The organism is Streptomyces sp. NPDC017056, assembly GCF_044332485.1.
Taxonomy (GTDB): Bacteria; Actinomycetota; Actinomycetes; order Streptomycetales; family Streptomycetaceae; genus Streptomyces.
The window spans coordinates 115,343-161,331 of record NZ_JBIRPD010000023.1 but is presented as its reverse complement, the minus strand read 5'-3'; the positions used below and the strand labels follow the sequence as shown (position 1 = coordinate 161,331).

Here is a 45,989-nt window from a genome sequence, read left to right as displayed (position 1 = left end):
CGGCAGTCGTTGCGGCTGCCGGGCAGCGGCAGGCCGACCGTCACCACCAGGCGGCTGTTGGCGTCGATGACGACCTGCAGGTTGGTCGAGTACCGGTAGTTCTTGCTCGAGGACGCGAGGGTGCGGTCGCGGGTGGGTACCAGGGTTTTGTCGACGATGGAGACGGTGTCCTTGCGTGGCCGGCGGGCCGGGGAGATGGCCAGCAGCGGGGCGAGGTGGTCGAGGATCCTGTCGGCCGCGGATTTCGAGACCCCGAACAACGGCGCCACCTGCCGCAACGTGAGGTTCGTGCGCCAGTACGTCGCCACCAGCAGCACCCGGTCCTCGAGCGGCAGCCGCCACGGGCGGCCACGCTGAACGTCACCACCGCGACGCCGCACAGTGCCACCAGCCCGGCGAACTGCACCTCGGTCAGACCAGCAAACGGCTCGATCCACTTCGGATCACCTGCCGAGATCACCCCACCCATGCCCAACCAACGCGCCAACCGCACCACTGGTTACGGGACAACCTTTAGACGAGTATCAGTGTTCCCGGTGCGAGGAACTCCTGCGTCGGCGTTCGACTGGCTGCCAGAATGGCAGGGTGGACTACGACCTTACGCGTCTTGGGTGGCGGGAGTTTGCGCGGCTTGGCCCTGGTGTGTCCGCGTTCGGAGACGGTAAGGATGGGGGTGAGAGGTGACGTTCACGGACGGCTACGGCGTAATCCAAGCCAAGCGCAAACAGCTTTCCTCCGGCATCGGTTCGGGCGCCGCTGAATGGCTTGAACGTCAGGTCGAGGCTGAACTAAAAGAGTGATTGCGTCCCGACTCGAAACGGGGACGCATTCCGGAGTACTTGCTGTTCGTGTCTAACGTCCCCCTCTCGCCTGTGCCCGAGACCGGTGGCATTGCCCGAGTGGACCATCTCATCTCCTCCTACGCCTTGCTCCCAGCCGATGGCAAAGGGGGGCTTGTCGAACCGGTGCTGGTCTTGGCCTGGTGTCTGCGGTCGAGGGGATTGGCCCGCGCAAGGTGATGCCATGCACGCGTTGGGCCCGTTCGATCCGGGCCGGCGACGCGTAGGCGGTGTCCACCGCATGCTTGCCCGGGACCAACTGCAGGCGGCTAAATTTCTGCCGATGGTCTTGTCGGATGCTGCCCTTGGCCCGGGGTGATGGTGGTGGCCACGGGCTCCACCAGATGCGTAAGGTCCATGTCGCAGGTCTCGGTGAGGTGGGCACGGTAGCCGCTGCAGTCGGCATCTCGGTTGCGGCAATAGTCCGGCATTGCGGTCATAGGGGGCGAACCGCCAGTGCGGCAGGCGGTAACGTGATGCCTCCTGCCAGTGCAGTGGTTCGTCCACCCCCCAGTAGTATTGGTGCTCCCAGACTTGCTGCAGGATCTCCGCGTGCGGAAGCGTCTGCAAGCGGGGTGGGGGCAGTGGCCGCCCAGGGGTAGCGATGAGGAATTGTTGCCCGTCCCGCCGAACCCCTCGGCGCGTTCGCGTACCGCCGCCTTACCGCCTGACACCTTCCCGAACTCGACCTTCAGGCCATAGCGCTTGGCCCGCTGCGGCTCGATCAACGGCCCACCGAACTGGGCTGGCGCGCCCGTCGTTGCCGACGCTCGCCGCCCATGCCCTTAATCTCTATGACCAAGGCGTCGATCCAGGGAACCCGGCGTCCTCTTTCTTCATCTTCTCGCCTGGAACACTCATCGCGCTGTGTACGGAGCTGTTATGAACCGTCGTCCTGCTTATATAGCGGCCCTTGCCCTAACCTTTTCGCTAGCTCTGTCCGGATGCTCCAGTGACGACGCCCCAGTGTCCTTCGGCGGCGGTCCGCAGCCTCGGCAGGACGAGGTCGCGAGAGATGTTCAGCTGCCGACAAAACAGCGCGAGTGGACGACGCAGCGAGAGCTACCCGACGGCACCAAGGTGGTGTGGACGACCCTGAAAGGGAAAAAATCGGGGTTCACGGGTCGAGTATGGGCCTGGGTTCCCAAACAGTACGACGATCCGAAGTACAAGAAAAGTGCGTTTCCGGTCCTCACCGCCCTGCCTGGGTCGGTCGGCTACCCCACCAATTATTGGTTCAGCAAGGAGTTCAAATTCCCGGAGCGGATGGGCGAAGGCGTCGAGTCGGGCAAGAGTCTGCCTTTCATCGTCGTCATGCCGGTTCTCAATGCGGACAAGAAGCATTATTACGACGGCAGTGACATTCCCAACCAACCTAAAATGGGAAGCTGGATGTCGGACGACGTCCCGGACCTGGTGAAAGAGAACTTCCGCACATACAAGGACCCCAAGGGGTGGGGCTTCTTCGGATCCTCATCCGGCGGCTATGTCGGCATGAAGATGGTGCTACAGCACCCCGACCGCTTCAGCGTCGCCGTCGCCGGCGGAACCGACACCGAGCCCGACTCGGAACTGTGGCGTGGGCACGAGAGGGAGAAGAAAGAGAACAGTCCCGCCTTCCTGGCCAGTCAATTGAGCAGGAAGGGTGGTCCCGAAGTTCACCTGTCGTTCCTCATGGGTAACGCGGAGCCCAGGAAGAACGTCGAGAAATTCCGCCAAAAGATCACTGCGGGACCGGTCAAAACGAAAATGCAGATCGTCAAGGGCAGCCACAGCGGCTACGCATACGCCGACGGATTCTTCGCGGGCGAACTCGAGTGGATGAGCAAGCTGATGCGCGGCCCCGTGGCCGGCGGTAGCTGACCCGAACCGCCAACTCGCCGTTCGGGCGCTCCGCGTCTCACCGCAGCCGCGTGATGATTTCGTCGGCGCGTATAGGGCCCGGACCGGAAAACCGGTTCGGGCCCTCCCATGAGCGTCACACGAAGAACTGGCAGTGTCATCCAGCCGTGGCGGCTTAGCCGGGCTTGCGGATCGCCACAGCGATTTCGATGCCGTCGTCGTGCAGCAGCTGGCGCAGGCCACCGAAGACGATGTGGGCGCCGTCGAGGGTATGCGTGTACAGGCGCGAGATCGCCGTGCTGTATTTGGGCATCGAGCATTGCCTGGGACGAATATTCACAGTTCGTCCGCGCCTCGAAGGTCTGCCCCTCGATGTCGCCGGGCAGCCCGGCCCCCCGACGGTGTGCAATCACCTCCTCCGTTCGGCGGTTTCGCGGGCCAGTACCCGCCACGCGGTTCCCGACGCGACGGCCCTGCACGACTCCACGGTCCGGACCATCTCCCGAACGGTGGCGTCGGGCGCAGCACCAAGTGCGCCTCAGCCGTTCCGGACGCACCGGGCCGAGGAGCCGGGCGCCAGCTTGAACATATGGCAGACCGCTCATAGGCGGTGAGCCACGTCCGTTCGCTGCTCGCTTGGCTGAACTCGTATGTGTTTGCGCCGGTGGCGTGTGCGTCGGAGCACTAGGGCGTGTTTTGAAGTTGGAGTAGCCGTTAGCCAGTGGTTGGTGACGGTGATGAAGTGCGTGGGCGATGGGCTCGAACGTCCACAGGGCGTCCATCGGGATCGCGAGCTGTCATCGTCCACTGCGTGGGCAGTGTTTCGATCTGTCCGACCGGCCACCCGGCGTCCAGGATTTGTGCGCGGACCTCACACAGTTGCGCGTGTGTTCCCACGCGCAGCCCCCATCCGGCCTTGCCGAGGGGATCGAGATCGGTGGTGGGGGCGGTAGCGGTTTCGACGATCATCAGGTGGTCATCGCCGCCGACGTCGATGACTGCGATCCGAGGATCACAAGGGGTCGCGGCGCGCTCGAAGGCGAGCACTGCTCCGAGCAACTCCGTGTAGTACGCCACGAGCCGGTCGAGGTCGGTGGTGGACAGAGTCAGATGGTTGATTCCGAAGAGTTCGGGCATGGTGGGCCAACTGTAGTGCAGTTGCTGGAGGGCACCTGGGTCGCGGTTTAGATGTCACAGCGCCTGGCGTATCAAGGTGAGTTGGATCGTGGCTTCGAAGCGGACGGCAGGTTTCTCGTACCGTGTCGCGCCCCCCGCGCCTGCTTGAGGAGCCCGGTCCGGCACGCGACTTGGTGGCTGGCCTTGTATGTCTCACGGTCGAAGCCGGGTGGGCGGCCGCCGGCCGAACCCCGGCGTCGGCGGCGGCCGACCTGGTCGCGCTTCTCCGCAACGGTGTGGGGGACCTGCCGGCGGCACAGGCATTCGCGGATCTTCCTGGAGGAGTAACCGCGTCGGCCAGGACGTGAGCGGGTCGAGTGCGCGGATCTCCGCCGCCGTTCCGCGGAACGCGGATGCGGGCCATGACCTCGGCGAACACCGGGGCATCAGCCCGCTATCCAGCGGTGACCACGGTGGCCAGGACATGGGAGGAGGCGTTGACGGCCAGATGAATCTTGGTGGTCGGCCCACCTTGCGAGCGGCCGAGTGCGTGATCGTCCGGCTCGGCCACCAGCCCGTCCGGACTCGTCCGGCCTGGACTGGCAGCCCCCTTTCACGAGCCCCGGCGGCGTGCTGGTGCGCTCGGCTGATCGTGGAATCGACCGGCACCTTCGACTCGATGGGTCCGGCAGCATCGGATTTGACCTGTAACTTCTTCAAGACCCTGGCCCAGGTGCCGTTGCTCTGCCGGCGACGAAAGAGCATGTAGGCGGTCTTCCACGGGCCGTACCGCTCAGGTATGTCCCGCCAGGGCGAGCCGGTGCGAGCGCGCCACCAGATCCCGTCGAAGACCTGCCGCCCGACCCGTGGCGGTCACCCCGTCTTCGGAATCGGCGGCAACAGCCGTTCCAGCCGTCCCACTGTTCGTCCGTCAGGTCTCCACGAGCCATCCAAAGATCGTTTCACGGTCTTGATCAACCTCTCCGAACAACACACCTAGTGCTGGCGGGACACCCCGGGGTGCTTCCCCGGGGTGGGGTGGCTCGGCGAACGGCTTCGTCCGAAGCGCCGGGGCACCGGCTTGTGGCAGCAGGTCCAGGGCGAGTCCCGGCAGCCCGCGCGCCGGGGCGGCGGCGCTGTACCGCTCCCGCTTCAACATCGAGACGGCACGGGCGGTGCAGGAGGCGGCCTACGACCTGGCCGCTCGGTGACAGGGCCGGGGCTGTTTCTGATCGAGGCACCGATGGGGGAGGGCAAGACGGAGGCCGCGCTGGCGGCGGCGGAGGTACTGGCGTCCCGGCTGGGCGTCAACGGGGTGTTCTTCGGGCTGTCCATCCGGACCACCGCCAACCAGATGTTCGGCCGCATCCTGAGATGACTCAGAAGCCAGGGCGCCGGCAGGACGGTGGCGCTGGCCCACGGCAAGGCGGCCTGTCAGCAGGACTACCGGGCCTTGCTGCAGAAGGCGGTGGCGTGGACGAGTGCGGGGGCGGGCGCGGTGGTCTCGCAGTGGGTCACGGGGCGCTACCGGTCGCTGCTGGCGCCGGTGATGGGCCACCGTGGACCAGCTGCTGCTGGCCGGCTTGGCCTCCCGGTACTTGGCGGTGCGGATGCTGGGCTTGGCGGGAAAGATCGTGGTGCTGGACGAAGTGCACGCCTACGACGCCTATACGTCGGGTCTGCTGCACGGTGTGCTGGCGTGGCTGGGGGCCCTGGGTGTGCCGGTGGTGGTGCTGTTGGCGACCTTGCCGGCTGGACGGCACTGTTGTCCTCTGCCAAGTAATTTTGACCGATTGAGCAGGTGATCTTGATCGGCGTGACTGAACGTATGCCACTACGCTGCGGTCAACGGGGCGAAAACCGGCTGGCCTCTGCGCAGAAGCTCCGTTTGCGGCCGCACTTTCAACTGAGCGTTTCGTCCGGCGGTGGGTTTTTGTTTCCGTCGGGTCAGGTGTCGCGCCAGTTCGGGGAGCGCCGGTGACGCGGCGGCCATGAGGTCGGCTTCGCAGTGGGGCGAGGCGCTGGCCGACCGCGCGGCCACTGGCTGCGGACAGTGGCAGCCATCGCATTGTCCGAGCCGACCGCTGACCGCCGACTGCCGACCGCCGACCGCCGTCCGTCGCCCGCACCGAGGAGTGCGCCCATGCCCAGCCTGGACATATCCCTGTCGCGTCCGAATCACCCTGCCACCGCCCGTGCTGTGCGGCCACCAGCGGCGCGTCGGGGATCTCCCGCAGACGGCAGGGCAGCGCCACGGGGGTTCTTGGCCGGTCGAATCGCTGACGCACCGGGCAGGCGCCGGGTCGTTCACCGGTCCCAACTTCGCCGTACGGACCGGCATCTGTCCGGCCTCGTCAACGTCCCTGGCGGGCCCGGTCACCCGGTGCCGTCGGACTCCTTTTGACTCACACAAGCGTGTCCTGGGTCTGTGCAGTCCCTGGCCCGGGCATCTCGCACTCGCTGCGTCACAGCATCCCGTGGGCCAGCACGCCAGGGGCGTGCTGGCAGGAGATCGGAATGAGAGTCCGCGGATGCTGGTCCGCGAGTCGGCAGGTGGCGCGCGCGATTGCAGTCCAACCGTTAGGACTACCCGAATATCAGGCGAATCACATTTGCGTTTTCACTCCTGTGAGTTATGTGTACACCTGAAAATTTTCACTTACTTTGGAGATGAAGGATATACGGAAAGGGAGGAGAGGGAGAATGCGTAAGTGTTTGGGTGCCGGACTCGCAGTTCTGGTACTGGCCAGCATCGCACAGGCGCCTTCCGCGGGGGCCTTTGCCTATGCGGGCGCGCCTCCGGTGAAGAGTGCGACCGCGGCGTCGCAGAAGGCCGGCTACTACGCGTACCCCTATCTGAAGTGCTCGGGCGGCTACGTCGCCTTCGGGTACGAGGGCACCAGGGAGCACAAGGACGACTGGTACGGCATGTACCAGGACCACAAGTGGCCCAGCGGCTCGAACGTCTACGACGGCATGGTCAGGTGGAAGGACGGCTGGGGACACACTCACTGGGCGTGGCAGTGGGCATCCTGGTCAAAGGAACGGGTAAGCGGGGTGAAATCAGGGACCTTCCACGTCATTTATTGGACGCGGAACAACGAAAATTTCGATTGGCACTACGCGGGGACCATGAGCCCGAAGTCGATCGACTGCAGGTGAGGCCAGCAGGTTCGCGCCGCCCAGGTCCGCTTACCGCGGCTGCGGCCGCTCGCGGTGGCAGGTTACGTACGCTGGCGCTTCCGGGGACGGCGTACGTGCCTGGGCGCCATCACCGTCGCCTGCGTCAGGCCGTGCACCCCGGCGACCGGCGCCACCGGGCCGTCGCCGGCCCGCTTGTGGTCGCCTGCACTCGGTAGCGTTGCGCATGGCTTCCGGCGCAGTGCGTTCCGCGCTGGTCGCGGTCAGGCCGTAGTACTTCTTCACCCGTACCCCGTGCCTTGGGGTAGGTGCAACGGTAGGAGGCATGGGGCTTCCACGCTTCGGGCGCCTGGCTATAGAGGTTTGAACGGGCTCTGGTGCTCGTTCTGTGGATCGTAACGCTGCGTGTGTGACCTGGTCGGAGTGGTAAGTCGGTTGACGGCGGCGGTAGCGCACGCGGGCGCGGTCGGCAGCGGCGAATCAGCGCTTCACGTGCGAGTGGTGAGCCGCGCGAGTGCCGCGTCGTAGCGTGCCTGGAGTCCGGCGTCGGCTGATACGCGCAGCAGTGCGCCGAGCGCCCGTACCGCGCCGTCGTCGTAGCCGGAGGACTCCGCTTCCCGGGCCGCCACCTCGAGTTGCCTGATGCCCTCGGCTTCGTTGCCGAGCGCCAGCAGCGCCTCTCCTTTCACCATGAGCAGCAGTGTCCGGGGGATGTCGGTCGTGCCCAGTTGGTCGTGGAGGGCCAGGGCCTGGGTCGCGGTGTCGAGGGCCTGGCGCCATTGGCCGGCGTCGGCCCGGTGGCGGGCGAGGTGTTGCAGGGCCAGTTTTTCGATGGTCCGGTCGCCGGCCTGGCGCGCCAGCTCCACCGCCCGCTCGCATCCCTGTGCGGCCTCGTCCAGGCTGCCGAGTGCCGCTTGGGCCATGGCCACAACGATCAGAGCGTTCGCCTCGGCCACCGCGTCACCTGTCCGGGAGGCGAGTGCGCGGGCGGCCTCCAGGTGGGTGAGTGCCTCGGGAATGTGCTCTTCCTCGATCAGAATCCAGCCGAGGACGTTGAGTATCCGTGACTGGCCGTGGTGGTCGGCGTCGGTGCGGGCGGCTTCGAGCGCGGTCTCAAGGAGCGGAGCCCAGCCATCGCGCACGCGCCACATGATCAGCGGCCACAGCGTCAGGACGATGCGCCAGGTCCTGCCGTGCAGTCCGGCGGCGTGCGCCGCGGCCACTGCCAGGGTGAGGTCGTCCCGCTCGGCCGCGTACCAGGCCACGGCGGCGGACCGGTCGGCGAACTCCCGTACGGCGGCGGGTGGCAGGAAGTCCTTGGGCAGCGCGAAGCACTCCTCGTTGCCGGGCTCGGCGGCGGCCACCGCCGCGAGTCCCGTGGCGAGGTAGTGGTCGAGCACGCGCTTGAGCGCATCGGGCCCGGCGTCCAGGCTCCGTGCGTAGAGCCGCACGAGATCGTGCATCGTCCAGCGGCCGGGCGCCGTCTCCGTGACGAGGTGCGCGGCGGCCAACCGCTCCAGGCAGGTCTCGGCGGCTGCCGGGTCCGTGTCTGCCAGGGCCGCCGCGGCGTACCGGTCGAGGTGCGTGCCGGGGTGGCAGCCGAGATGGGCGAACAGGCGGGAGACGCGTTCCGGGAGCTGTTGCAGCGTCACCCGCAGCACCGCTCGCACGCTGGTGTCCTCCACGTCCAGCAGGCTCAACCGGCTCGTTTCGTCGGACAGTTCGGCGGCCATCGCGCTCAGCGGCCAGGTGGGCCGTTGCGCCAGGCGGGCGGCCGTCACCCGCAGCGCCAGGGGCAGTCCGCCGCACAGTTCGGCCAGGCGTCGCGCGGCCGCCGGCTCCGCGCGGACCCGTTCGGCGCCGAGTACTCCGGCCAGGAGCATCGTGCCGTCCGTTGGCCCGAGCACGTCCACGGCGACGGGCCGGGCGGTGTCGGTGACGATCAGCCCCGGCAGCCGGTGTCTGCTGGTGACGATGGTGACGCAGCGGTGCCCGCCGGGCAGGAGCGGTCTGACCTGCTCGGAGTTGCGCGCGTTGTCGAGCACCACGAGGAGTTGGCGGTCGGCGGCCAGCGACCGGAACAAGGCGGCTGCGCCGTTGACCGACTCCGGTATCCGGCCGTGCGTCACACCGAGCGCCGGCAGGAACTCGCGCAGCACCTCCATGGCAGAGGGCTCGCCCGTGTCGCCGAAGCCGCGCAGGTCGGCGTAGAGCCGCCCGTCGGGGAATGCGGCACGGCTCTGGTGGGCCCAGTGCAGTACGAGCGCCGTCTTGCCCACCCCGGCGGGCCCGATGGCCAGGCACACCGGCGCCTCACCCACGGCGGCCCGGGACACCGCGGCCAGCTCCGCCGCCCGCCCGTGGAAGCCGCGCGGCGTGCGCGGCAGCAGATCAGGCACACCCGCTGGCGCAACGGCCCTGGGTACAGCGGCAGGCGCCAGTACCTGCGCCGCGGGGGCCCGGCGGGGCCGTCCCAGGCTCGCCAGGCGCTCCAGTTCCCCCGCGTCCCGCGGGCTCAGGCGCAGGGCCGTGGCCAGGGCATCCACGGTCCGGCGCTGCGGCCCGCGTGAGCGTCCGCGCTCCATGTACGACAGCGCCCGCACACTGACCCCCGCCGCCTGCGCCAGCTCCTCCTGCGTGAGCCCGGCGCTCTTGCGCAGGCCGTGCAGGAGCACGCCGAAGCCGCCGTCGGCCGGTGTTCCCGTACCCATCCTCAAAGCCCCCACAACGCCAGGGCCCACCGGGCCCGCAACCCCACCCGCAAAAGTATGCAGCAACCAGCAACCTACTTTTGCAGGTGGAATTTCCTGTTGCGCCTGGGCGGCGTCGGGTTGGCTTGAGGCCGTACGAACGCGGGGCCGGCCCCACCCGGCCGCCGCGCTCCGTCACTTCGCGTACCCCGTGTCCGCCGCCGAAGCCGCGGCCGAACACCACCCAGAGCGGGCCGACCGGCCTCGCCAACGAGCTGCGCCCGCGCAGCGACACCCACCTCTCTCCCGACTTCGCGCACACCTACGAACCCCCAGGAAAGGCCTGCTCCGATGTCATTCACCCTGTCCGAGGCGCGAAGAAGGGCCCCTGTGCTGGCTATGGCGCTGGCCGTTCTTCTCGGCCTGCTCATCGGGTACTCCGCTCCGGCCGCTCATGCTGAACGGCCCAGTGCCGAGACGGTTGCGACGTGGAACTCGCAGGGCGCCAAATGGAGTGATGTGCGGAACCTCAGTCGGGACAACGGCATCGTCCTGGTCCAGGAGGCGGGCCCCCGCCCGGATCCACTCATCATGCGCCATGTGATCTCCATACTTACCCCGAACGGCTATGCAGTCGAGCGGTACGAATGGCCTGACAGGGGAGGTGCGTTCCGGCATGTGTACTGGCTTGCGGGCCGGCCCCAGGACGGAGGGAACGGCGGCCGGGTCAACCTGGCGATCGTCACGCACCGGCCCGCGGATGAGGTGTTCGTCGCTCCCCCCGGCCGGAACGGGACACGGCCTGCCCTGGGCGTGCGCTTCGACGACGACATTTACTACTCCGTGCACGCACAGGCATCCGGCCGCCACAACGAGGCTAACGAACTGACCGCGAACATCGACCAGCAGGCACGCCAGGCGGGCCGCCATTGGGCAGCAGTGGGGGACTTCAACCGTGACCCGAGCGACATGGGCGAGGCGGGGCGCGCGCATCCTGGGTACATTTACCAATCCGGGCGTGCCACTCAGCAGAGCGGCGGGGAGCTCGACTACATGATCTCCTCCCGACTTATGCCCGATTACTACGCGCAGCGGGGCGCATACATGAATTCAGACCACTACCCGGTGATATTCCGTACCCGCCAGGTCAGGCTGGGAGTGCCGATGGGTCTCGCCAGCGCCAGTGACCAGGACCGTGTCCTGGCACCCGAGCGAGGCAGCTCGGAGAACGGCACGCGGATCGTTCCGGTCACCGACAGCATGATGGGCATTGTTACCTGGCGCTTGCGGGGCGCCGCGAACAACCACCTCAACCTCGTCAACAACCAGACCGACAAATGCATCGACGTCTCCGGCGGCAATGGCGCCACCAGTGGGAGCTCCCTCAACGAATGGGACTGCGCCGGACAGCACAGCCAGGAATTCAGCCTCACCTCGATCGATCCCGGGTCCTTCCACCTCGTGCACGAGAGGACCAAACTATGCGTGACCATGAAGGGCGAAAAGGGCCTCAGGTTCCCCGTCTTGAGCAGGTGCACCGACACCGACACCCAGCTCTTCATACCCGTGTTCCGCAGTTGACCAGTGGCACGCGCGCGGCCAGCAGCGGCCCGCGCGCTCCAGCAGGCACTGCTGCCCGGTGGTGTCGGGTGCGCTCGTCGCTCCTTGCACCCCTCTCATGAGAAACATTCCAGGCGACCAGCCTGCCGCACGAGGAGAGTCATGAAGAAAGCGAAACTCGGCATAGCCGGAGCCCTGGCCGCCGCATGCATGAGCATGGTCGCGGCGCCCTCCGCACATGCGGCCGATCCCGTTCTCGACAGAGTGAACACGGTGGTGAACCAGCAGACCGGCCGCTGTCTCGATTCGGACCTTCAGGGGAACGTGTACACCAAGGCGTGTACCGCCGACAACCCGTACCAGCAGTGGGTGCCGCGCGGGACCGAAACCGAATTCCGTCTCGAGAATGTTCGTACCGGACTGTGCCTCGCCGCCATTAGCGACACGGAGGTCCGTGCACTGCGTTGCGCCCCGAATTACTATCCCCAGCAGTGGTACTTCACTTCCTATGCCGGTTCCAATGCGCTGATGAACCAGAAGGTTAGCGAAGCGGCGAGCGTCGCCTTGGATTCGGACGACAAAGGCAATGCGTACCTGAAGTTGCGTACGGTCAACAACCGCTACCAGAGCTGGCTGTTCTTCCGCGTCTGACCGGCCGCTCCCCATCCGTTCGTGTGGGCGGAGAGCTCGTACAAAAGCCTGCTGCAGGTGAGCTGTCCGGTACAGACGCACGGAAGAAGGGCCTCTTGCATCTGGCGGCCACCCAGTCCCGCGAGAAGCAAGGGGCCACGGCCCGAAGCTGCCCCGCCCATCGGTTCGGGAACGCGACCGGCCGGCCCTGTACGCCTGTGACGGCGGCACCTGGAAGTGCGCGCCGGTGACGGCGCGCCTGGACCACGCCGACGGCCGCCCCGAATACCAGGTCGCCCTCCAGACCAGCCGGGGCCGCGGCACCGTGCACCGCGCCTACTGGCTGCCCCAGCCCGGCCTGCGCTGCGCCCACGACAGCACCTCCAGCCCACCGACCGCACACCATCCCGAAGACCGCCGCCGGCTGACCGGCGGGCGACCACAGTCCACGCAGGCACTGCTGCCCGGCGGTGCCAGGGCTCGCTGGGTCAAGGCCGGCGGGCCGACGCAGAGCACGAAGCTGGTGACAGCCGCGCGCGACGGCGAGCCGTTCGACGAGCACACGGGCTTTCCGGCGTCCGAGCTGCGCGCCATCGAGCAGCGGACAACGTGGTACGACCTCGCCTACGAATATCTCGACCAGAGATGGGACCGCACGCCGGGAAAGACCCGCTGCAGTCTGGCCGACGCATTTGCCCCCATCACGCCTGCTCTGGTGCTGCCAGGCGTGGCCTACCCGGAGCCCAGGGTGCTGCGGCGCGCCTTGTACTCGTGGGCCTTCAACAAGAATGCGTGGTCCTGGGAGCCGGACGATGAGTGGCGCAAGCCATCGAATGGATGAAGCGGCACTCCCTACCTGTCAGCGCTCTGGCGGAGGCCGACGTGCTGCGCAGGGCGCTGGATGCCATGTGCGGCAAGTTGGACGGGAAGACTGCTGCGGCCAAGACGGCGCGGCGCAAGAGGGCTGCGTTCAACGAGGTCCTCAACACGGCGATGGAGAGCAGGTTCTTCGCGGAGAGCCCCCTCAACGGGCTGAGGTGGAGCGCGCCAGCGGTCAACGAGGAGGTGGGCCCGGGTGCGGAGCATGTACTACGTGGCCATGCGGCCGACGGAGGTCATCCACCTGCGGCTCGACCAGTGTCATCTGCCCGATAACGGGTGGGGATTGGTGAACCTGTCCGGTGGCGTCGTCACCTCGGGCAAGCAGTGGACGGACGACGGCGCTGTGCACGAGGTGCACTCGTTCAAGCGCCGCGCGGCCACCGCGACCCGGCAGGTGCCCATCCCACCGCAGTTCGTGCGCATGCTCAAAGCACACATCGAACGCTTCGGCGTGGCACCGGACGGGCTGCTGTTCCGCAACATGGCAGGCAACTACGGGGACGTTGCGGCTTACGGAATGACGTCGGCACGGGCCCGCGAGTTGGCTTGACCCGGGCGGGACGTGCCACCGGCCTGGCCAAGCGGCCGTACGACCTGCGGCACGCCGGGTTCTCGTTTTGGCTGCACTCGGGCGACCGAGGTTCGGGTCCGTGACTGGTCCGGAAGGGCTGGGCGGGAGGGGGTTAGCGGCGGGAGGGGCTGGGAGGCGCCACGCAATACAGGTCTCGCTCCGAGTTAGCTGAGAAGAAGGCGCCTGACGGGCAGAAGTCCAGCTCAGGCGCCTTCCCGCGGGCCGTTAGAAGAACCCCGGCTTCTTCGGCGAGTAGCTCACCAGCAAGTTCTTCGTCTGCTGGTGGTACAAGACTCATAGTAGTGCTGAACTGCTGCAATGCTGGCTGTGAGCGCCATTGGGGAAGCGTTGGTCCGTGTATGGTCCGGATCATGTGCTCGGCCACCGTTATGCCTTGCTGGCGCATGGTGGTTCAGAGGTTCGGCTTCGGGTACGCACGCGGGACCCGCCAGTCCGGCTCGGGGAGAAGAGATCCGGCGACGGGGACGGCTCCGCACGTGCGCGAAGGTACGTCGATGGCCTCCTTCACGGCGGGCGCTCACGAGGCATCAGGCGATCAGCACTTCGGCCGGTAGCGCCGTGGTCGAACGACGTGTGTCCCGAGGACCTCGCAATCCTGCCAGCGTATCGGCACCTGCAGCTACCTCCCGTGAGACTCCCAGTTCTGACTGCCCGCAAGTAGCCCTGCCGTATGTCACTTCCTCGGCGTGGGTAAATTTGCCGCTGGGGGCACGATGAGGGCCATAGACGGGGGGACTGGTACGTGGGCTGGCGCGACGAGATCGCTACGGCGCTCGGCGAGTGGATCAATGTGGAAGGCGGTGCGGGCAAGCAGCCTCGCTGGCAGCGCATCGGCCGGGCGGCCCGCACAGGGGACGCGGGGCAGTACGCTGTCGATCTCCGTGGCTCCGACATCGGGCCCGATCAGCTCGACAGTCTGCGGCTTGCCGGACCGGAGAACGACGGTGTTGAGACGAACGGCTTCGCGGTCGCGGAAATGGTTCAGAACGGTTCTCTGCTGTCTTTACGGGTGGCCGAGTTCGCCGACGTGGCCGACCCGCACCTGTGGATGCTGAAGCAGCCGCCCACGTTCCTTGTCGAAGCCTTGCGGGACGGCATCTCCGGTCTCGGTGAGCACCCTCTGGCGGCAGCCCTTGCAGCCGGCCGCCTTGGCGGAGCACCGGCCCACGAGGCAGACCCGCCCGGATTCCACCCCGCGCAAAGCGACGCCTACCGGGCCTGCCTCGGAGAGGGGGTATACCTGGTGTGGGGCCCTCCGGGCACGGGGAAGACGACCGTCCTGAAACGAGCCATCGGCGATCTCATCACCAGGGGCGACCGAGTGCTGCTGGTCTCGGCCACGAACATCGCCGTGGACAATGCCCTGCTCGGAGTGGTGCGGGCCAAGCGGCACAGCCCCGGCGACATCGTCCGGGTGGGCCCGCCGCATCTACGGGAGGTGGCCGAGGACGCCTCGGTGTCGCTGCCGTTGATGGTCAAGGCGCGTTTGGCGGACACGGCCGCCCGGCGCAGCACCCTCGAAACCGAACTCGTCGAAATCAAGCGTCGAGCCGAGCAGCTCGCCGCCCTGGACGGTGGTCTGGCCGGGTTCGACTCCGCTGCCTACTTCGCAGCGCTGAAGCTGCTCCGTACACCCGGTGAAGATCTCGCATCGGCGCGGGCGCGACGGGAAGCCGCCGGTCGACGTCTGGCCGACTCCGAGAGGGCTTACCGCGACGCCTTGTCCGCAGCCGAGACGGCCGCGGCCCGCGACAAGGCTGCGGAGGCGTCGCGTGCGCATTGGCGTGAGGTCGACCGGCTGTCCGGGGAAGCGGTCCAGGTACGGAAGGCAGTGGAACACCGTGAGGCAGCCGCGCTGCTGGCGGAAGGCGCCTGCGATTCCCTGCGCCAGGAACTGGCGGGAATAGAGGGCAAGGGCGCGGTGAAGAAGTGGCGTCTGCGCGAAAAGGCCGGCGAGCTGCAGCGGCAGCTGGCGGACGCCGAGCGGGCTGCCGCGTCCGCCAAGCGGTCGGCGACCGAGGCCCGCGCCACGGCCACCACCCACATCGAGGCCCTCGACGCTCGGATCGCAGCCCTGACCGACACCATTGCGCTCACCCGGGAGCAGGCCGCCGACTTGGCGGCCGACGCCAAGACACGCCTGGCAGCAGAGCGGGAGGCCGGTCGCGACTACGACAGGTGTAAAGAGGACAAGGCCAGGGCGGAGGAGGCCGCAGAGCGGGCTCAGCAGGCCAGTGACTTGACGGAGCAGGCAGAGCAGCAGGGCTGGCCGGCCCGTTTCGCCCGGGCGGGTCGGTTGCGCCCGGCTGTAGTCGCCGATACGACCCGGCGGCCTGCGCTGGAGAAGCAATACCAGGAAGCCCAGGAGGAGTACGAGCGTCTCGCCCGCGACGCCCAGAGCGAGATCATCAAAGACGCCAAGCTGGTCGCCACGACCCTGGCCCGGTTCCGTACGAACCGAGCAGTCTTCGAGGGGCCGTACGACGTCGTCCTCGTGGACGAGGCGGGCGCAGCCACCCTGCCCGAAGTCCTGCTCGCCACGGGAAAGGCCGGTCGGACGGCAGTCCTTCTCGGAGACTTCATGCAGTTGGGAGCGGTTGTCCCACCCGAGCTCAAGGTGCACGAGCGCGCGGACGTCAAGCGCTGGCTGTTGCCGGACGTCTTCCAGCACTGCGGAATAGCAGAACCGTCCGACGCCCAGGCCCACCCGGCCTGCGTCACCCTCACCCAACAGCACCGTTTCGGCCCTGCCGTCATGGGGTTGGCCAACGGCCTCGCATACGGTGGTGTGCTCACCGGAGGCAGTCAGACACAGGCGGCACGCCCGGCCGACGACCCGGAGATCGTGCTGATCGACACGGACGGGCTGCACGAGCTGGCCAGGGCACACCGGACCGGAAGCCGCAGCGGCTGGTGGCCGGCGGGCTCACTGATCGCACGGGCGCTGGTGGAACTGCACCGCGAACTGGGCGAGGAGACAGGCATCGTCACGCCCTACCGCGTCCAGTCCGATGCCACCCTGGAGGCACTGCGGGACGTGGAAGGCCCGGGAGGGGGCGCGCTGGCAGAGGTCGGCACCGCGCACAAGTTCCAGGGCCGGGAGTTCGACATCGTCGTTTTCGATACGGTGGAGGGCGGAGCGGGCAGCCGCGAGCTGTGGATGGCCTGCGCCCACCTACAGCCGGCGGCCAGCAGCTGGCCCCGGGACGGCGTCCGCCTCTTCAATGTGGCCGTCACCCGGGTCAAGACCCGTCTGTACATCATCGCCAGTGGCGAGCGCGTCAAGAACGCGAAACCAGGAAGCCCCCTTGCGCAACTCGCGGCACTCATCGAGGCCCGGCGCGGCGTGCGAGTCCTCCAAGCGAAGTCCTTGATCACCCCACCGACCGCGCCCCCTGCGCTCCGAGGGGAGTTCGGCACCGCGCTCGCCGAAGTGCTGAGCCGGCACGTCGAAGTGACGGAGATCGACGATGAGCGCGACTTCTACCGCACGTTCACCGAGGAGATCCGTCACGCACGACATTCCTTGTGGCTCTGGGCACCCTGGGTGGCCAAGCGGGTCAGCTCCCTGCTGCCCGAACTCCGTAAGGCGGCCGACCGCGGGGTACGCATCCGCGTCTTCATCCGAGACGACACCGATCAGCTCCAGAAGAAGCCGGCCAACCAGAAACTCATCGCCGACCTGCGAACCATCGTAGATGTGGTCGTACCGATGAACGTCATGCACCAGAAGATCGCGGTCATCGACGAGCGGACGGTCATGCTCGGCAGCCTCAACGTCCTCTCACAGAGCTGGACCCGTGAAGTCATGCTGACGATGCGGGGTGCACACTTCGCCCGGAAGCTGCTGGAACACGAGCACGCGGCGATTTTCGCGGCTCCGCCTCGCTGTGATCGTTGCAGGGGGAAGGAGATCGAGATCCGCCGCAGGCAGAATGGCACCTGGGTCTGGCGCTGCTACGCCCCGGCCTGCAAGACCACACCCAAGGGTGGGACGAACGCCTGGACCCATAACATCCGTCTAGGGCGGGGCCGCTAACCCCGCGACTTGTGCGCCGGAGTTGCTGAGAGCCACTGCTGTGCTCAGACGTCGGCATGGTTACGTCGCTGCCTGTGCCGGTCGGCCGGATCACCCCCTTCGAGCAAGGCGGTGAGGCTGGTCTGGAGAGCCTTGCCGGCCAGTTGGTGCGCCGTTGGCGTCACGGTCGTGGCGGTTGCTTTTGGCACGGGGCCGTAGTGAGGTTGCGATGGAGCGCAGGTCGGACCAAGTGACCGAACGCCATCTTTTGCAGGACGCATCGATGACAGCCGACATCTGAGGCCTAGCCGCAACAGATGCGGCCCGAACTCCTCGACCATCTTGCTGGTGGCCGCTCTGCCGAAGACATGCCACACCGCCTGATGAACTGCGCGAGCCGGAGCAGTCAACGGCCACAGTGGGCGATCACGTACGCTGACGTCCCGGACCGGACCGATGTCGCGTACGGCGCCCACGAGGTGAACGCACGAGCGGCCGGCGCCCCTGCCGAAGGCGCGGGGCGCCGACCGCGTGCGGTGCGCGCACCGGTCAGGCGATGGCCCTGATGGTGGTCCGCCAGCCCCCGGTACCGACCAGCACCGGAGTGTCGTGCACGGTGCCCTTGGCGGGGTAGTACAGCAGCGTGCCGGTGTCCTCGTCGGTGGTCGCCCACAGGTCCGTGAGCTTGTCGCCGTTCGCGTCACCGGGCGCGGCCAGCAGCGGCCGCTTGGCCCGCCACCAGCCACCGGAGCCGTAGACGCTGGTGGTGCCGTTCACCAGGCTGACGGGGTCGGTGCCGCCCGTGGCCGCGTCCGCTGCTCCGTGATGCAGCAGGACCTGGCCGGTCGTGTCGTCGCGGACGAGCAGGTCCGGCCGCCCGTCACCGGTCAGGTCACCGGGGGCCACGAGATCGCGGCGGCCCCAGCCGGACTCCGCCAGCGGATAGGCGTCCTCGACGTAGCCCTTGGGGTGGCCGGCCAGGAACCACAGACCGTCGCCGACGCGGGCGAGGAGGTCCGGGTAGTCGTCGCCGGTGATGTCTCCCAGGGAGGTGATCTGCGTGATCTTGGTCGGGTCCAGCTCGGGGACGAACTGCGTGAATTCCTGGGCGTTGTCGGTGTCGATCTCACCGAATCCCGTATTGGCGTACACCCAGAGTCTGCCGTCGGCATGGCGGGCCACCAGGTCCTCGTAACCGTCGTTGGTGTAGTCGCCGCGGCGGGTGATCAGGGTGTTGTCGAATCCGGATTCGGCGGCGGTCATCGGCGTACCGAGATTCCCGTCGTTGCCGTTACCGGGGTACATGCGCAGCTTGTTGTCGATGTCCACGGCCCACAGGTCCGGGGTGCCGTCGCCGTTGAGGTCACCGGGCTTGTCCTTGATGCCGGCGCCGGAGGCGTAGAAGAGGTAGGCCCCCGTGTCGGAGCGGTTGCCCGCGGCATCCTCGCTGTAGACGTACAGCACGTGCGGACCGGCGTGCGTAGGGGTGAGCCTGACCTGCGCGCTGCCGCCGGGGGCGGCGGGGCCGGCCTTGGTGGTCGGGTTCTTCTGGTTGAGCCCGTAGACGTACCGGACCACGTCCTTGGCGCCGTTGCTGTCGAGGGTGAAGGTGCCGGTGGTCCTGGCCGGGGCGCCGTGGGTGCCGTCGTCCCCGTTGGGGAACTCCTGGGAGCTGACCGCGGGAGGGGTGCTCGGGCGGGTCTTGTCGACGGCGAACCGGCACGGCGGTTCGGGTGTCATGGCGGTGGTCGACCGTCCGTCCTGCGCGGCGACCTGCCAGGAGTAGGAGGTGCCGTCCTTGAAGGTGCTCTTGGGCACGGTCACTTTGGCGATGCTGCCGCTGGTGACGTTCACCGTCCTGTCGAAGACGCTGCCGGCGGTACTGCCGGTGGGCCACATCAGGAAGCGCGCCTTGAGCGTGCCGCCGTCCGGATCGGCGATCTTCGCGTAAAGCTGGACGTCGGTGTTGCCGATCTTCGGGTACGGCGTGGCCTGGCACGGTACGTGCGGGTTGCTGCCGTGGCCGGTGGGCTTGTTGGGGGCACGGTTGTATTCGACGATCAGTTTCGGGTTGCTGTTGAACTTCTTCCAGGCGTACGGATCCCTGCGGTCCTCGTACTCCTTGGGCACCCGCAGGCCGAGCGTCATGGTGGCCCACTTCTTCTTGGCCGCGTCCTTGGCCATCGAGGTCACGTTGAAGTCCACGCCGCGGTCCCCGCAGCCGTGTTCGTCGTTGCCGTGGGCGAAGCTCAGTGTCTGTACGAGCCGGATCCAGTCGGGCTGCTGGTTCCACGTCGTGCGGGGGGAGATCGTCCCGGTGTCCCACAGTTCGACGGGGTAGGGGGTGCAGGACCACGAGTGAATGTTGACGATGGTGAACTGGGCCGAGACCACGTCGACTCCGGCCAGGCCCTTTGAATCCATCTGGAAGAAGGAGCGCGCCGTGCCGCCGCCGCTGCTCTCGTGGCCGATCCGGGCCTCGGAGGTGCCCTTGCCGCTCCAGCCCGCGCCGTTCCAGAAGGAGGTGCCGGGGGCGGGCTTGTAGGCGATGGTCCATGCCTGGCGCTTGCCGCCGAAGGTGGGGTCGATGTAGACGGGGTAGGTGGTGTCGTGCCCGTTGAGTACGCTCTGGTCCGGCGTCAGGGTCAGGACCCCATTCGAGTAGTCCAGGCCGACGTCGGCCTGTTTACCGCCGGGTTCGGCACTGCCCGTGTCCGCGGGTCCGGCCGGGGCGGCGGCACGTGCGCGGCGCGCGCCGGAGGCCCCGGGCGGGGAGGCGGCGGGCGTCGAGGAGTCCCACATACGGGGAGTGGCGGAGGAGAACACTTCCTGGCCGGCGGGGTTGACGGCGCGGACCGTACCGGACCCGGGATCCTCCTGGACGGTTAACCCGTGCTCCTTCAAGCCCAGGCTCAGCTGCTTGAGTTCGGGATTGCGTGCGGCCTCCGCGGTCTTGACGACCAGGAGCTGGGAGATGGTCTCCGTCTCGGCGCGCATCTTGAGGTCGACGCCCGGGAACACCTCCGGGTAGGTGGCCTCATTGCCGTCCAGGACCGGGGCCGGGAGCTTGTCGGGCCACTCCAGGGTCAGCGAACGGCCCTGTTCGGACAGGGTGGCCAGGGCCTTGTCACCGCCCGCCGAGAAAGCGACGTCCAGTGTCGTGGCCCTTGGCCTGATCCTGTCGCCGACGCGTCCCAGTGTCGCGTCGACGGGCACCAGCTTGCCGTCCTTTCGTGCCCGTACGGGGCCGGCGTGCTGGGTGAGGGTGAAGGTGCCGGACGGGTTGGCGACCACCTCCTGGGTCTCCGTCCGCAGCGCGGTGACCTCCACTGGTTCGCCGCTGCTGCGTGCCAGGGCCAGTGCGCCGGCCTCGGTGGCGGGCGACGCGGCCGGGCCGGCCGGGGTTCGGGCGGCTTCGGAGGCGGAAGAGACACCGGCCGCTCCGGCCTGCGGGGCCAGGGACAAAGTGCCGACGCCGACCACGAGCGCCAGGGCGCTCACTCGGGCGCGCAAAGCTCTGCGGGGTCTGAGACGACCGCTCGTCAATATCACATTTTTCCCTTCTGCGGGATGGTCTTTGACCTCATAATCCGGACGAACTCTTTACCGGTTCTTTGCGCCTGGACGGGGCGCGCGTGACACCAAAGCACCATTGATGTGGGGTTGTCGAACAATAATGCGAACCGATATAACGGCGTGAGCTTTACCTGACCTTTAGGAGCGGTCGTGCCTGTGTTACGTGAATGGTGGTCTCCGCGAAGACGATGGAGACCGACCATCTCAGTGGTATTCCTCTCGCTGCTGATAACCCTGTTGAGCCCGGTCAGCCCGGCCGAGGCGGGCCGTACGGGGGCCGATCTGCCGGCGCTCCAGCGGGATCGGCCGGTGGCGGGCCACGAGTGGTCCGGCCGCAAGCGCGCCGGGGGGAACGGCGCCGCCACCCCGTGGAAGACCCCGGCCGCGCAACTACCGCGCGGCCACGCCGAAGTTGACCTGGCCTCCGCCACCAAGGCATCCCTCGCCCCTCGCGGCGACGGCCGGCGCGCGGCCGGAAGAGCCGGAAAGGCCGGCAACCTGCCGGTGCGGGTGACCCCCGTCGGGCAGCGCCGCGCGGCCTCCGCCGAGCCCGGCCTCGACACCGTCAAGGTGGAACTGCCGGACACCGGGACCATGTCCGGCCTCGGCGTGGACGGGCCGGTCATCAAACTCACCGGCACCGCCGCGCCCGCGTCCGACGACCGCGAGGGCGACCAGGCCGGCGACACCGGTTCCGGCAAGGTCTCACGGTCCGGGAAGGCGGACGGCGAGTCCTCACCGGACGACGCCGGCCCCCGCGCGCAGACTGCCGGCACCGCGGCCGCGCAGCGCGCACCGCCCCGGCAGCAGGTGGACGTCGAGCTCGACTACTCCTCCTACGCCCAGCACTACGGTGGTGACTGGGGCTCCCGGCTGCGGCTGGTACGGCTCCCCGACTGCGCCGCCACCACTCCCGGGCGGGCCGGCTGCGCCACGCCCGAGGAGATCGGCGGCGAGAACGACTCCGCCGCACGGCGGCTGACCGCCCGCGTCACCCTCTCCGCCGGCCACCCGCTGACACTCGCGGCAGCGGCCGGAACGTCAGGCTCCGCCGGCAGCTTCAGCGCCACCTCCCTGTCCCCGTCCGGCACCTGGGCCGCGGGCGGGCAGTCCGGCGGCTTCTCCTGGACCCACCCCATCGACGTCCCCGAAGCGCCGGGCGGGCCCGAGCCCGAGATCGAGTTCGGCTACTCCTCCCAGGCCATCGACGGGCGTACCGCCTCCACCAACAACCAGTCCTCCTGGATCGGTGAGGGCTGGGACTACCACCCCGGATTCGTCGAGCGCCGCTACAAGTCCTGCTCCCAGGACATGAAGGAGGGCGCGAACAACAAGACCAAGACCGGCGACCTGTGCTGGTTCGCGGACAGCCTCACCCTGTCCCTGGACGGCTCCAGCAACGAACTCGTCCGGGACGACAAGACCGGCGAGTGGAAGCTCGCCGACGACGACGGCGCCCGGATCGAGCTGAAGAAGGGCGCCGCCAACGGCGACGACGACGGTGAGCACTGGGTGCTGACCACCACCGACGGCACCCAGTACTGGTTCGGGCTGAACCGTCTCCCCGGCTGGTCCGACGGCAAGCCGGAAACGCACTCCACACAGACCGTTCCGGTGTTCGGCAACCACGCCGGCGAACCGTGCCACACCGGCTCCTTCGACACGTCCGACTGCACCCAGGCGTACCGCTGGAACCTCGACTACGTGGTGGACCCGCACGGCGACGCCATGAGCCTGTGGTGGGCCAAGGACACCAACCACTACGGGCGGCTCGGCAAGGCGGACAAGCCGGTCCGCTACGACCGCGACGCCTACCTGACCCGCATCGACTACGGCCAGCGGCACAACGCCCTGTTCACCGGCAAGGCCGCCGCGCGGGTCCACTTCCAGGTGGCGGAGCGCTGCCTGCCGGGCTCCGCGTTCGACTGCGCGCCGGGGAAGCTGACCAAGGAGAACGCCAAGTACTGGCCCGACGTCCCCTTCGACCTCAAGTGTGACGCGGGCGCCAAGTGCACCAACAAGCTCTCCCCGAGCTTCTGGACGACCAAGCGCCTGACGAAGGTCACCACCGAGGTACTGGCCGACGGCGCCTACGCCAAGGCCGACACCTGGGACCTCGTACAGAGCTTCCCGGCGACCGACGGCACCAGCCCCGCGCTGTGGCTGGCCTCCATCACCCGCACCGGGCACACCGGCGGCCAGGACACCACCCTGCCCCCGGTGACCTTCCGCGGCGAGATGATGCACAATCGCGTCGACGGTTTCGAGGGGCTGGAGCCGTTCGCCCGGTACCGCGTCCACGCCGTGGACACCGAGCACGGCTCCACGGTCGGCGTGACCTACTCCGCCCAGGAGTGCTCGGCCATGCCGGGCAAGGTCAAGCTGCCCACCGCGCACGACAACGGCATGCGGTGCTACCCGTTCTTCTGGACGCCCGAGTGGGCCGACAAGCCCCTCCAGGACTGGTTCCACAAGTACGTCGTCACCGAGGTCCGCGAAGAGGACAAGGTCACCGACGCCGCGCCGAAGGTCACCTCCTACCAGTACGTCGGGGCCCCGGCCTGGGCCTGGGACGAAAGCGAGCTGACCGAGGACAAGCACCGCACCTGGAGCCAGTACCGCGGCTACGCCAAGGTCCGCACGCTCACCGGCCGCGGCGACGACGGCAAGCGCGCCATGACCGAACACCTCTACTTCCGGGGCATGGACGGAGACCGGCTTCCGGACGGCAAGAAGCGCGAGGTCCAGGTCACCGACTCCGACGGCGGCACCATCGCCGACCTGCCCCAGTACGGCGGCCAGCAACGGGAGTCGCTGACCTACCTGGACGAGGGCGGCCAACTGGAGTCCGCCACCAAGGCGACCCCCATCTCCAAGATCACTGCCACCCGCAGCCGCGCGGACGACAAGGACCCCACGCGCACGGCACCCCTGCTGCACGCGTACCTGGGCCAGCCGGGCAGCAGCGAGGATCGCACCCGGCAGGGCGACGGGAGCTGGCTGCGCACCAAGGAGACCATCACCTACGACGAGTACGGACAGCCGGTCACCACGCACGACTTCGGTGATCTCGCGGACCCGGACGACGACGCCTGCACCACGGTCACCTACGCCCGCAACACCGACAAGTGGATCCTGGAGCTGGAGTCCCAGGAGCGCACCGTCACCGGCGCCTGCGGCGCGTCCGGCGGCCAGGTGGTCTCCGACACCCGCACCTCCTTCGACGGCGGCAAGTTCGGTGCCGCTCCGGTCAAGGGCGACGTCACCGCCGTCGAGGAGATCACCGGCGACGGCAAGGGTTACCAGGTCGCCGAGCGCACCGAGTACGACGTGCACGGCCGCCCGGTCACCAGCTGGGACGCCAACGACGAGGCGACCCGCACGGCGTACACCCCGGCCACCGGCGCCATCCCCACCAAGACGGTGGTCACCAACCCGCTCGGGCACACCGAGACCACGTACGCCGACCCGGCACGGGGCACCACCACGGCCGTCGTCGACGCCAACGGCCGGCGCAACGACATGCTCTACGACGGCCTGGGCCGGCTGACCAAGGTCTGGGACGTCAACCGCGACAAGGGCAAGGGCCAGTCGCCCAGCGCCGAATACGACTACAAGGTCACCAAGTCCAAGCCGACCACGGTGACCACCCGTTCCCTGAAGGAGGACGGCTCCTACTCCACCTCGGCGCAGATCTACGACGGCATGCTGAGGGAGCGGCAGAACCAGGACCCGGGCGTCGGCGGCGGGCGGCTGATCACCGACACCTTCCACGACACCCACGGCCGGGTCGTCAAGACCAACGACGCCTATTTCGCCGAGGGCGACGTGGGGGAGACGCTGCTGATCGTCGGCGACAACAAGGTCCCGCACCAGACGGCGTCCACCCTCGACGGCCTGGGCCGCCCGGTCAAGGAGGTCACCCGGCGCTTCGGTGACGACCAGCAGGTCACCACGGCCGAATACCGTGGCAACGAGTCCACGGTCTTCCCGCCGAAGGGCGCCACTGTCACGACGACCTCCACCGACCCGGAAGGCCGTACGACCAAGCGTCGCGAGTACCTCGACGCCGAGCGCACCAAGTACAACGACACCTCCTACGAGTACAACCGCAAGGGCTTGCTGTCGAAGGTCACCGACCCCGACAAGAACACCTGGACCTTCGAGTACGACGCCCGCGGCCGGCAGGTCAAGAAGACCGACCCGGACGCCGGCACCAGCACCACGGCCTACGACCGGGACGACCGGCCCGTCACCGTCACCGACGCCCGCGGCAAGCGGGTGTCCACCACCTACGACGCCCTGGACCGGCCGACATCCCTGCGCGAGGGCGGCCAGGACGGCCCCAAGCTGGCCGAGTGGACCTACGACACCCTGGTCAAGGGCCTGCCGTCCGCGTCGATCCGGTACGCAGGCGACGCGCAGTACCGCAACGAGGTCACCGGCTACAACCACGCCTACCAGCCCACCGGCACCCAGCTCGTCATCCCGTCCACGGAGGGCAAGCTCGCGGGCACCTACGCGTACGAGTACGGCTACAAGCCCAACACGGGTCTGCCGTTCTGGACGCTTATCCCGCAGACCGGCCCCATGGTCAAGGAACGGCTCGCCACCAGCTACAACAAGGAGGACCTGCCGACCGGCATCGGCGGACTGACGGACTACTCCTCCCACGTGGAGTACTCCGCCTCCGGTGAACTGCTGCGCAGCCAGTCCGGCGTGCAAGGCAGGAAGGTCTACTCGACGTCCTTCTACGACGAGCACACCCGCCGCCTGGTGCGCACCGTCCACGACCGCGACAGCAAGGACGCCAACGGCGGACGCATCGACGACATCGCCTACGGCTACGACCCGGCCGGCAACGTCACCAAGCTCGCCCGCACCCCGGGCGCGGCCATGCCGGACGCCGGGCAGGCCGACACCCAGTGCTTCGCCTACGACGCGCTGCGCCGGATGACCTCCGCCTGGACGGCCACCGACGACTGCGCGGCGACCCCGTCCAAGACCAACGTCGGCGGCCCGCAGGCGTACTGGCACAGCTACGGCTACGACGCGGTCGGCAACCGTACCCAGCTGGTCGAGCACGACACCGGCGGCAACACGGCCAAGGACGTCACCCGCACCTACCACTACCCCGGCCCGGGCAAGGACCGGCCGCGCGCCCTGTCCAAGGTCGAGTCCAAGGGACCCGACGGAACCTCGGTCAACACCTACGCCTACGACGACGCCGGCAACATGACGTCCCGCCAGGTCGGCGGCACGGCCCAGACCCTCTCCTACGATGCCGAGGGGAACCTCGCCAAGATCACGGAGAACGGCAGGACCACCGAGAACCTCTACGACGCCAACGGGAACCGGCTCATCCACCGCAGCGCCGACGGCGCCACCACGCTCTACCTCGGCGAGACCGAGCTGACCGTGGACGCCAAGGGCAAGCTGTCCACCACCCGGTACTACGAGCACCCCGACGGCGCCACCACGGTGCGTACCACCGAGGAGGGCGACGGCACCGGCGGCAAGGGCAAGCTCACCTTGCTACTCAACGACCACCACGGCAGCGCCTACACCTCGGTCGGCCTCGACCAGGAGGGGCTTCCGGTCGAACGCCGGCTGCTCACCCCCTTCGGCGAGGCGAGAGGAGCCCGGCCCACCTCCTGGCCCGGCAAGCGTGGGTTCGTCGGCGGCCGGACCGACGAGCAAACGGGCCTCACCCAGCTCGGAGCGCGGGAGTACGACCCGACCACCGGACGCTTCACCACGGTGGACCCGGTCATCGACTTCGGCATCCCGCAGCAGATGAACCCGTACGCCTACGCCAACAACGCACCGGCCACCGAGTCCGACCCGGACGGCGACTTCTTCCCGATCCTGATCGGCATCGCCGCCCGCATCGCCCTCCAGGTGGCGGCCCGCGCCGCCGCCCGCCGCGCGGCGCAGGCCGCGGCGCGAGCGCTGGCCAAGCGGCTCGCCGCGGAGGCCGCCAAGCGCCGGGCGCTGGCCGAAGCCGCCAAGCGGGCCGCCGCCGCAGCGGCCCGGAAGAAGGCCCAGCAGGCCGCGGCAGCCAAGGCCCGCGCGGCCGCGGCCCGCAAGCTCGCGGCCCAGGCGGCGAAGAAGGCCAAGCAGCGCGCCGCGTCCAAGGCGGCACCCAAGCGCTCGGCCAAGTACCGCTCCGCACCCAAGCAGCGGCCCAAGCCCCGCGCCAAGCCGCAGCCCCGCCCCAAGCCCCACCCCAAACCCAAGCAGGCCAAGCCGCAGGGATCCCGGCAGATCAAGAAGGAGATCAAGCAGGAGGTCAAGGAACAGGTCAAGGAACAGGTAAAGGAGGCAGCCCAGCCCCAGCAGAACCAGAGCTGCGCCACCAACAGCTTCGTGCCCGGCACCAAGGTCCTGATGGCCGACGGCACCCGCAAGCCCATCGAGGACGTCAAAACGGGCGACAAGGTCCTGGCAACCGACCCGGAAACGGGCGAAACCAAGGCCGAACCGGTCGTCGCGACCATCATCGGAGAGGGCAGCAAGGACCTGGTCCGCCTCTCCGTCCGCACCTCGGCCGAAGGCCCTGGCAAGGACGCCGCCCCGGCAACAGCCCGGCCCGGCGACTCCGGCAAGACCGTCAAGGTCTCCCAGCCTGCGGATCCGGACGGCTCCACCGGCAGCCTCATCGCCACCGACGGCCACCCCTTCTGGGTCCCCGACCTGAAGAAGTGGCTCGACGCCGGCGACCTGAAACCCGGCCAGTGGCTCCGGACCAGCTCCGGCACCTGGCTCCAGATCACCGCCGTCCGGGCATGGACCCAGAACGCGACCGTCCACAACCTGACGGTCCAGAGCGTCCACACGTATTATGCGGTGGCGGGGGCCACGCCGGTACTCGTACACAACTGCAGCTCTGGCGTAAACTCTGCCGGCGAATCATGTGGTTGCGGAGGCGGCCCCCAAGCCTATTCGGTCGCCTTTGAGATGACGCTCGACGCAGTCGATTTCGGTCGATCGCGAGGTACGCATTTCAGGCGGGCAAATACAGCGCTCGACGCGGCGCTTCAGTCGGACGCCGGCTTCGCTCAGTCGATGGAGCAAATGATTCCGGGGATCGGTAGGGCTGTCTCCTCGCAGGGAGGCAGACGAACACCGGCTGGGTGGACTTGGCAACATGAGCCGGCTTCCAACGCTGGTGGGCGACAGGGAGTGATGCGCCTCGTGCCGCGTTCCCAGCATGATCCTGGGTCGCTCTGGCAGCATCTGCTGCATCCCGGTGGCTCCGGCGGCTACTCGGAGTGGGCGGTGCCGAACGGCGCTCCACGCAATAGGAGGTGAGTCGACGATGTCGATTACGTTTACGCATCGAGACGGGGGTATGGAGGACGGCACCGAGGCCGACGTACCGTCGCTCGTCGCTGAGCTCGGTGGGCCCATCGATGATGAGCACCCAGACGTGTCAGTCACGGATGATGACTCCTCCTGGATTGTTTCAGCGTTTCAGGACGGAACTCTGGTGCTTGAAAACCTCGATGACAGCGACGTCCAGCCTCGCCATCTCCAGAACGTTTCGCGGGCGGAGACGACCCGGGTGATGTCCATGTTGGTTCGTGGTGACCTGGCCGCCCTCCAGCAGCTGGATTGGCTTCCCGGTTACAACTAACGCGCAGGATGAGCCCCGGTCGGCGACTACTGCCGACCGGGGCTTCCTTGGTCTCAGTGATGCCGAGGATCAAAGGGGAGGAGCGTAGCGAATGTTGAGCCGTGTCGGGCATGCGCTTGGGAGACTTCTGTGCGCCGCTGCGGCAGTAGATGACGACGACGTCAGCGGACGAGGGTGGCGGAAGGGGCGGTGACGCCGATGTGGGCGTGACCAAGGAGTTCCCTGATCACGACGAGTGCGATGTCCTGTCGTAGAAGCAGGGTCGCGGTCGAGTGCCGGAGGTCGTGGAAGCGGATGCGGCGGAGGCCGGCCTTGCGGGCAGTGTTGGGCAGGCGGTTTCGGGGCGCTCTTATCGCGCCACGGATGTGTCGGTGCGTTCAGGCAAGTGCCTCCGGAACGACAGTACGTGCAGTGGCATGTCCTCATGGGTGACGGCAGAGCGAAGCTGTCCGGAGGCGGATCGGTACAGCAGAATGACCAGCCGGTACCACCAGGGCAAGCAGTGCGGCGCGAGCAGGGAGAGCACATGGACCACATGGGCGCGGACCCGGATCCGGACGGTCGGACGGCTCGGGAGCAGCTCAAGAGTGAGCGTGAGCGGGATGCCAGGAGGAGGCGGGCGCGACGGCGGTTCTCGGTTGTCGGGGCGGTCGTGGTGGTGGCTGCGGTGATCGGTACGGTGTTCGCCCTCGGTGGTGCGGCGGAGGACGAGGCGGAGGGCAGGCCGCTCGTCGTGCCGGCCAACACGGTGGGGGAACAGCGGACTTCCGTGCTGTACGGGAAGGCCGACGCGCGGCACACATTGTCGGTCGTGGTGGACCCGCGGTGTGCGCCCTGCGCCCGCATGGAGGCTGCGTTGGGCCGGGCCATGCGACAGCTCGCCGACAAGGGCGCGTACCGCATCGAGTACCGGCTCGCCACCGTCGAGGACGACGCCCGGGGCGGAAAAGGCTCACGGTGGGCGGTCAACGCGCTGGGGGCGGCAGCCAATGAGGGGCCGGAGAAGTTCGTGCGGTACCTGGATGCGGTCCTCGCTGGCCGGTCGGGCCGGGAGGAGTGGGACGGTGACGCGCTGGCCTCGCCGGAAACGCTGCTGGGGATCGCCGGCCGGGTGGACGGTCTGCGGACACCGGCGTTCGACAAGGCCGTACGGGAACTGACCTATCTGCCTTGGGCGAAGAAGGTCGCCGCAGCCCACAACCAGAACGGTGACGAGGACGCGTTGCCTGCTGTCACTCTCGACGGCTCGACGGTCACCGTGCTGGGTGACGACGGCGTCCCGGTCTCTCCGGGAGAGTTCATCCGGCAGGTGCGCGGGGACAAGGGGTGAGGCGACGGCGGTGACGCAGGCGTCGGCTGCGTAACGCGCCCCCGGGCGGCTACCTTCCGCCGGCCGGGGCTTCCGTTCCGGTGCCGGTGCGAGCCTGCTGGCACCGGCGCCTCACATCCCGTGCTCGTCCCACGTCGGCATCAGCTTGCGCTCGTGTTTGAGTTCGGTGCCCAGGGCCGCGGCGCACGCGGTGAAGCCCTCGTCCGTACTGAGGAGCCGGTGACGGGCGCGGATGCTCAGGAGGAGGGGGTGAGCTGTTGGTAGGCGGCGTCGCCGGTGGGCTCCTTGAGCGGTTCGAGGAAGTGCAGGTACACGGGGAGCGCGTCGGTGGGGCGAGAGTTACGAATGCGGTCGGCGAGGGTGAGCCACTGGTGGTTGGAGGCACCCGACTCAATGGCGGGCCTGACAAGTGGTGTCGAGCCGGCGTCGAGAAGGGCGTCGATGAGGACGGGGCCGTTCCGCCGGTCTCTGCCGCCACGCTTAGCGCCTGGTAGGTGGTGGCGGACAAGCACGTGGCCGCTGCGGCTAACGGAACGACGTGGGCATGGGCCCGCGAGTTGGCCCTGACCCGGAGGGAACGTGCCACCGGCCTGGTTAAGCGACCGTACGACCTGTGGCACGCCTGGTTCTCGTTCTGGCTGCACTCGGGCGACCGAGGTTTGGGTCCGTGACTGGTCCGGAGGAGCTGATCAGGAGGGGGCAGCGGTGGGAGAACCGGGAGAGGCCGCGCATTGCGGGCCTCGCTGTGGGTGGGCGGGCATAAGGCGCCTCACCGGCAGAAGTTCAGGTCAGGCGCCTCCTTGCGGGCCGTTAGAAGAAACCCAGCTTCTTCGGTGAGTAGCTCACCAGCAGGTTCTTCGTCTGTTGGTGGTACAGGGCTCATGGTGACGCTGACCTGCTCCGATGCTGGCTGTGAGCGCCATTGGGGGAGCGTTGGTCCGTGTATGGTCCGGATCTTTGCCTCTGCCACCGACATGTGAGGTGTGTAGCGAGGAAGGAGGGAGCGTTTGCCGGATGGCGTCAGGGCTGGGATGCCGGGAGTACGGGGGAGCTGTCCATCCAGGCCGCATCGAACTGCTGCAGGGCAATGGAGTACAGGAGGCCAGGCGCACGGGCATACAGGCACGGAGAGTTCCTGCCGTGAGCGGAGTTGCTGTAGAAGGTGAGGTAGGCAGCCCGATCCGTTGCGATCACGCGACAGGTGTTGGGCAGATTGAAGCTTCTCAGCTCGAAGTTCCGTTGTGTGCGGGACACCTGGGTCAGGTAGTCCATGTTCGTCCGGACCTGGCTCCTGAGCAGATCCGGGGTGAAGCCGGGATCGAACCGGCGCAGGTCCTGTGAGCGCCGGTCAAGCCAGGAGTCACCTTGGATGCGTGGGTCGGGCAGCAGGACCTGGACGTACTCCGGGGACAGTTCGCCCGCCCACAAAGGGGAAAAGACGTCACGGGTGAGCACGTTTCCGCGCCCTGTCAGGACCTTGATCCAGCGAGCTCGGCCCAGGTCGCGTGCGATGTCCTGCTCGGCGGACGATTGATGACGGTACACACGGCCGAGTCCTGTGCCGGTGCACCAGGAGCAGGCGGTAACCAGCCACCACAGCGGGCGCGAGCCGCGCAGGAGGCCGAGGACGAGCAGGATCGCGCTGGCTGCCAGAGAACTGAGTATTCCGAATAGAAATTCAGTCAAGTGAGCCATCTCCCTAAGGTTGGGCGACCTTGATCGTTTGCCATTGCGGTCAGAAGAGATAGGGAAGGAGCCGCCGCAGAATGTGCGCGGCGTTACGAGACGCGAGTTCGTGATATCCGTGACCCTTTTGCGCGTCGGCGTTGTCGGACACGCCCCGGATCACGATCCATCCGGGATTGAACTCACCGTGGACGGAGTTCTCCTGCCAGTACTGGCTGAGCCCGCCGGCTTCCATGTCCACTGCCAGAACCTTCTCGTGGTAGTTCGTGAGATAGCGGCGAATGTCACTTTCACGGTCGGCGATGACGGCTTCGCCGGACCCGATCACGCCCGGGTAGACCTCAAACTCCTGCGCGGCGTGCGCGGGGAGCCGGCCATGGATGCGTGCCGGGGTTCCGTGATCGGTGAAAAAGGCGTTCACCGCGTGGACGACCGGTGCCGGCGCCTGCCGGTGCTCCCCACGGCGGCGGACGTCCCCGCGCGGATTGATCTTGCGATTCTCGTAATAGACGATGTCGGTGGAGACGATGACGTTGCCGATACGAGCGTGCTCGTCGTGAATCCCGCCACCGACGCCGACCAGGGCCCACAAGCGCGGGTTGTAGTGCCGGCGCAGGTTCTCCAGGGCAGCCATCGCCGATCGCTGCCCCTGGCTCTGGCTCTGGATGGCCACGATGCGGATGGTCGAGTCCGGTGTGGTGTGCTTGCCGCGGTAGAAGTACAGCCCGCCGGGTTCCTTGCGGCGCTCGAGCCCCAACTCATCGATTACGGAGCGCAGTTCCTCGCTGAGAATCGTGACCACTCCGACGTCCCACGTGGAGGTCCGCTCATCGGCGTTCCCGTCGCCGACGGGAGTTCCGTTGTCATGGGAGCGGTCGGTTGCGGAGACGTGAGCGTGTTCGCCGATGGCGTTGTTGCTGAAGTTGTTGTTGTCGCCGTGGCTGATAATGCCTCGATTAGTGATCACTGTCATCCTTCATTACCAGAGTTGTTGAAGACCGCCGACTGGTTCGCCGAGACGCTGACCTGGGCTGCGTCGCCGACGGCGTTGCCGTTGAATGTGTTGTTGTCGCCGAGGTTGAAGATGCCGCTGTTGATGATCTTGAGTGCCATGTCGTTGAATGCGGATGTGTCCACTCCTTTGGCGCACAGGAAGTCGTCGGCGGCATGAAGCAGCCGTCGCTCGATCGTCTTCAGCCGGCCCAGAATGTCACTCTTCTCGAGTTGGACTTTGGACCATGTCTGGGACGAGCTTTCCCGTACGCTGACCCGACTGCCGGTCAAAACGTTGCGGATCGGTACCGAGGTGAGGTCGCGAGGGAGTACGGCAGCCTTGCCCAGAGCATAGATGTAGCGGACGATCCGCCATGAGCGCTCGATCTCCACGGGCAGTGTGACCAATTCGCGGAAGGCCGCCAAGGCGACGGCTATGATTCCGTGGTGGCCGAACTCCTCGGTGCGCTGGAAAGACCTCGGTGTATGGGCCAGGACGCATGCCGCTGTGGAGATGATCAAAGTGCGTCCCTGAAGGCTAACGTGCAAAAGAACGGTCGCGACGAACTCCGACCCTTCCGTCGGTGTCGTGACTTCGAGGAAGTGGTGTTGCCTGGTTCCAGACGTGTTGATGATGGCGCGCAGGTCGGCCTCATCGAACTTCTGCGGGAGAAGGGAGCGGTCCATCGCCACGTCGGTTTCGGCCACGTAGACCCGATCGCGGACCTGCGCGGGAAGCCGGACGTCCTGGCTGTCGGTATTCAGTAGCTGAACCGCTTTGCGCAGGTACTCGATCAGCTCGTGTGCTTGGAAGGGAGGCACGGGATGTTCGCGTTCATGGAGCGGTGTTTTGTCGTCGGCGGGGCGCAGTAACTGGATGTTCATGGGCGGATTCCACTGGTAGACGAGTTCGCCGGCCCCGACGAACGGTGACTCGTCCCCGAAGAGCGTGAACATGGTGAGGTCGTCCTCACCCTCCTCTTCGTCCTCCCTGTGACGGGGGCGGCGGTATACGGCACAGACGTGGTGTTGCTGTATGTCCGCCGCTCGTTGCCGGCCGGACAGGCGTCCTGGCCGGAGAGTCGGCGCGCGCATGATGTGGTTGAGCATCACCTGACGGGTGGCTCCGACGCCCAAACACATCAACGCTATGCCCGCGGCCACGTGGAGAGCAGTCGTGGCGCGGTCCGGATGGACAAGTGCGACAGTCAGGCCGGTCAGTGTCAGGGAGAAAGCGGCGACACCGATACGTTTGCTGAGAAAGCGCGTCTTCTCTGGGTACCTCTGAGGGAAGAACAGCCTGAAGAGGCGCTCATGGCCTCGCGCCGTCCCCAGGCCGCGTCGTTTGGGCTTTTTCCGTCTTGGTATCAGTTCTCGGTCGACGTTCCGGAACAGTATGGCGAGGCGGAACAGCAACAGCAGGGCCAAACCACAGATGATAAGGATGGCGGTGGGCAGGGCACCCGTTAAAGCCGGAATGATCACGGCCCCCACCAGCGTCATGCGGAGGAGCGCCGTCAGTGTGGCGGCCCGCCACGCGTGGTGCATGACGGGAACGATGTCGAACCCGTAGGACGGGGCGACCCTTCGGTGCGGAGCGGTGCACACCTTGTCGATCACGAGATCGCGGAATCGTTCGTCCACGTACACGCCGGTGCATAAGTGGCGGGTAGCAGCGGTGGGCTCACCGACCGCTTCCTTGGTGGGTGGCGCATGGAAAGTGATCATGCCCTGCCCTTGTTTCGCGGGAGTTATGGTCTATGAGACCATAAGCGCTGAGGGTGTTTAAGTCAATGTGACCTTTAGGGGTTCTGGTGGATGACTGGCTGCAAGACTCTGCTGAGGTGGAGGCGTCGTGGGTGACCGTGGACTTGGCGATCTTCACCCTCAGGGGCGATCAGCTGATGGTGCTCCTGATCGAGCGCGGGGTGGAGCCTTTCCTCGGCCGAGCGGCACTACCCGGCGGCTACGTCCAGAAGGACGAGACCTTGCGCGAGGGAGCGCTGCGCGAACTCCGGGAGGAGGCCGGGATCGACGGTAGTCGGCTGCACCTGGAGCAGCTTGGCGCCTACGGAGACCCCCGACGCGATCCGAGGGGAAGAGTGGTCACGATCGCCTATCTCGCCCTAGGGCCCGACCTTCCTGTTCCCGTGGGCGGTACGGACGCCAGGCGTGCTTACTGGGCCCCTGTGTCGGAACTCGCGGACTGTGCACAGGGGTTGGCGTTCGATCACTCGGATATCCTCGCGGACGCCCTGGAGGAGATCCGCAGGAAGCTCGAGTACACCGCTGTCGCCACGGTTTTCTGTGGGGAGCCGTTCACCCTGAGCGAGCTGCGCACGGTGTACGAAGTGATCTGGGGCCAGTATCTGGACCCGAGCAACTTCCGCCGCAAAGTGCTCAATACCGCGGGGTTCGTGCAGTCCACGGGGGAGCAGAGGTTGCCCCCTACCGGGCGTCCGGCCGCCCTCTACCGTCGGGGGAGTGCATGGCTTCTCAGTCCACCTTTGCTGCGCGGTAATGGGCAGACCGCATAGCCGGTTTCGTGTCCCGGATGCCCAGGCGGCACCACTGTGAAGGCCGCCGTGCTTTTCGTCTCCGACTGCTGGCCGACCCCGACTGTTCGCAGCATCTTCTGCCTGTCGTGGCTGAGTGCGGCGGGGTTGCCGCCGTCCCAGACTGCCGCAATATCACACTCCTAAAGGGTGTTGCAGAAGGCTGTGGTCTGGCAGGTCAGGGCCCGGTTCCGGCGGTTGTGGTCATGTTGCCAGGGCGAGGTTGTGCATGTGGGCGACCGCTTGGACCGCGTGGTGGAGGCCGTCGCCGCGCTGCCGGCAGTCACGGAGGATCTTGTAGTTCTTCACCCTCGCGAAGGCATGTTCCACGCGGGCGCGGACCTTGCGGTGTTCGGCATGGTCCTCTTCCTCGCCCGGCAGGAGGGGCCGTCCCTGGCGTTTGCGGTGCGGGACGATGAGCCCGGTGTTGAGGTAGGCGCCGTCACCGAGCACGGTCACGCCCTGGCATCGGACGGGCAGGCCGGAGCTCCGCCAGACGTGGGCGTCGGCCTTGTTGCCCGGAGCCGGCCGGGCGGTGGCGACCACCAGCTGTGTGTCGGCATCGATGATGACCTGCACGTTCGCGGAGAACCGGTAATTGCGGCTCGATGCGCCGACCGTCCGGTCGCTCACCGGGATCAAGGTACCGTCCACGATCGACAGCCGGTCGGCGGCATCGGTGGGCCGGGCGGTCGGCTCGAGTGCCGGCAAAGGCCGCAGCCGCTGGATGATCCGGCACACGGTCGCCGGCGAGATTCCGAACAGCGGCGCGAGCTGCCGCATCGTGAGGTTCGTCCGGTAGTAGACGGTCACCAGCAGGACCCGGTCAGCCAGCGGCAGGCACCACGGACGACCGCCACCAGGACCGTTGCCGCCCCGCTCACGCACTGCCCGCAACAGCCCCTCAAACTGCCGCAGCCGCAGACCCGTGAACGTCTCCACCCACACCCGATCAGCCCTCAACACACCGGCCATACGAAGAAAATGCCCAAATCACGGCCTTCTGCAACACCCTTTACGACCTCGCGCATGGTTGGCTCCGTCGCGATGGCCAGCTTCGTTCCAGCCTGCGCGACCGCCGAGCTGCCCTCGCGCGGTCCAGAGCGTCCGCACGTATTATGCGGTGGCGGGGGCCACGCCGGTACTCGTACACAACTGCAACGAAGTCTTCTATCGCGCGATGAGTGAGAAATAATTCAACCAGCTGGGAACCAACGGCGAGATCACTGTCCGAGGTACCGAGAATTTTGTTACGCAGGACCGTGAGTCTCTCGAAGGTCTGTGGCATCAGACCCGCCGCAGGGGAGGCAGGAATTCCGAGAAGTACACGGCTCTGGTTCGCTTCGAGATGGCCCCGGGTGCCCGCGGCAAATTGATCGCTGCCGGTAAGAGGCCGGATGAAATCATTCAAGATGTAAATGCCGTGCACCTGAAGTCGGAGCGTGGTTTCGACACGTACGGCCTCAGACCTGGATCGGTCGGAGTGTTCAATTCGAAAATCGTCAAATCCGGAAGAGTGGCGGACTGGTGACGTTCCCCGAAGAGGAGAAATCTCAGGCTGATCTGGTCGAAGCGCTCGCCGACGGCTCGGGGCGGGGTGCCAGGTCCATCGCGGCCGGGTACCCCGAGGCCACTGAGCTCATCGCCTCCTGGATCCGGGAAGCCGCTCATGCGGGAAACTGGACAAGGGTCGACAAGTTCGCCAACCTGGCGGCCCCCTGGCGGGCGCCGGGCCTGGGCGGGGCTCTTCAGGAGATCCTTGATTCGGATGCTGTGGGGTTCAACAAAGAGGACCTTGTGGAGATCCTCGGCGAGATCCGTGAAACGGACGCGATCGCTTGCCTGTTCAGGGTGGCGGAAGGTTCGGTGCACGAGGACGCCCCGGCATACTGGCTGTGTCAGAAGGTCATCTCCTCCCTCGGGGAGATCGGCACGCCGAAGGCCCTTGAATGCCTTCGCCGGATGACGACCCGGTCGTGGCCCGACGTTGTCCGATGGCATGCGGCTGTCGAACTCGGGGTCGAGGACGAGCTCGGGTTTGACGAAGATCAAATGCTGGGGTAGCCGGAGCCCCGGGCGCTGTTGAGATCCAAGCAGTTCCCACGGGGCCAGCGAAAAGGAAGCCCCGCCAGATGTGTTCTGGCGGGGCTTCTGCGTTGGGGTGACCGCAGCAGCTGACGGCAACGTCAGTGGACGAGGGCGGCGCAGGAGGATGGTTCATCATCGTCGGTGTTGGCCGGCTCGGTGGTACCCGGGCCGACGAGCGCGGTGTCAAGGGGGCGTTGGCGCTGTGCTGGAGGCGGAGTCGTACGTAGGCGGTGGCGGTTACTCCGATGTGGGCGTGATCAAGAAGTTCCTTGATCACCATGAGCTCGACGCCCTGTTCCAGAAGCAGGGTCGCAGTCGAGTGGCGGAGGTCGTGGAAGCGGATGCGGCGGAGGCCAGCCTTGCGGGCAGTGTGAGGCAGGCGGTTTCGGAGCGCTCGTGCTGATCGTTTCGGAATGAATTTGGCTCCCGGGCTTGGCAGTTAAACTGGTGGGCGGCAGAGTTCTGCGGGTGTCGGATGATCTTGTGCCTGGTGATCTGTGGGCTCGTGTCGCTGCGCTGCTCCCACCTCGTCCGCCGCGGCGTCGACGGTATCCGGGCCGGCTGGCGGTGGTTGAACGTGCGGTTCTGCGCGGGATCGTCTCCGTGCTGCGCACGGGTGTGACCTGGGCGGACGTGTCGACCGAGACGATCGGCTGCAGCGGGGTGACGTGCTGGCAGCGCTTGCGGGACTGGACCGAGGCCGTCGTCTGGCCCCGCCTGCACGAGGTCCTCCCCGCGGAACTCCGCGAGGCCGGACTTGTGGGACATGGAGGACGCCGCGGTCGACGGCTCGCACGTCCGGGCTGGCTCAATCTTTACCACGCCTACTACGTGCTGCTGGACCCGGAGGGCCTGACGGAGTCCGATGCCACGTCCTGGGACACCCAGGCGGCATTCGAGAATTCCCTGGAAGACGCCTGGCGCCAGAGCGCGGGTGTGGAGATGGTGGGACGCTCGGAGGACGCACGCGTCAGCATTGCAGGCCCCTGAAGCTCATACACACCTCCGAAGGCCCGCTCAGCACGCGAATCTTGTTTGAGTGCGCGGCGGTGATCGACGAGCTCTTCCAGTTCGAAGGTGCCTTCATGCGGATAGCCGACCCGACGCTTCGGGAGATCCTGATTGAGGAGATGAGCGGTGAGTACGGGTTGCCGTGGCATCTGGCAAGCGCCCTGGCGGGGAGAGAGCTCGGTGGGAGCGTCGTCCTGGCCCTCATCGACTTCGCGCTGAACCCGGTGGTCCAGGGCCTGACCTCGGCCGAGCCGTCAGTCGACTGGACGGAACTGTACCCTCCCTACCGCTTCGTGGCGGCGGCAAAGGCGATGGCGGACTGGAAAAGCGACCTGGAATTCCAGTACCCGAGTCATGAGGTAACGGTTTACTTCCAGCGCATGCTGGCCAAACGCAGCGGGCTTCGGATGGGACGTGTGGCATCCCGCCTGTCTGGACTATCCACACTGCGGGACGCCGCCACGGCCCCATGCCCCTGGCCGAACGCACCCCCGCCGTCTCCTTCCTGTGCGCCTCACGCCTGCTTGATCTGCGCGAGCAGGATGCCTGTGCGCTCACGCACTATGGCGTCAATTTCCTGAACGACCGGGCGTTCAGGTACATCGACCCTGCCCCGGACATGTGGTGGCTGTTCCCCACGTTCCTGGTGAGCCAGGGTGAATACCGATGGCCCGCGAAGCGTGTGAACATCGGCGAAGCCACCGATCTGCTGATCGGCGCCGCCGTGGCGTCGGCGTACGACGACGTCCTGCACGGCACTGGCCCTCTCGCCTCGGATCATCTACCCCGAGCGCTCTTCGAAGTCACGCAGAGGTCGGGGCGCTGAACAAGGCCCTCAAGGACTCGACGGGCCTGAACTTGGGTTGGCGTCCAGGTTGCAGCCCTCACCACGCGTGACGCCAGACCTGTGCGCAGCCGAGTGCACGTGTGCCTGCGGGGAGTTCGTCCGTTAGCCCACCCGAATCGATGCGCTGGTGGGGCGGCAACACGGAGGCCGCAGCTGGGGACTGAACGGGAATCCGGCCCGCGTATGGCCCGTAACGGTTGGTCAGGACGGGTGCACGGGTGGGACGTAGTGGGGGAGCGGCACATTTTTCTGCTTCGCTCGAGGGAGCGCTGTGAAGGGCGCCTGATCTGTATAAGTGCAGGTCAGGCGCCCTTCTCGGCTCCTAGAAGAACCCCAGCTTCTTCGGTGAGTAGCTCACCAGCAGGTTCTTCGTTTGTTGGTAGTGGTCCAGCATCATCTTGTGGGTTTCGCGGCCGATGCCGGATTGTTTGTAGCCGCCGAAGGCGGCGTGGGCGGAGTTTGATGAAAGTCCGTAAATAAGGAAGGCGGTTGACCGGGCACGATGACGGACACGGAGTGGCTTGATCACTGGTTGCAACGGGCTCCGGCCCTCTCAGTGGAGACCGTGGAGCGACTTATGGAGCACCTGACCGAGGGTGAGGACGAGTGAAGGTCTTTGCCCTCACTCCGAGCTGGCGAGCCTCGAAGTCTGTTCGGGCAGCAGGCCACGGAGACGGCCGAAGACCCAGGTGTCGACGGCGTTGGGATAGCCGTTGATCCAGTCCGCCGGCGGCGGATCGTGCGGTTCAGCCAGGCCGTGGCACCACTGCGAGTTGATGTTGTCGCCGAGCGCGAGATCCGTCACGGCCGCGCGCAGCTTGGCGGTGTGCTGAAGGATGTGGTCGCGGTCCACGCACCAGATGGCGTCGATCGAGGCGCCTTCGTGGGCGATCCAGTTCCGGGCCTGTCTGGCCTTGTGCAGGGTGTCCATGTCCATCGTCCGGCCCATCGCGTGCGCGGCCAGGCTGTGCAGTGTGCCGCCCAGCAGCTTGTCGGCGGGGACTGAGGCGACGGCCTCTTCGAAGGTCATAGCCGGGTCGGCTTGGTGGGCGGTGATCAGGTTGCCGACACGGAGCACGTACTGGCACTTGTCCTCATAGGCATTCGCGAGGTGCAGCGCCCGGCCCACCGAGAGGAACAGCGCATCGAGCAGCTCCGGTTCCTGGGGCTTCAGGAGGCTAAGTGACCAGCTCATGCCCGTCACGTTAGCGCGCGCCTCCCTGTAGCCGCCGTGCTTTTCCGGCGGACGGCTACTTGCCGTGGGCGATGTCGATCTGGACTTGCACGTCTCGATCGACATCTCTCACGGCCTTCTTCCCGCGACCCGCCCGGCCCCGGAAGGAGAGCCGAAGGGCAGCGCCTCCTGGCGAGCCTCGCCTCAGGAGCTCAGAAGAACCCGAGCTTCTTCGGGGAGTAGCTGACCAGGAGGTTCTTGGTCGCCTGGTAGTGGGTCAGCATCATTTTGTGGGTCTCGCGTCCAATGCCGGACTGCTTCATCCCCCCGAAAGCAGCGTGGGCCGGGTAGGCGTGGTAGCAGTTGGTCCAGACGCGGCCGGCCTGGATGGCGCGGCCAGCGCGGTAGGCGGTGTTGGTGTCGCGGGTCCAGACGCCGGCGCCGAGGCCGTAGAGGGTGTCGTTGGCGATGGTGATGGCGTCGTCGAAGTCGGTGAAGGGGGCGACGGCGACGACCGGGCCGAAGATCTCCTCCTGGAAGACGCGCATGTCGTTGGTGCCTTCGAAGACGGTGGGGCGTACGTAGTAGCCGCCCTCCAGTTCGCCGCCGAGTTCGGCGCGGGTGCCGCCGGTGAGGATGCGGGCGCCTTCCTTCTGGCCGATGTCGAGGTAGGAGAGGATCTTTTCGAGCTGGTCGTTGGATGCCTGGGCGCCGATCATGGTGTCGGTGTCCAGGGGGTGGCCCTGGACGATCTGTTCGGTGCGGGCGATGCCGGCGGCCAGGAAGTCCTGGTAGTGGCCCTGCTGGAGGAGGGCGCGGGACGGGCAGGTGCAGACTTCGCCCTGGTTGAGGGCGAACATGGTGAAGCCTTCGAGGGCCTTGTCGTAGAAGTCGTCGTCGGCGGCCGAGACGTCGTCGAAGAAGAGGTTGGGGCTCTTGCCGCCCAGTTCGAGGGTGACCGGCTTCAGGTTCTCCGAGGCGTACTGCATGATCAGGCGGCCGGTCGTGGTCTCGCCGGTGAAGGAGATCTTCGCGACGCGCGGGCTGGAGGCGAGGGGCTTGCCGGCCTCCGCGCCGAAGCCGTTGACGATGTTGACGACGCCGGGCGGCAGCAGGTCGGCGACCAGGCTCATCCAGTAGTGGATGGAGGCGGGCGTCTGTTCGGCGGGCTTGAGGACGGCGGTGTTGCCCGCGGCGAGGGCGGGGGCCAGTTTCCAGGCGGCCATCACGAGCGGGAAGTTCCAGGGGATGATCTGGGCGACGACGCCGAGCGGCTCGTGGAAGTGGTACGCGACGGTGTCGTCGTCGAGCTGGGAGAGGGTGCCCTCCTGGGCGCGGATGGCGCCGGCGAAGTAGCGGAAGTGGTCGATGGCGAGGGGGAGGTCGGCGGCCGTCGACTCGCGGATGGGCTTGCCGTTGTCCCAGGTTTCGGCGGCCGCGAGGGCTTGGAGGTTGTCCTCCATGCGGTCGGCGATCCGGTTGAGGATCTGGGCGCGTTCGGTGGGGGAGGTGCGGCCCCAGGCGGGCGCGGCGGCGTGGGCGGCGTCGAGGGCGCGTTCCACGTCCTCGGCCGTGCCGCGGGCGATCTCGGTGAACGGCCGGCCGGTGACCGGGGTGGGGTTCTCGAAGTACTGGCCCTTGACGGGCGGTACGTACTCCCCGCCGATCCAGTGGTCGTAGCGGGTCCGGAAGGACATCAGGGCGTCGGCGGCACCGGGGTTCGCGTATCGGGCCATGGGGGGTCTCCCAATCGTTCTCGGGTCGCGCCTCCGCTCCCGCGTCGGGGCGCCGGTGCGCAGGTTAGGTGCGGGGACGTTGCATGGAGGTTGCGGACGGGGACGGGGATGGGAGTGGGGGCGGGGCTGCGACTCGGGGTGTGGGGGAGGGAGAAGGAGGGGGAGAGGGGGTGGTAAGGCCGTATGCCGTGCGGAGGCGGGTTGCTGTGGCGGATATGCCGGTGCCGTCCGTGATTGGTGCGGTGGTGGATGGGTCCGTGCCGTCCGTGGTTGGTGTGGTGGTGGGTGGGACGGTGTCGTGCGCGGTGGGTGTGGTGGACTCCAAGGCTTCCCAGATTTGCAAGTCGTGTTCGCCCCATGAGGTAGCGGCCCACAGGCGCAGGGCGTCCGGGTCGCGCCGGGTGAGGACGGCCCGTCGCAGGCGGTCGTCCAGGAGGGCCCGCAGGCGTCGCACGCCGGGAGCTTCGGAGAGGGGCAGGAGCGGACCGCGGTAGCCGCGTAGCGCCGCGGCCAGGTCGCCGGCCGACAGCGCGGATTCCACGGCGTCCAGGTCTGTCTGTACGGACTTGGCCAGACGGTACGGACGCGAGTCGAGCAGCGGCCCTGTGAGCTGCCGCAGCCGGGACATCTCGGCGCGCAGCGTGACGGGGCGTACCTCGCGCTCCCCGTACAGGAGGGTGGCGAGCCGGTCGCCTGTCAGGCCCTCCGGGTGTCGGGCCAGCAGCAGCGCGATCTCGCTGTGCCGCCGCCCTAGCCGCAGCGTGCGGCCGTCCGCGACCAGCAACGCCTCGTCCCGGCCCAGGACGCTCAGATGGGCCGCCGGGTCCGGCGGCTCCGGGGACGAGGCGTACGCGGCCAGGTGGGCTTCGGCGGCACGGGCGGTGGCCTGGACGAGGGCCAGGCTGTGCGGACTGGCGAGGTGGTCGCCGCCCGTGATGTCCACGGCTCCCAGCAGCCGGCCCGTCCGCAGGTCGTGCAGGGGAGCGGCCGCGCAGGTCCATTGCTGGACGTGTTTGTTGTAGTGCTCGGTCGCGAAGATCTGTACGGCGTGGTCGGCGGCCAGCGCGGTGCCAGGGGCGTTCGTACCGGCGTGCCGTTCGTCCCAGCGGGCGCCGGGGACGAAGTTCATACGCTCCGCGTGCCGGCGTACACCGGGGTGCCCCTCGACCCACAGCATCCGCCCCTGTGGGTCGCAGACGGCGAGGACGTGGGCGCCGTCGTGGGCGATGGAGCCCAGCAGTTCCCTGAACACCGGCATGGCGCGGGCCAGCGGGTGTTCGTCGCGGTAGGCGCGCAGTTCCGGCTCGTCGAGGTCGATCGGCGCCGGCCCGTCGAGCGTCGCGTGCCAGGACGCCGACCGGCGCCAGGAGTCGGCCACCACCCGGCGTACCGGTTGTGCCACCGGCCCGCCGGCCAGGAACTCCTCGTGGGCGCGCCGCACCGTGCGGGTGCGCTCCACCGGGTCGGCTCCCGACTCCATAGCCAGCCAAGGGTTGACCACGCGGCACCTCTCCGTTGCTGCTTCCGTCCCCGTCCGTACGCCGATGGTGCTCGTAGGGGGCGGGGCAGTAAAGCCCCGGAGAGGGTGACGCACAGCCCTGGGGATGGGGACGCACAGTCCTAGGGAGGGTGACGCACAGTCCTGGGGAGGAGGAAGCTTAGCCCTGGAGAGGGGAAGTGGAGTAGGGCGCCTTCGGGTTAGGGGCGTACTGACGGCCGTACGTCTGGCAGCAGGTCCGCCGTTGCCCGCCAATGCCCCTTCGGGAGGCCCACCAGGCCGTACAGCCACCGTACGGGGGAGCGGCGCGGCAGCAGGAGTGCGCCTGCGACGGGGGCGAAGGCCGCCAGGCCGACGGGAAAGCCGAGGAAGCGGACCAGCGTGCTCGCCAGGAGCGCGCCGAGCAGCGGCAGCCCGTACAGACCTGCGCCCGCGATGGCGACGGCGAGAACGCGCGGGACCTTCAAGTCCTGTGCGCCGCCGGGCAGCAACCAGCCTTCGGCCAGCCAGCCGATCTCGGCCAGCAGCATGGTTCCGATGACCGCGGTACCGAGGACGAGGAGCGCGAGGAAGGTGCCTGAGGTCAGGAAGCGCAGGACGTTGTCGACCAGGCTGTCCCCGGGCCAGGCACGCAGCGCTGCGCTGTCTGTGGTGAGGAAGCGGCGGTAACCCTGGCCGTCCCAGCCGTGTATGAGGGTGCCGAAGAGCAGGAAGTAGCCGCAGACGCAGTTCAGGTACGCCCAGTAGGCCGCGCCGACCAGGCACAGTGCCTGGGCGAGCAGGAAGCCGAGAAGGGTGGCGGTCACGACGCCGCCCGAGTAGAGCAGGGGGAAGCCGGCCCAGACTCCGCGGTGCCCGTCCGCGAGGTGCATCGTCGACCAGGACGGGTTCTGCCACATCAGGAACAGGCCCGTCGGCACCAACAACACTGCGGCGTACAGCAGGGTCAGGCACAGGTACGGGTTTGCGGAGCGGCTGACCAGACGCGGTGTGAGCAGCTTGGGCAGGCCGGTACGGTCGGCGGCGCGGCGTTCGAGGAACTGCAGTTGCCGGGCGGCGGAGAGCGCGAACGTCGATCCGATGGCGTACGCCCAGAACAGCGCGGCCGGCAGCCCGATCATGCCGTTCCCGATCTCGCCCCGGCGTGCAGGGTCAGCCCGTCCGCGACGATCAGGTCGGAGGTGACCAGGGCCTGCTCGGCGTCCACGTCGGTCATGAAGACGAACGGCGGCACGACCGGCGGCACCGGCAGCGTGTCGGGGGTGAAGGTCAGGCAGATCAGCCCTTCCAGACAGCCGCTGAACTTGGTCAGGTAGAGCGTCACGTGCCCACTGAGGTCCAAGTTGCGTGCGCCGAGTGCGAGTTGCGGTCCGCCGGCGTCGCGGGTGGTGAGCCGGTAGTCCGTGAGCGAGGCGGCCTTCATGCGGAGGACCATCGCCTTGACCGGGCCGTTGACCGTCTGTACCCGGGTGACCCCGGCCAGCGTGAAGCCCTTCGGTGCGAACATGGTGGTGGTCACGGTCGGCGGGGTGGGCTGCGCGGGAATGCCGGCCGCCTGGGCGGGTTCGGCGGGCGTCCCGATGGCTGTGAGCAGTACGATCGGCAGCACTACGGCGAGTGCCTTGCTCCGGCCGCCGTCGCCCTCGCCGGAGGTACCTTCCCCGGGCGTACTCCCGCCGGACGCGCTCCCGCTGTACGTACTTCCGTTGTACGTACCTCCGTCCTCTCGCGCGTCAACCTCCACGGAACCCTCAGAGCCCTCGAAACCTTCGGACTCCTCGCCGTCTTCCTCCCGCACTGGCGTCCACCCGAACCCCATCGCGCTGCCCGCGATCCCCAGCCCCATTCCCACCAGGAACCCGCCCAGGTTGGTCGCCGCGAAGGACAGGACGGACAGGATCAGCGCGTGCAGGCTCACGTAGTGGTGTGCGGCCGGGCGCAGCCACAGGAACAGTCCGGCCACGATCAGCGCGAGCCCGATGCCGATCGCGGCCAGTCCGCCCAGGCCCAGGCTGATCAGTACGGTCAGCGGCGACAGCGGTACGAGCAGGAGTTCGGCGCCGCCCAGTACGAGCAGCAGCCCGGCCCAGAACGGCCGGGTCCGCCGCCAGGCGCGGAACGCCGCGCGCTGCTTGGGCCAGGGCAGCCTGGCAGCGGGGCCTTTGGCGGTCAGAAGCACTTCTTGCCGTCCAGGCTCACGTCCAGCCGCAGGCCCTTGAGACGGAAGTTGCCACCGGTGGCGGACCAGGCGTGCGACCGGACCCCGGCGACCTCGATGTTGCCTGCCTGGAGCCCGAACTTGCCCTTCTCTCCCTGGACACCGGGCACCTGGTCGAGAGTGGAGGCGTCCCGCCCGATCTGTGCCGTGCCGAACCGCGCGTCGCCCACCAGGTCCTCGCCGTCGATGACGAGGTTGTCGGCGGTGACCTGACCGGCGTCGCCGCCCGCGGTCAGTTTGAACACCACGGTGCCCACGGGGGTTTTGACCTCGGCTGCCTGGCAGATGTCGCTCAGGACGGCCTTGCCCAGGCCGAGCAGCGCGACGG

Annotated in this window: 31 protein-coding genes and 5 pseudogenes (1 of these 36 cut by a window edge); 16 read left to right on the top strand and 20 right to left on the bottom strand. The window is 67.6% G+C overall.

What is annotated here, in order from left to right:
• Positions 1 to 469, bottom strand: a pseudogene (locus ACH4OW_RS32945) (transposase family protein); the annotation flags it as partial.
• Positions 470 to 1,805: 1,336 nt separating this feature from the next.
• Between ACH4OW_RS32945 and ACH4OW_RS32940 the strand changes: the two are divergent.
• Positions 1,806 to 2,702 carry an alpha/beta hydrolase-fold protein gene (locus tag ACH4OW_RS32940; RefSeq protein WP_360131765.1) on the top strand — a complete coding sequence of 299 codons (897 nt, stop codon included), beginning with the start codon at positions 1,806 to 1,808 and terminating at the stop codon, positions 2,700 to 2,702.
• Between the two features lie 154 nt (positions 2,703 to 2,856).
• Here the strand turns inward: ACH4OW_RS32940 and ACH4OW_RS32935 are convergent, their stop codons facing one another.
• From ACH4OW_RS32935 to ACH4OW_RS32925, 3 genes and pseudogenes are all read right to left on the bottom strand, one after another.
• Positions 2,857 to 2,994 carry a hypothetical protein gene (locus ACH4OW_RS32935; RefSeq protein ID WP_398031547.1) on the bottom strand — a complete coding sequence of 46 codons (138 nt, stop codon included), beginning with the start codon at positions 2,992 to 2,994 and terminating at the stop codon, positions 2,857 to 2,859.
• Positions 2,995 to 3,395: 401 nt separating this feature from the next.
• Positions 3,396 to 3,818: a VOC family protein gene (locus tag ACH4OW_RS32930; RefSeq protein WP_360131771.1), complete on the bottom strand. Its 423-nt coding sequence runs from the start codon at positions 3,816 to 3,818 to the stop codon at positions 3,396 to 3,398.
• Positions 3,819 to 3,872: 54 nt separating this feature from the next.
• A pseudogene (locus ACH4OW_RS32925) lies at positions 3,873 to 4,747 on the bottom strand (IS5 family transposase).
• A gap of 293 nt (positions 4,748 to 5,040) precedes the next feature.
• On the opposite strand from ACH4OW_RS32925, the gene ACH4OW_RS32920 reads away from it, so the two are divergent.
• From ACH4OW_RS32920 to ACH4OW_RS32910, 3 genes are all read left to right on the top strand, one after another.
• Positions 5,041 to 5,175 carry a hypothetical protein gene (locus tag ACH4OW_RS32920; RefSeq protein WP_360131774.1) on the top strand — a complete coding sequence of 45 codons (135 nt, stop codon included), beginning with the start codon at positions 5,041 to 5,043 and terminating at the stop codon, positions 5,173 to 5,175.
• 181 nt (positions 5,176 to 5,356) lie between these two features.
• Entirely contained in the window at positions 5,357 to 5,602 is a 246-nt protein-coding gene (locus ACH4OW_RS32915) for a hypothetical protein (RefSeq protein WP_360131777.1), read from the top strand.
• Positions 5,603 to 6,599: 997 nt separating this feature from the next.
• The gene (locus ACH4OW_RS32910; protein ID WP_360131780.1) at positions 6,600 to 6,959 is read left to right on the top strand and encodes a hypothetical protein; all 360 of its coding nucleotides are present in this window, start codon (positions 6,600 to 6,602) and stop codon (positions 6,957 to 6,959) included.
• 467 nt (positions 6,960 to 7,426) lie between these two features.
• On the opposite strand, the gene ACH4OW_RS32905 is transcribed toward ACH4OW_RS32910, so the two are convergent.
• Entirely contained in the window at positions 7,427 to 9,649 is a 2,223-nt protein-coding gene (locus ACH4OW_RS32905; RefSeq protein WP_398031544.1) for an ATP-binding protein, read from the bottom strand.
• 330 nt (positions 9,650 to 9,979) lie between these two features.
• Between ACH4OW_RS32905 and ACH4OW_RS32900 the strand changes: the two genes are divergently transcribed.
• The 5 genes from ACH4OW_RS32900 to ACH4OW_RS32880 all read left to right on the top strand — a co-directional run bounded on the left by ACH4OW_RS32900 (position 9,980) and on the right by ACH4OW_RS32880 (position 17,331).
• Positions 9,980 to 11,209, top strand: a complete 1,230-nt coding sequence (locus ACH4OW_RS32900) for an RICIN domain-containing protein (protein WP_398031542.1) — start codon at positions 9,980 to 9,982, stop codon at positions 11,207 to 11,209.
• 141 nt (positions 11,210 to 11,350) lie between these two features.
• Positions 11,351 to 11,839 carry an RICIN domain-containing protein gene (locus ACH4OW_RS32895; protein ID WP_398031540.1) on the top strand — a complete coding sequence of 163 codons (489 nt, stop codon included), beginning with the start codon at positions 11,351 to 11,353 and terminating at the stop codon, positions 11,837 to 11,839.
• Positions 11,840 to 12,065: 226 nt separating this feature from the next.
• The gene (locus ACH4OW_RS32890) at positions 12,066 to 12,659 is read left to right on the top strand and encodes a hypothetical protein (RefSeq protein ID WP_398031538.1); all 594 of its coding nucleotides are present in this window, start codon (positions 12,066 to 12,068) and stop codon (positions 12,657 to 12,659) included.
• A gap of 243 nt (positions 12,660 to 12,902) precedes the next feature.
• Complete coding sequence (locus ACH4OW_RS32885; RefSeq protein WP_398031536.1) at positions 12,903 to 13,250, top strand: hypothetical protein; 348 nt, start codon at positions 12,903 to 12,905, stop codon at positions 13,248 to 13,250.
• A 784-nt stretch (positions 13,251 to 14,034) separates the two neighbouring features.
• Positions 14,035 to 17,331 (top strand): AAA domain-containing protein, encoded by a 3,297-nt coding sequence (locus tag ACH4OW_RS32880; RefSeq protein ID WP_398031535.1) that lies wholly within the window; start codon positions 14,035 to 14,037, stop codon positions 17,329 to 17,331.
• Positions 17,332 to 17,859: 528 nt separating this feature from the next.
• Here the strand turns inward: ACH4OW_RS32880 and ACH4OW_RS32875 are convergent.
• Positions 17,860 to 20,811 carry an FG-GAP repeat domain-containing protein gene (locus ACH4OW_RS32875; protein WP_398031534.1) on the bottom strand — a complete coding sequence of 984 codons (2,952 nt, stop codon included), beginning with the start codon at positions 20,809 to 20,811 and terminating at the stop codon, positions 17,860 to 17,862.
• A gap of 282 nt (positions 20,812 to 21,093) precedes the next feature.
• Between ACH4OW_RS32875 and ACH4OW_RS32870 the strand changes: the two genes are divergently transcribed.
• The gene (locus ACH4OW_RS32870) at positions 21,094 to 28,200 is read left to right on the top strand and encodes an RHS repeat-associated core domain-containing protein (protein WP_398031533.1); all 7,107 of its coding nucleotides are present in this window, start codon (positions 21,094 to 21,096) and stop codon (positions 28,198 to 28,200) included.
• A gap of 40 nt (positions 28,201 to 28,240) precedes the next feature.
• Complete coding sequence (locus ACH4OW_RS32865) at positions 28,241 to 28,525, top strand: hypothetical protein (RefSeq protein WP_360131807.1); 285 nt, start codon at positions 28,241 to 28,243, stop codon at positions 28,523 to 28,525.
• A gap of 161 nt (positions 28,526 to 28,686) precedes the next feature.
• Here ACH4OW_RS32865 and ACH4OW_RS32860 read toward each other — a convergent pair whose 3' ends face one another.
• A complete protein-coding gene (locus ACH4OW_RS32860; protein ID WP_398031553.1) occupies positions 28,687 to 28,890 on the bottom strand; it encodes a tyrosine-type recombinase/integrase in 204 nt (67 codons plus the stop codon).
• A 161-nt stretch (positions 28,891 to 29,051) separates the two neighbouring features.
• On the opposite strand from ACH4OW_RS32860, the gene ACH4OW_RS32855 reads away from it, so the two are divergent.
• Positions 29,052 to 29,855 carry a thioredoxin domain-containing protein gene (locus tag ACH4OW_RS32855; protein ID WP_398031531.1) on the top strand — a complete coding sequence of 268 codons (804 nt, stop codon included), beginning with the start codon at positions 29,052 to 29,054 and terminating at the stop codon, positions 29,853 to 29,855.
• Positions 29,856 to 30,091: 236 nt separating this feature from the next.
• Here the strand turns inward: ACH4OW_RS32855 and ACH4OW_RS32850 are convergent, their stop codons facing one another.
• From ACH4OW_RS32850 to ACH4OW_RS32835, 4 genes are all read right to left on the bottom strand, one after another.
• Complete coding sequence (locus tag ACH4OW_RS32850; protein ID WP_398031530.1) at positions 30,092 to 30,367, bottom strand: hypothetical protein; 276 nt, start codon at positions 30,365 to 30,367, stop codon at positions 30,092 to 30,094.
• 508 nt (positions 30,368 to 30,875) lie between these two features.
• A complete protein-coding gene (locus ACH4OW_RS32845; RefSeq protein WP_360131813.1) occupies positions 30,876 to 31,550 on the bottom strand; it encodes a hypothetical protein in 675 nt (224 codons plus the stop codon).
• Between the two features lie 40 nt (positions 31,551 to 31,590).
• Positions 31,591 to 32,514, bottom strand: coding sequence for a hypothetical protein (locus ACH4OW_RS32840; RefSeq protein WP_398031529.1), 924 nt, complete (start codon positions 32,512 to 32,514; stop codon positions 31,591 to 31,593).
• On the bottom strand, positions 32,511 to 34,262 hold the full coding sequence (locus ACH4OW_RS32835; protein WP_398031527.1) for a hypothetical protein: 1,752 nt from the start codon (positions 34,260 to 34,262) through the stop codon (positions 32,511 to 32,513). The genes ACH4OW_RS32840 and ACH4OW_RS32835 overlap by 4 nt, the downstream gene beginning before the upstream one ends.
• An 86-nt stretch (positions 34,263 to 34,348) precedes the next feature.
• Between ACH4OW_RS32835 and ACH4OW_RS32830 the strand changes: the two genes are divergently transcribed.
• Entirely contained in the window at positions 34,349 to 35,071 is a 723-nt protein-coding gene (locus ACH4OW_RS32830) for an NrtR DNA-binding winged helix domain-containing protein (RefSeq protein ID WP_360131822.1), read from the top strand.
• Positions 35,072 to 35,293: 222 nt separating this feature from the next.
• Here ACH4OW_RS32830 and ACH4OW_RS32825 read toward each other — a convergent pair whose 3' ends face one another.
• A complete protein-coding gene (locus ACH4OW_RS32825) occupies positions 35,294 to 36,064 on the bottom strand; it encodes a transposase family protein (RefSeq protein ID WP_398031525.1) in 771 nt (256 codons plus the stop codon).
• A gap of 552 nt (positions 36,065 to 36,616) precedes the next feature.
• Between ACH4OW_RS32825 and ACH4OW_RS32820 the strand changes: the two genes are divergently transcribed.
• Positions 36,617 to 37,153, top strand: a complete 537-nt coding sequence (locus tag ACH4OW_RS32820; protein ID WP_398031523.1) for a HEAT repeat domain-containing protein — start codon at positions 36,617 to 36,619, stop codon at positions 37,151 to 37,153.
• Between the two features lie 122 nt (positions 37,154 to 37,275).
• Here ACH4OW_RS32820 and ACH4OW_RS32815 read toward each other — a convergent pair.
• Positions 37,276 to 37,541, bottom strand: a pseudogene (locus ACH4OW_RS32815) (tyrosine-type recombinase/integrase); the annotation flags it as partial.
• A gap of 104 nt (positions 37,542 to 37,645) precedes the next feature.
• On the opposite strand from ACH4OW_RS32815, the pseudogene ACH4OW_RS32810 reads away from it, so the two are divergent.
• A pseudogene (locus ACH4OW_RS32810) lies at positions 37,646 to 37,982 on the top strand (transposase); the annotation flags it as partial.
• A gap of 675 nt (positions 37,983 to 38,657) precedes the next feature.
• Positions 38,658 to 39,014, top strand: coding sequence for a hypothetical protein (locus ACH4OW_RS32805; protein WP_398031521.1), 357 nt, complete (start codon positions 38,658 to 38,660; stop codon positions 39,012 to 39,014).
• Positions 39,015 to 39,357: 343 nt separating this feature from the next.
• On the opposite strand, the pseudogene ACH4OW_RS32800 reads toward ACH4OW_RS32805, so the two are convergent.
• The 7 genes and pseudogenes from ACH4OW_RS32800 to ACH4OW_RS32770 form a co-directional block, all read right to left on the bottom strand.
• Positions 39,358 to 39,489 (bottom strand): annotated as a pseudogene (locus ACH4OW_RS32800) (aldehyde dehydrogenase family protein); the annotation flags it as partial.
• A gap of 168 nt (positions 39,490 to 39,657) precedes the next feature.
• Positions 39,658 to 40,335 (bottom strand): hypothetical protein, encoded by a 678-nt coding sequence (locus ACH4OW_RS32795; RefSeq protein ID WP_398031520.1) that lies wholly within the window; start codon positions 40,333 to 40,335, stop codon positions 39,658 to 39,660.
• Between the two features lie 86 nt (positions 40,336 to 40,421).
• On the bottom strand, positions 40,422 to 41,945 hold the full coding sequence (locus ACH4OW_RS32790) for an aldehyde dehydrogenase family protein (RefSeq protein ID WP_398031518.1): 1,524 nt from the start codon (positions 41,943 to 41,945) through the stop codon (positions 40,422 to 40,424).
• Positions 41,946 to 42,009: 64 nt separating this feature from the next.
• On the bottom strand, positions 42,010 to 43,446 hold the full coding sequence (locus ACH4OW_RS32785) for a GAF domain-containing protein (protein ID WP_398031516.1): 1,437 nt from the start codon (positions 43,444 to 43,446) through the stop codon (positions 42,010 to 42,012).
• Between the two features lie 197 nt (positions 43,447 to 43,643).
• Positions 43,644 to 44,564: a hypothetical protein gene (locus ACH4OW_RS32780; RefSeq protein ID WP_398031514.1), complete on the bottom strand. Its 921-nt coding sequence runs from the start codon at positions 44,562 to 44,564 to the stop codon at positions 43,644 to 43,646.
• Positions 44,561 to 45,616 carry a DUF6114 domain-containing protein gene (locus ACH4OW_RS32775; RefSeq protein ID WP_398031551.1) on the bottom strand — a complete coding sequence of 352 codons (1,056 nt, stop codon included), beginning with the start codon at positions 45,614 to 45,616 and terminating at the stop codon, positions 44,561 to 44,563. Before ACH4OW_RS32775 ends, ACH4OW_RS32780 begins: the two co-directional genes overlap by 4 nt.
• On the bottom strand, positions 45,613 to 45,989 hold the 3' portion of the coding sequence (locus ACH4OW_RS32770) for a DUF6230 family protein (protein ID WP_360131843.1). Its footprint extends 238 nt past the window's final position; 377 of the gene's 615 nt are visible here — the last part of the coding sequence; its start codon lies off the right edge, out of view — the gene reads right to left on this strand; it ends in the stop codon at positions 45,613 to 45,615. Before ACH4OW_RS32770 ends, ACH4OW_RS32775 begins: the two co-directional genes overlap by 4 nt.

Bases quoted from the DNA above. Each gene is read 5' to 3' on its own strand.
- ACH4OW_RS32935 (WP_398031547.1), bottom strand. From the start codon at position 2,994: ATGCCCAAATACAGCACGGCGATCTCGCGCCTGTACACGCATACCCTC.
- ACH4OW_RS32930 (WP_360131771.1), bottom strand. From the start codon at position 3,818: ATGCCCGAACTCTTCGGAATCAACCATCTGACTCTGTCCACCACCGAC.
- ACH4OW_RS32920 (WP_360131774.1), top strand. From the start codon at position 5,041: ATGGGGGAGGGCAAGACGGAGGCCGCGCTGGCGGCGGCGGAGGTACTG.
- ACH4OW_RS32905 (WP_398031544.1), bottom strand. From the start codon at position 9,649: ATGGGTACGGGAACACCGGCCGACGGCGGCTTCGGCGTGCTCCTGCAC.
- ACH4OW_RS32900 (WP_398031542.1), top strand. From the start codon at position 9,980: ATGTCATTCACCCTGTCCGAGGCGCGAAGAAGGGCCCCTGTGCTGGCT.
- ACH4OW_RS32895 (WP_398031540.1), top strand. From the start codon at position 11,351: ATGAAGAAAGCGAAACTCGGCATAGCCGGAGCCCTGGCCGCCGCATGC.
- ACH4OW_RS32885 (WP_398031536.1), top strand. From the start codon at position 12,903: ATGTACTACGTGGCCATGCGGCCGACGGAGGTCATCCACCTGCGGCTC.
- ACH4OW_RS32865 (WP_360131807.1), top strand. From the start codon at position 28,241: ATGGAGGACGGCACCGAGGCCGACGTACCGTCGCTCGTCGCTGAGCTC.
- ACH4OW_RS32855 (WP_398031531.1), top strand. From the start codon at position 29,052: ATGGACCACATGGGCGCGGACCCGGATCCGGACGGTCGGACGGCTCGG.
- ACH4OW_RS32845 (WP_360131813.1), bottom strand. From the start codon at position 31,550: ATGGCTCACTTGACTGAATTTCTATTCGGAATACTCAGTTCTCTGGCA.
- ACH4OW_RS32840 (WP_398031529.1), bottom strand. From the start codon at position 32,514: ATGACAGTGATCACTAATCGAGGCATTATCAGCCACGGCGACAACAAC.
- ACH4OW_RS32835 (WP_398031527.1), bottom strand. From the start codon at position 34,262: ATGATCACTTTCCATGCGCCACCCACCAAGGAAGCGGTCGGTGAGCCC.
- ACH4OW_RS32825 (WP_398031525.1), bottom strand. From the start codon at position 36,064: ATGGCCGGTGTGTTGAGGGCTGATCGGGTGTGGGTGGAGACGTTCACG.
- ACH4OW_RS32805 (WP_398031521.1), top strand. From the start codon at position 38,658: ATGCCCCTGGCCGAACGCACCCCCGCCGTCTCCTTCCTGTGCGCCTCA.
- ACH4OW_RS32795 (WP_398031520.1), bottom strand. From the start codon at position 40,335: ATGTCGATCGAGACGTGCAAGTCCAGATCGACATCGCCCACGGCAAGT.
- ACH4OW_RS32790 (WP_398031518.1), bottom strand. From the start codon at position 41,945: ATGGCCCGATACGCGAACCCCGGTGCCGCCGACGCCCTGATGTCCTTC.
- ACH4OW_RS32780 (WP_398031514.1), bottom strand. From the start codon at position 44,564: ATGATCGGGCTGCCGGCCGCGCTGTTCTGGGCGTACGCCATCGGATCG.